At 40.5% G+C, this 57671-nt stretch carries 56 protein-coding genes and 1 riboswitch (2 of these 57 running past the window's edge); of the genes, 41 read left to right on the top strand and 15 right to left on the bottom strand.

The features are described 5' to 3' along the window. Window positions 1-677: the 5' portion of a ribose-phosphate diphosphokinase gene (locus tag K1I56_RS01110; RefSeq protein WP_003007186.1), read on the bottom strand. It extends 280 nt beyond the left edge of the window; the window shows 677 of its 957 coding nt (coding positions 1-677); its start codon is at window positions 675-677; the stop codon falls past the left edge of the window. Between the two features lie 72 nt (window positions 678-749). Then, complete coding sequence (locus K1I56_RS01105; protein ID WP_223324741.1) at window positions 750-1307, bottom strand: CYTH domain-containing protein; 558 nt, start codon at window positions 1305-1307, stop codon at window positions 750-752. A gap of 95 nt (window positions 1308-1402) precedes the next feature. On the opposite strand from K1I56_RS01105, the gene yjbM reads away from it, so the two are divergent. The 5 genes from yjbM to mutY all read left to right on the top strand — a co-directional run bounded on the left by yjbM (window position 1403) and on the right by mutY (window position 6163). After that, the gene (gene yjbM, locus K1I56_RS01100) at window positions 1403-2074 is read left to right on the top strand and encodes a GTP diphosphokinase (protein WP_023918039.1); all 672 of its coding nucleotides are present in this window, start codon (window positions 1403-1405) and stop codon (window positions 2072-2074) included. Next, window positions 2058-2876 carry an NAD kinase gene (locus K1I56_RS01095; protein WP_282184817.1) on the top strand — a complete coding sequence of 273 codons (819 nt, stop codon included), beginning with the start codon at window positions 2058-2060 and terminating at the stop codon, window positions 2874-2876. The genes yjbM and K1I56_RS01095 overlap by 17 nt, the downstream gene beginning before the upstream one ends. Then, window positions 2873-3766 (top strand): RluA family pseudouridine synthase, encoded by an 894-nt coding sequence (locus K1I56_RS01090; RefSeq protein WP_223324740.1) that lies wholly within the window; start codon window positions 2873-2875, stop codon window positions 3764-3766. The genes K1I56_RS01095 and K1I56_RS01090 overlap by 4 nt, the downstream gene beginning before the upstream one ends. Before the next feature lie 21 nt (window positions 3767-3787). Continuing rightward, on the top strand, window positions 3788-4762 hold the full coding sequence (gene pta / locus K1I56_RS01085; protein ID WP_223141920.1) for a phosphate acetyltransferase: 975 nt from the start codon (window positions 3788-3790) through the stop codon (window positions 4760-4762). Window positions 4763-5008: 246 nt separating this feature from the next. Beyond that, window positions 5009-6163, top strand: a complete 1155-nt coding sequence (gene mutY / locus K1I56_RS01080; protein WP_223141919.1) for an A/G-specific adenine glycosylase — start codon at window positions 5009-5011, stop codon at window positions 6161-6163. Between the two features lie 25 nt (window positions 6164-6188). Here the strand turns inward: mutY and K1I56_RS01075 are convergent, their stop codons facing one another. The 5 genes from K1I56_RS01075 to K1I56_RS01055 all read right to left on the bottom strand — a co-directional run bounded on the left by K1I56_RS01075 (window position 6189) and on the right by K1I56_RS01055 (window position 10444). Then, a complete protein-coding gene (locus K1I56_RS01075) occupies window positions 6189-6536 on the bottom strand; it encodes a DUF6568 family protein (RefSeq protein ID WP_223141918.1) in 348 nt (115 codons plus the stop codon). Window positions 6537-6793: 257 nt separating this feature from the next. Beyond that, entirely contained in the window at window positions 6794-8509 is a 1716-nt protein-coding gene (locus tag K1I56_RS01070) for a phospho-sugar mutase (RefSeq protein ID WP_223324739.1), read from the bottom strand. Window positions 8510-8659: 150 nt separating this feature from the next. Further along, window positions 8660-9220, bottom strand: coding sequence for an ECF transporter S component (locus K1I56_RS01065; RefSeq protein ID WP_003011870.1), 561 nt, complete (start codon window positions 9218-9220; stop codon window positions 8660-8662). Then, a complete protein-coding gene (gene coaC, locus K1I56_RS01060) occupies window positions 9217-9756 on the bottom strand; it encodes a phosphopantothenoylcysteine decarboxylase (RefSeq protein WP_223324738.1) in 540 nt (179 codons plus the stop codon). The genes K1I56_RS01065 and coaC overlap by 4 nt, the downstream gene beginning before the upstream one ends. Window positions 9757-9766: 10 nt before the next feature. Next, window positions 9767-10444, bottom strand: coding sequence for a phosphopantothenate--cysteine ligase (locus tag K1I56_RS01055; protein WP_223324737.1), 678 nt, complete (start codon window positions 10442-10444; stop codon window positions 9767-9769). A 175-nt stretch (window positions 10445-10619) separates the two neighbouring features. Between K1I56_RS01055 and K1I56_RS01050 the strand changes: the two genes are divergently transcribed. Continuing rightward, a complete protein-coding gene (locus K1I56_RS01050) occupies window positions 10620-12290 on the top strand; it encodes a formate--tetrahydrofolate ligase (protein ID WP_223324736.1) in 1671 nt (556 codons plus the stop codon). A 73-nt stretch (window positions 12291-12363) separates the two neighbouring features. Here the strand turns inward: K1I56_RS01050 and K1I56_RS01045 are convergent, their stop codons facing one another. Continuing rightward, window positions 12364-13707, bottom strand: a complete 1344-nt coding sequence (locus K1I56_RS01045) for an MATE family efflux transporter (protein ID WP_223324735.1) — start codon at window positions 13705-13707, stop codon at window positions 12364-12366. A gap of 95 nt (window positions 13708-13802) precedes the next feature. Here K1I56_RS01045 and K1I56_RS01040 point away from each other — a divergent pair, with 95 nt between their 5' ends. After that, complete coding sequence (locus K1I56_RS01040; protein WP_061455550.1) at window positions 13803-14357, top strand: GNAT family N-acetyltransferase; 555 nt, start codon at window positions 13803-13805, stop codon at window positions 14355-14357. A gap of 47 nt (window positions 14358-14404) precedes the next feature. On the opposite strand, the gene K1I56_RS01035 is transcribed toward K1I56_RS01040, so the two are convergent. After that, a complete protein-coding gene (locus K1I56_RS01035) occupies window positions 14405-15427 on the bottom strand; it encodes a YdcF family protein (protein WP_223324734.1) in 1023 nt (340 codons plus the stop codon). A gap of 195 nt (window positions 15428-15622) precedes the next feature. Here K1I56_RS01035 and brnQ point away from each other — a divergent pair, with 195 nt between their 5' ends. The 3 genes from brnQ (at window position 15623) to K1I56_RS01020 (ending at window position 18398) form a co-directional block, all read left to right on the top strand. Beyond that, the gene (gene brnQ, locus K1I56_RS01030) at window positions 15623-16942 is read left to right on the top strand and encodes a branched-chain amino acid transport system II carrier protein (protein WP_223324733.1); all 1320 of its coding nucleotides are present in this window, start codon (window positions 15623-15625) and stop codon (window positions 16940-16942) included. 156 nt (window positions 16943-17098) lie between these two features. Continuing rightward, window positions 17099-17806 (top strand): thiol-disulfide oxidoreductase-associated membrane protein CcdA2, encoded by a 708-nt coding sequence (gene ccdA2, locus K1I56_RS01025; protein WP_049497920.1) that lies wholly within the window; start codon window positions 17099-17101, stop codon window positions 17804-17806. 22 nt (window positions 17807-17828) lie between these two features. Then, entirely contained in the window at window positions 17829-18398 is a 570-nt protein-coding gene (locus K1I56_RS01020) for a TlpA family protein disulfide reductase (protein ID WP_223324732.1), read from the top strand. A gap of 30 nt (window positions 18399-18428) precedes the next feature. Here K1I56_RS01020 and K1I56_RS01015 read toward each other — a convergent pair whose 3' ends face one another. From K1I56_RS01015 to K1I56_RS01005, 3 genes are read right to left on the bottom strand one after another with little or no spacing between them, the layout of a single operon-like run. Continuing rightward, the gene (locus K1I56_RS01015) at window positions 18429-19673 is read right to left on the bottom strand and encodes an NAD(P)H-dependent oxidoreductase (RefSeq protein ID WP_070505584.1); all 1245 of its coding nucleotides are present in this window, start codon (window positions 19671-19673) and stop codon (window positions 18429-18431) included. A gap of 18 nt (window positions 19674-19691) precedes the next feature. Next, the gene (locus K1I56_RS01010) at window positions 19692-20297 is read right to left on the bottom strand and encodes an NADPH-dependent FMN reductase (RefSeq protein WP_045759417.1); all 606 of its coding nucleotides are present in this window, start codon (window positions 20295-20297) and stop codon (window positions 19692-19694) included. Between the two features lie 25 nt (window positions 20298-20322). Next, complete coding sequence (locus K1I56_RS01005) at window positions 20323-21246, bottom strand: FAD:protein FMN transferase (RefSeq protein ID WP_223324731.1); 924 nt, start codon at window positions 21244-21246, stop codon at window positions 20323-20325. Window positions 21247-21471: 225 nt separating this feature from the next. Between K1I56_RS01005 and nox the strand changes: the two genes are divergently transcribed. From nox to ilvD, 17 genes are all read left to right on the top strand, one after another. Next, window positions 21472-22848, top strand: coding sequence for a H2O-forming NADH oxidase (nox, locus tag K1I56_RS01000; RefSeq protein WP_003001563.1), 1377 nt, complete (start codon window positions 21472-21474; stop codon window positions 22846-22848). Window positions 22849-22965: 117 nt separating this feature from the next. Then, on the top strand, window positions 22966-24510 hold the full coding sequence (locus tag K1I56_RS00995) for a ClC family H(+)/Cl(-) exchange transporter (protein ID WP_223324730.1): 1545 nt from the start codon (window positions 22966-22968) through the stop codon (window positions 24508-24510). A 109-nt stretch (window positions 24511-24619) separates the two neighbouring features. Next, complete coding sequence (gene efeO, locus K1I56_RS00990; protein WP_223324729.1) at window positions 24620-25492, top strand: iron uptake system protein EfeO; 873 nt, start codon at window positions 24620-24622, stop codon at window positions 25490-25492. A gap of 5 nt (window positions 25493-25497) precedes the next feature. Then, window positions 25498-26703, top strand: coding sequence for an iron uptake transporter deferrochelatase/peroxidase subunit (gene efeB, locus K1I56_RS00985; protein WP_223324728.1), 1206 nt, complete (start codon window positions 25498-25500; stop codon window positions 26701-26703). Continuing rightward, window positions 26681-28366 carry an FTR1 family iron permease gene (locus K1I56_RS00980; RefSeq protein ID WP_223324727.1) on the top strand — a complete coding sequence of 562 codons (1686 nt, stop codon included), beginning with the start codon at window positions 26681-26683 and terminating at the stop codon, window positions 28364-28366. Before efeB ends, K1I56_RS00980 begins: the two co-directional genes overlap by 23 nt. After that, window positions 28353-29072 carry a twin-arginine translocase subunit TatC gene (gene tatC / locus K1I56_RS00975; protein WP_223324726.1) on the top strand — a complete coding sequence of 240 codons (720 nt, stop codon included), beginning with the start codon at window positions 28353-28355 and terminating at the stop codon, window positions 29070-29072. The genes K1I56_RS00980 and tatC overlap by 14 nt, the downstream gene beginning before the upstream one ends. Beyond that, window positions 29072-29269: a Sec-independent protein translocase subunit TatA/TatB gene (locus K1I56_RS00970; RefSeq protein WP_021153173.1), complete on the top strand. Its 198-nt coding sequence runs from the start codon at window positions 29072-29074 to the stop codon at window positions 29267-29269. Before tatC ends, K1I56_RS00970 begins: the two co-directional genes overlap by 1 nt. A gap of 714 nt (window positions 29270-29983) precedes the next feature. Beyond that, entirely contained in the window at window positions 29984-30601 is a 618-nt protein-coding gene (locus K1I56_RS00965; protein WP_024055493.1) for an SAP domain-containing protein, read from the top strand. 523 nt (window positions 30602-31124) lie between these two features. Further along, window positions 31125-31460 (top strand): hypothetical protein, encoded by a 336-nt coding sequence (locus tag K1I56_RS00960; protein ID WP_021153175.1) that lies wholly within the window; start codon window positions 31125-31127, stop codon window positions 31458-31460. A 157-nt stretch (window positions 31461-31617) separates the two neighbouring features. Beyond that, window positions 31618-32091 (top strand): ADP-ribosylglycohydrolase family protein, encoded by a 474-nt coding sequence (locus K1I56_RS00955; RefSeq protein WP_223324725.1) that lies wholly within the window; start codon window positions 31618-31620, stop codon window positions 32089-32091. A gap of 165 nt (window positions 32092-32256) precedes the next feature. Continuing rightward, on the top strand, window positions 32257-32772 hold the full coding sequence (locus tag K1I56_RS00950) for a hypothetical protein (RefSeq protein WP_223324724.1): 516 nt from the start codon (window positions 32257-32259) through the stop codon (window positions 32770-32772). A 39-nt stretch (window positions 32773-32811) separates the two neighbouring features. Further along, complete coding sequence (locus K1I56_RS00945; RefSeq protein WP_223324723.1) at window positions 32812-33537, top strand: alpha/beta fold hydrolase; 726 nt, start codon at window positions 32812-32814, stop codon at window positions 33535-33537. A 182-nt stretch (window positions 33538-33719) separates the two neighbouring features. After that, a complete protein-coding gene (guaC, locus tag K1I56_RS00940) occupies window positions 33720-34703 on the top strand; it encodes a GMP reductase (RefSeq protein ID WP_061591079.1) in 984 nt (327 codons plus the stop codon). Continuing rightward, window positions 34693-34788, top strand: a riboswitch (purine riboswitch). (Overlaps the previous gene by 11 nt.) Window positions 34789-34878: 90 nt before the next feature. After that, window positions 34879-35460, top strand: coding sequence for a xanthine phosphoribosyltransferase (locus K1I56_RS00935; RefSeq protein WP_223324722.1), 582 nt, complete (start codon window positions 34879-34881; stop codon window positions 35458-35460). Further along, window positions 35460-36719 carry a nucleobase:cation symporter-2 family protein gene (locus K1I56_RS00930; RefSeq protein ID WP_049474930.1) on the top strand — a complete coding sequence of 420 codons (1260 nt, stop codon included), beginning with the start codon at window positions 35460-35462 and terminating at the stop codon, window positions 36717-36719. Before K1I56_RS00935 ends, K1I56_RS00930 begins: the two co-directional genes overlap by 1 nt. A gap of 113 nt (window positions 36720-36832) precedes the next feature. Next, the gene (locus K1I56_RS00925) at window positions 36833-38176 is read left to right on the top strand and encodes an MATE family efflux transporter (RefSeq protein ID WP_223324721.1); all 1344 of its coding nucleotides are present in this window, start codon (window positions 36833-36835) and stop codon (window positions 38174-38176) included. Between the two features lie 121 nt (window positions 38177-38297). Next, entirely contained in the window at window positions 38298-40016 is a 1719-nt protein-coding gene (ilvD, locus tag K1I56_RS00920) for a dihydroxy-acid dehydratase (RefSeq protein ID WP_223324720.1), read from the top strand. Window positions 40017-40075: 59 nt separating this feature from the next. On the opposite strand, the gene K1I56_RS00915 is transcribed toward ilvD, so the two are convergent. Then, the gene (locus K1I56_RS00915; RefSeq protein ID WP_223324719.1) at window positions 40076-40258 is read right to left on the bottom strand and encodes a 4-oxalocrotonate tautomerase; all 183 of its coding nucleotides are present in this window, start codon (window positions 40256-40258) and stop codon (window positions 40076-40078) included. A 114-nt stretch (window positions 40259-40372) separates the two neighbouring features. Between K1I56_RS00915 and K1I56_RS00910 the strand changes: the two genes are divergently transcribed. From K1I56_RS00910 to K1I56_RS00865, 10 genes are all read left to right on the top strand, one after another. Next, window positions 40373-40957 (top strand): thymidine kinase, encoded by a 585-nt coding sequence (locus K1I56_RS00910; protein WP_223324718.1) that lies wholly within the window; start codon window positions 40373-40375, stop codon window positions 40955-40957. Between the two features lie 21 nt (window positions 40958-40978). Continuing rightward, complete coding sequence (locus K1I56_RS00905) at window positions 40979-41452, top strand: GNAT family N-acetyltransferase (RefSeq protein ID WP_223324717.1); 474 nt, start codon at window positions 40979-40981, stop codon at window positions 41450-41452. A gap of 15 nt (window positions 41453-41467) precedes the next feature. Further along, complete coding sequence (gene prfA / locus K1I56_RS00900) at window positions 41468-42547, top strand: peptide chain release factor 1 (RefSeq protein WP_223324716.1); 1080 nt, start codon at window positions 41468-41470, stop codon at window positions 42545-42547. Beyond that, window positions 42547-43383, top strand: a complete 837-nt coding sequence (prmC, locus tag K1I56_RS00895) for a peptide chain release factor N(5)-glutamine methyltransferase (RefSeq protein ID WP_223324715.1) — start codon at window positions 42547-42549, stop codon at window positions 43381-43383. Before prfA ends, prmC begins: the two co-directional genes overlap by 1 nt. Continuing rightward, entirely contained in the window at window positions 43370-43984 is a 615-nt protein-coding gene (locus tag K1I56_RS00890; protein WP_223324714.1) for an L-threonylcarbamoyladenylate synthase, read from the top strand. The genes prmC and K1I56_RS00890 overlap by 14 nt, the downstream gene beginning before the upstream one ends. Window positions 43985-44019: 35 nt before the next feature. Next, complete coding sequence (glyA, locus tag K1I56_RS00885; RefSeq protein WP_223324713.1) at window positions 44020-45276, top strand: serine hydroxymethyltransferase; 1257 nt, start codon at window positions 44020-44022, stop codon at window positions 45274-45276. 8 nt (window positions 45277-45284) lie between these two features. After that, window positions 45285-46259: a nucleoid-associated protein gene (locus tag K1I56_RS00880; RefSeq protein ID WP_223324712.1), complete on the top strand. Its 975-nt coding sequence runs from the start codon at window positions 45285-45287 to the stop codon at window positions 46257-46259. Then, window positions 46259-46861 carry a lysozyme family protein gene (locus K1I56_RS00875; protein ID WP_223324711.1) on the top strand — a complete coding sequence of 201 codons (603 nt, stop codon included), beginning with the start codon at window positions 46259-46261 and terminating at the stop codon, window positions 46859-46861. The genes K1I56_RS00880 and K1I56_RS00875 overlap by 1 nt, the downstream gene beginning before the upstream one ends. 306 nt (window positions 46862-47167) lie before the next feature. Beyond that, window positions 47168-48013 (top strand): alpha/beta hydrolase, encoded by an 846-nt coding sequence (locus K1I56_RS00870; RefSeq protein WP_223324710.1) that lies wholly within the window; start codon window positions 47168-47170, stop codon window positions 48011-48013. Between the two features lie 168 nt (window positions 48014-48181). Continuing rightward, window positions 48182-49192 carry a DUF1002 domain-containing protein gene (locus K1I56_RS00865; RefSeq protein WP_223324709.1) on the top strand — a complete coding sequence of 337 codons (1011 nt, stop codon included), beginning with the start codon at window positions 48182-48184 and terminating at the stop codon, window positions 49190-49192. A 56-nt stretch (window positions 49193-49248) separates the two neighbouring features. Here the strand turns inward: K1I56_RS00865 and K1I56_RS00860 are convergent, their stop codons facing one another. Further along, complete coding sequence (locus K1I56_RS00860) at window positions 49249-49575, bottom strand: helix-turn-helix domain-containing protein (protein WP_223141862.1); 327 nt, start codon at window positions 49573-49575, stop codon at window positions 49249-49251. A 160-nt stretch (window positions 49576-49735) separates the two neighbouring features. On the opposite strand from K1I56_RS00860, the gene K1I56_RS00855 reads away from it, so the two are divergent. Both K1I56_RS00855 and K1I56_RS00850 read left to right on the top strand, forming a co-directional pair. Then, entirely contained in the window at window positions 49736-53575 is a 3840-nt protein-coding gene (locus K1I56_RS00855) for an SEC10/PgrA surface exclusion domain-containing protein (protein WP_223324708.1), read from the top strand. Window positions 53576-53717: 142 nt separating this feature from the next. Further along, window positions 53718-54089 (top strand): hypothetical protein, encoded by a 372-nt coding sequence (locus tag K1I56_RS00850; RefSeq protein WP_223324707.1) that lies wholly within the window; start codon window positions 53718-53720, stop codon window positions 54087-54089. A 132-nt stretch (window positions 54090-54221) separates the two neighbouring features. On the opposite strand, the gene K1I56_RS00845 is transcribed toward K1I56_RS00850, so the two are convergent. Then, window positions 54222-55193 carry a response regulator transcription factor gene (locus K1I56_RS00845; protein ID WP_223324706.1) on the bottom strand — a complete coding sequence of 324 codons (972 nt, stop codon included), beginning with the start codon at window positions 55191-55193 and terminating at the stop codon, window positions 54222-54224. A 223-nt stretch (window positions 55194-55416) separates the two neighbouring features. On the opposite strand from K1I56_RS00845, the gene ptcA reads away from it, so the two are divergent. Beyond that, window positions 55417-56430, top strand: coding sequence for a putrescine carbamoyltransferase (ptcA, locus tag K1I56_RS00840; protein WP_003016617.1), 1014 nt, complete (start codon window positions 55417-55419; stop codon window positions 56428-56430). A 63-nt stretch (window positions 56431-56493) separates the two neighbouring features. Then, on the top strand, window positions 56494-57671 hold the 5' portion of the coding sequence (locus K1I56_RS00835) for an APC family permease (RefSeq protein WP_223324705.1). 181 nt of this gene lie beyond the right edge of the window; only the first 1178 of its 1359 coding nucleotides appear in the window; its start codon is at window positions 56494-56496; its stop codon lies off the right edge, out of view.

The following is a 57671-nucleotide window of genomic DNA, read 5'->3' as shown; positions in this document are numbered from 1 at the left end:
TTGAGGATATCGTCAATCAAGATCGCTTTCTTATCTTTGACATCCCCGATAATATAGCCATAATCACGGTTCGCATCATCTTGCTCGTAATCAATGATCGCAATCGGTGCATCAAGATATTCAGCTAAACTACGAGCCCGTTTGACACCTGAGTTTTTAGGGCTGACGACGACGACATCAGGACCAGTTAGACCTTTATTGATGTAGTGTTCTGCAAAGAGTGGAATGGTAAAGAGGTTATCTACAGCAATATCGAAGAAACCTTGAACTTGCACCGCATGAAGATCCAGTGTGACAACGCGATCCACCCCAGCTTTGACCAACATGTTTGCGACGAGTTTAGCAGTGATTGGTTCACGAGGAGCAGCAGTCCGGTCTTGGCGGGCATAACCGAAGTAAGGCATGACCACATTGACAGTATTTGCGCTGGCTCGTTGGCAAGCATCCACCATAATTAAGAGTTCCATCAAGTGATTGTTGACAGGGAAACTGGTTGATTGAATGATATAAATATCATATCCACGAACACTTTCCTCAATATTGACTTGGATTTCACCATCTGAGAATTGACGGGATGAAATTTTCCCAAGTGGAACCCCAGCGTGATCCGCGATTTTTTGCGCAATCTCTGGATTTGAATTGAGAGAGAAGAGCTTCATATTTTTTTTATCTGACATGTGATTCCAACCTCATTTAGATTTTTGATCTTAGCACTATTTTAGCAAAAATTTGCGATAATTTCAGCTATTTTACAATCTTTCCGCCAATCTGGCGATTTTATTTTTTGCTGCTTTGTAGACGATTCCATGCTCTTTGATGAACTGATGGAAATTTTCTTCCTGTTCAGCAGTTTCGACCTCGATTTCCAACTCATAATCTTCAGTGTCTAGATAGAGACTGTGGTCTAGTGCTACTAAGCCTGCAGCTGTTTCTTTTTCGAAGCGTTCTGTTGTAAGACTTCCCCAGACAGCGAGTTGCTCAACGGGGATTTCTTTAGTGATCAAGAGATTTTTGATTTCTCCGTCAGGCAACTGTTGGTGTTGAAGGATCGCCTGGGTTTCTTCTGGGCTGAGGTTTTGATTGTACTCGAAATGGCCAACTGCTTCAGGGACCTTGAGAGTCAATTCAGCCTGATCTGTGAAAGTGCGCACCCGTAAGGCCATTTTTTCCTTGCGGATGAGCTGGTCGGGTGTATCGATATAGTGATTGGTTTGGACAACCAATTCTGTATCAGCAAAAAGTGGAAGGAGGGATTGGTATTCCTCCATATCTAACAAGGTTTTGTATTCAATTTCTAAATGGTTCATTTTGTGGTCCTTTGCTTTTTTTCAAAAGCGATTCATGATATAATAAGAGATGTGTTTATTGTATACAAAAATGGTTCAGATTACAAGGTGGTAGGATGGCAATTGATTGGGAAAACTTCTTAGATCCTTATATCCAAGCAGTTGGGGAATTAAAAATCAAACTGCGTGGGATTCGAAAGCAATATCGTAAGCAACAAAAGCATTCTCCAATCGAGTTTGTGACAGGTCGTGTTAAGCCGATTGAGAGCATCCGAGAAAAGATGATCCGAAGAAATATTTCTGAAGAAAATCTGGCACAGGATATGCAAGATATTGCTGGTCTTCGCATCATGGTCCAGTTCGTAGACGACGTCGAAGAGATCCTAGAGGTTCTGAGACAACGGCAGGATATGCGCGTGGTCCAAGAGCGAGATTACATTCGCCACAAGAAATCAAGTGGCTACCGGAGTTACCACGTTGTGGTGGAGTATCCAGTCGACACCATTGATGGAAATGAAACGATCTTAGCAGAGATTCAAATTCGGACCTTGTCCATGAATTTTTGGGCAACCATTGAACACTCGCTTAATTATAAATATAAAGGAGACTTTCCAGACGAGATCAAAAAACGCTTAGAGACGACAGCAAACCTGGCCTATCTCTTGGATGAAGAGATGGGGGCAATTCGGGATGCGATTCAGGAGGCTCAAGCCCTGTTTGATCCACTTCATCGTAAGTTAAATGATGGCGTTGGAAATAGTGATGACACAGATGAAGACTACAGGTAAAAAAGTATCCATTATTCGCAATCGCAAGCGTCAAAGTGAAGAGGTTTTTCAGCAGTTGCGCTACAAGCTTAGGAAAAATAATTTTATTTTGACGGAGAAGCATCCGGATATTGTGATTTCAATTGGTGGTGATGGGATGTTGCTATCGGCCTTTCACAAGTATGAACACCAGTTGGATCGGGTACGATTTGTTGGCGTCCATACCGGACACTTAGGATTTTATACAGATTACTTAGACAGTGAAATCGATAAGCTGGTTGAGAACTTAAAATATGATACTGGAGCTAAGGTTTCCTACCCCATTTTGAATGTCAAGATCACTTTCGACAATGGGGAAACCCGTACCATGAGAGCCTTGAACGAAGCGACAATTAAGAGAAGCGACCGGACCATGGTTGCCGATCTTACCATCAATGGGGTTGATTTTGAGCGCTTTAGAGGAGATGGGATTACCGTTTCGACTCCTACAGGAAGTACGGCTTACAACAAATCCTTGGGAGGAGCAGTCCTTCACCCAACTATTGAGGCGCTGCAGATTGCTGAGATCGCCAGTCTCAACAATCGTGTCTATCGTACCTTGGGTTCTTCTGTTATTGTCCCTAAAAAGGATAAGATCGAGATTACACCGACGCGTCCTGGCTTCCACATTATCTCTGTCGACAATTCAACCTATTCTTACCGCAATATTGCAAAGGTAGAATACCAGATCGACAACCATAAGATTAATTTCGTGGCAAGCTCCAGTCATACCAGTTTCTGGAATCGGGTCAAGGATGCCTTTATCGGAGATGATAGAGAATGAGATTTGAATTCATTGTCGATGAGCATGTCAAGGTCAAGACTTTTCTGAAAAAACACGAGGTTTCTAAAGGCCTTTTAGCCAAGATTAAGTTTCGTGGTGGCCAAATCCTTGTCAATGGACGTCCGGAGAATGCGATTTATTTGTTGGATATTGGGGATCGCTTGGTCATTGACATTCCAGCAGAAGAAGGTTTCGAAACCCTAAAACCTCTGGATCGGCCTTTGGATATTTTGTTTGAAGATGATCATTTTTTGGTCTTAAACAAACCCTTTGGCATTGCCTCGATTCCAAGTGCGATTCATTCTAATACCTTAGCAAATTTTGTAAAGGGCTATTATGTGAAGCAGGGATATGAAAATCAGCAGGTTCACATTGTTACTCGTTTGGACAAGGATACTAGTGGCGTCATGCTTTTTGCAAAACATGGTTATGCCCATGCTCGCTTGGACAAGCAGTTGCAATCTAAAACGATTCAGAAACGCTATTATGCCTTGGTTAAGGGAGAAGGTCAGTTAGATCCTGCTGGAGAGATCATTGCCCCGATTGCGCGTGATGAAGAGTCGATCATTACTCGAAAGGTAGCAAAGGGAGGAAAGTATGCTCATACTAGCTACCAGGTTGTTCAATCTTTTGGTGATATTCACCTAGTGGATATCCAGTTACACACGGGTCGAACCCATCAGATCCGCGTTCATTTTTCTCACATAGGTTTCCCGCTTTTGGGAGATGATCTCTATGGCGGAAGTCTAGACGATGGCATTGAGCGCCAGGCCCTTCATTGCCATCGTCTAGCCTATTATCATCCATTTCTAGAGGAAGAATTGGTCATAGAAAGCCCACTGCCTCCAGATTTCCAAGCTGTTCTAACACAGCTTCAAACCAGTTATTAATTATTAAAAGGAGTAAAACTCATGGAAGTTTTCGAAAATCTCAAAGCCAACCTCGTTGGTAAGAATGCACGTATTGTATTACCAGAAGGTGAAGAACCTCGTATTCTCCAAGCGACCAAACGCCTTGTAAAGGAGACAGAGGTAACCCCTGTCTTGCTTGGTAATCCGGATAAAATTCGGATTTATCTTGAAATCGAAGGGATTTTGGATGGATATGAAGTCATCGATCCTCATTCTTATCCAGGTTTTGAAGAGATGGTAGCTTCCTTGGTAGAACGTCGTAAGGGCAAAATGACAGAAGAAGAAGCGCGTCAAGTCTTGAAAGACGACGTTAACTATTTCGGTGTGATGTTGGTTCACATGGGAATTGTTGATGGGATGGTATCAGGTGCGATTCACTCAACAGCCGCAACTGTTCGTCCGGCCTTGCAAATTATCAAAACTCGTCCAAATGTAAAACGTACTTCAGGGGCTTTCCTTATGGTTCGTGGATCTGAACGCTACTTGTTTGGGGACTGTGCCATCAACATCAATCCAGATGCTGAAGGATTAGCCGAAATTGCCATCAACTCAGCTATCACAGCCAAGATGTTTGGAATTGATCCAAAAATTGCTATGTTGAGCTATTCAACAAAAGGATCTGGTTTCGGTGAAAGTGTTGATAAGGTTGTCGAAGCGACTAAGCTTGCCCATGAACTTCGTCCAGACCTTGAAATTGACGGGGAATTGCAATTTGACGCAGCCTTTGTCCCTGCAACTGCAGCCTTGAAGGCTCCAGGAAGCAAGGTGGCAGGTCAAGCCAATGTCTTTATCTTCCCTGGTATTGAGGCAGGTAACATTGGGTACAAGATGGCAGAACGCCTTGGTGGCTTTGCAGCGGTAGGTCCAGTATTGCAAGGGTTGAACAAACCAGTCAATGACCTCTCTCGTGGATGTAATGCAGATGACGTCTATAAATTAACCTTGATTACGGCTGCTCAAGCTGTGGAGCAATAAGAAATACATTTAGAGAGTGGGACAGAAATTGGTAATTCGTTAGAATTCGATTTCGTCGTCCCATCTCCGCACAGTTGAGTAGGGCTGAAAAAGCTGATGAAATCAGCGTAGTAGAGCCCACTCAACCACTGCGTCTTGCTTGACAATCCAAAAACAATTGAGAGGCTAGGACTTTTGTCCCAGCCTCTTTTTCTTTATAAAATCAGAATTTCTAAACTCTAACTCATTCTGTGGTATACTAGGAATATGTTAGATTTAAAAGATTACGGGATTACCATGTGGAAGGAGGAAAAAATCGCCTCTTTTCGAGAAAAGTTATTAGCCTGGTATGATGCCCATAAACGGGATCTTCCCTGGAGAAGGACCCAGGATCCTTATAAAATTTGGATCTCAGAAATTATGCTCCAGCAGACACGTGTCGATACGGTTATTCCTTATTATGAGCGTTTTTTAGATTGGTTTCCGACGGTCGCTGAATTGGCTCAAGCCCCTGAAGAAAAACTCTTAAAAGCTTGGGAAGGCTTGGGCTATTACTCACGTGTCCGTAACATGCAGAAAGCTGCCCAGCAGATAATGGAAAATCACGGAGGAGTGTTTCCATCAAGTTATGAGGAAATATCTAAACTCAAGGGAATTGGGCCTTATACAGCTGGTGCTATCGCTAGTATTGCCTTTGGATTACCAGAGCCAGCAGTAGATGGCAATGTCATGCGTGTTCTAGCCCGCTTGTTTGAGGTGGACTACGATATTGGTGTACCGACCAATCGCAAGATTTTTCAAGCCATGATGGAAATCTTGATCGATCCGGCCCGTCCTGGTGATTTCAATCAGGCCTTGATGGATTTGGGCTCAGATATTGAGTCCCCAGTCAATCCACGACCGGAAGAGAGTCCTGTCAAGGAATTTAGTGCGGCTTATCAACATGGGACTATGGATCGTTATCCCATTAAGGCTCCTAAAAAGAAACCGGTACCTGTCTATCTAACAGCCTTTATTATCAAGGATAGTCAAGGACGCTATTTGTTGGAGAAAAATGAGCGAGAAGGGCTTTTATCAGGTTTCTGGCATTTCCCCTTGATCGAAGTGGATAGCCTATCTGAGAACCTAGGTCAATTATCTCTACTGGATGGGAAGGGGGATGCAGAGAGTAACCCAGAAATTCTTTCTTTTGAACAGGACTATGACTTGGCCATTGAATGGCAGGACAGATCGTATCCTATCGTCCAGCATATCTTTTCGCATCGCAAGTGGCAGGTTCAACTTCGTTACGGCCTAGTAAAAGAAGGAGAGCAACCAGCAAGTGAATCGACTGTTTGGTTAACACCAGAAGAATTTTCCAATTATCCTTTTGCTAAACCTCAGCAGAAGATCTGGACGACTTTTTCGGAAAATGAAAAATAGCTAGAGACTGATCTCTAGCTATTTTTTATAGATGAGCGAATGCTTTGATTTCTTCTTCAGACATGGATGAGTCGCAACGAACAGTAACGTCACCGGATTCGACATGTAAAAATCCTGGGACAGTTGGGATACCGTAAGTTGAGCGGAAGGCTTGTAATGCGTCTAGCTGACTTGGTTCTTCACTATTGATGAAGTAGATATGAGCTTTTGTTTCAGCTACTACAGCTGCTAACTTAGTAGCGAACTTCCGGCAGTAAGGACAAGTCTTGCGTCCGATAAAGAAGGTCGCTGTTTCTTTTTGATCAATCGCTTCTTGCGCACGCGCGACAGTTGTGACTTCAAGATCTTTAATATCTTCTAAAAATTGTTCCATGAGATTACCTCGCTTTCTTCTAAGTCTAGTATGCCATATTTTCTATAAAATCGCTGGTATTTGCTACGAAAGAAAGGGAGAGTGGGACAGAAATCGGTAATTCGTTAGAATTCGATTTCGTCGTCCCACCTCCTCACAGTTGAGTAGGGCTGTAAAAGCTGATGAAATTAGCGTAGTAGAGCCCACTCAACCACTGCGTCTTGCTCGACAATCCAAAAATAATTGAGAGGCTAGGACTTTTGTCCCAGCCTCGTGTTTTAGCCTACAAAAGCATTGATTTCTGCTTCGATGTTCGCAATTTTTTCTTTAGCATCTGCTTCAGATTCACCAACTGTGGCGATGTAGAATTTGATTTTTGGTTCTGTACCTGAAGGACGAACGGCAAACCATGAATCATCAGCCAAGATGTATTTAAGAACGTTGCTTGGAGGAGTTGTCAATTTTTCAACGCCATCAGCAGTAGTAGCTGTTTGTTCCAAGAAGTCTTCTGTCTTAGCAATGTCTGTGTTGTTGAATTGTTTAGGAGCATTGCCACGGAATTTATCCATGATTTTCTTGATTTCAGCAGCTCCGTCCACACCTGAAAGGGTAACAGAGATGGTTTTTTCTGCGAAGTAACCGTATTGTTTGTAGATTTCTTCGATACCATCTGCCAAAGTCATACCACGTGAGCGGTAGTAAGCTGCGATTTCAGCAACGATAAGAACGGCTTGGATAGCATCTTTGTCACGTACGAATGGTTTGATGAGGTAACCGAAGCTTTCTTCGAAACCAAGCATGTAAGTGTGGTTGTGTTGTGTTTCAAATTCATGAATTTTTTCACCAATAAATTTGAAACCAGTCAAGACGTTAAACATCGTTGCGCCGTAGCTTTCTGCAATCTTAGTCACCAACTCAGTTGATACGATTGATTTACAAAGAGCAGCATTGACAGGAAGAGTACCAGCTGTTTTGTGAGCTTCAAGAATATATTTAGCGATAATCGCTCCGATTTGGTTACCGGAGAGGTTGAGGTAAGAACCATCTGGTTGGCGGATTTCAACACCAAGGCGGTCAGCATCTGGGTCAGTTGCAACCAATACATCAGCGTCTACTTTGCGGCCAAGTTCTTCAGCAAGAGCAAAGGCTGCTTGGCTTTCTGGGTTAGGAGATTTAACAGTTGAGAAGTCTGCATCAGGAACTGCTTGAGCTTCAACAACTTGAACAGCTTCAAATCCAGCTTGGGCAAGAGCACGACGAGCCAACATTTCACCAGTACCATGAAGTGGCGTGTAGACAATCTTCATGTCGCGACCGTATTCATTGATCAAGTCTTGGTTGATGTTAACGCCTTTCACTTCTTTCAAGTATTCAACGTCGACGTTTTCGCCGATAACTTCAATCAATCCGTTAGTTTTGCTTTCTTCAAGGTCAGCCAATTGTACAGTGAAAGGATTTTCGATAGCACGGATATAATCTGTCAATGCATCAGCATCTGCTGGAGGCATTTGTCCACCGTCTTCACCGTATACCTTATATCCGTTAAATAGAGCAGGGTTGTGGCTAGCTGTTACCATGATCCCAGCAAATGTGTGGAGATGACGAACAGCAAATGACAATTCAGGTGTTGGACGAAGGCTTTCAAATACATAAGATTTGATCCCATGAGCAGCCAAAACTTGAGCTGATTCAAAAGCAAACTCAGGAGAGAAGTGACGGCTATCGTAAGCGATCGCAACACCGCGTTTCTTCGCTTCCTCACCTTTTGAGTCGATCAATTGGGCCAATCCTTCAGTTGCTTGGCGAACAACGTAAATGTTAATACGGTTAGTACCAGCACCGATTAATCCACGCATACCAGCTGTACCGAATTCAAGGTTGGTATAGAAGGCATCTTCTTTTGTTTTTTCATCCATTGCGACCAACTCATCACGAAGGTAAGCTGGTAATTCAGCAAAGTCGAGCCATTTTTGGTAGTTTTCTTGATAGGTCATGCAAGCGTCTCCTTTTTGCTTATAATTTAATCGCTTACATTATAGCAAATTTTTTCAGAAAATTCTAGCGATAATTGTAAATCTTTTCAAAAAAATAGAGTTTATTCACCATCAAAAAAAGCCAAGATAAATTGGTCTTGGCTTGGAAGGTTATTTTAATTTTTCAAGAGATGGAACGACTGCACTGGTAATGAGTACTGTCGCAATGACTTCGATGAGTGAGTTAGTAGAGACAATCAAGGCTAGGAAATGTTGAATCCCCCCTCCAAAACTGTTACCAAAGAAGAAGTAAATCCCGCTTAGAACGAAAACAGTATTGGTCATAGAGCCGACAATTCCAGCGATCACAAGTCCTGTACGATTGCGGATCCAGCGATAGACGAAGTAAGGGGTTACCCCGATGAGAATCCGAGGGACTATGGCAATGATAAGGGAGTAGAGATTCCCGTGAGGGACAAAGGGACTAAAGAGATAGCTAGCAGGTGTTATAACCAGGGTATTCATAGTGAGGCTAAAGAGTCCCATGAGGAGTCCTAAGATAGCTCCAATCCGTGGACCGTATATGATAGAGGCGATCACGACAGGAATATGAACCAAGGTTGGTTGAATTCCTGATGGAACAAATTGCAGAATGAAGGACGTCACAAAGTGAATGGTGATCATCACCGCAAAAAAGATGGCAATTCGTGAAATAGAAGATGATTTTCTCATAAACAATTCTCCTTAACAGTTTCTACAATAGTTTCTACAGGCGCTAGAGCTCCAGCACCTTTGTCCCCACAAGCAAGAACAGCATCACGAGGTTGGATAATCTGGTAACCATAGTCTTGTAAGAGCTTTAGATTACGTTGGGTAGCGGGATGTTCTAGCATTTTTGTATTCATAGCAGGGGCCAGCAATTTTTTAGTCCTTTGAGGTAAGGCTAGAGCTGTGCTTGTGACCATATTATCTGCAAGTCCCATAGCTAATTTAGCAATGGTATTGGCACTGGCCGGCGCTACAAGAAAGAGGTCAGTTTCTTTCCCAATATCGATGTGCTCGATCCGCTGTGGATCGTCTTCCATCATAACATCTAGCCCTACTTGATTTTTTGAAAGAACTTGCAAGGTTAAAGGGGTGATAAATTTTTGGGCTGAAGGAGTCATGAGGACCTTCACTTCAAAGCCAAATTTGGTTAGTTGGCTAGTAATATCAGCAGCTTTATAGGCGGAAATACTACCGGTAACCGCTAAAGTAATGTGTGTCATATGTTCCTTTTTATTTGATATAACGTAGGATAGCTTCTGTGATTTCTGTTTTCGTAGAAGCTTCTAGGACGTGATCATCTGTCACTAGATAGGCTTGATGCTGACCGTTCTGAATCTTGGTTAGATCATTGGCAACGATCATGCTGGCATGATTTTTAACCAGGCTTTCACGCGCTACCTGGATTAACTCTTCAGAAGAAACGTCGACTAATAGTTTAAAGCCGATCAGTTGAATGGCAGGGTTCCATTCTTTGACGAGGGAGATAATCTTCGGATTTTTCTTTAGAAAGAGCACTTGGTATTCTTCTTTCGAAGAGATTTTGGTTTCGTGATTTTCGCGATATAGAAAGTTATGGAGGTCCTGAGCTTTCTCAACTTCATCAAGGCCTGTCATGTATACAGGTGTATAGTCTGAAACAGCCATAGCGTGAATCAAGGTCTGATGATGAAGGACTTCCTTCTGCATTTGTGTGAGTAGTTCCTCGACATTCTCGATCAATAGAAGTCGAAGGTGTGGATGAGGATCGGGTTTAAGCGCGGTAGGCGTTGTGATCAAGGTCACCTGATGTCCCTTTGCAAGAGCTGTTTCTGTAAGGATTTTCCCTAGGCTCCCAGTGGAGTGATTGGTGATTGAACGAACGCTATCAATGGTTTCACTCGTCCCGCCTGATGTAATTAAAATATGCATATGCTTATTTTACACAAAAAAGATACGTAAGTAAAGTTCTGAAGCTATTCAAATAGGCTATGACAAGCCATAAAATATACATAAAAAGCGAACGTTGAAATCAAAACATGGAAAAACAATGTTATTTTCGCGAATTTTAGGTATAATAGTTCTATCAAATATAAAGGAGTCCCTTATGAAAACAGATATCGAAATTGCTCAAAGCATTGAACTCCAACCAATAGTGGACGTTGTTAAGAAAATTGGTTTGGATGACGATGATCTTGAATTGTATGGAAAATACAAGGCGAAATTGAGCTTTGATAAGATTCGTGATGTTGAGAAAAATCCAGTAGGAAAACTCATTTTAGTCACTGCGATCAACCCAACTCCTGCTGGAGAAGGGAAATCAACCATTACAATTGGACTGGCAGATGCTTTGAATAAAATCGGTAAAAAAACCATGATTGCCATTCGCGAACCTTCTTTAGGACCGGTAATGGGGATTAAAGGTGGTGCTGCTGGAGGTGGTTATGCCCAAGTTCTACCGATGGAAGACATCAACCTTCATTTCACAGGGGATATGCATGCCATTACAACGGCTAATAATGCTCTTTCAGCTTTGATTGACAATCATTTACATCAAGGAAATGAGCTCGGTATTGACCAACGTCGCATTATCTGGAAACGGGTAGTGGATTTGAACGACCGTGCTTTGCGCCATGTCAGTGTAGGTCTTGGTGGTCCTTTGAATGGGATTCCGCGTGAAGACGGTTTTGATATTACAGTTGCTTCTGAGATTATGGCCATACTTTGCTTGGCGACAGATATTGAAGATTTGAAAGGCCGTTTGGCTAATATTGTGATCGGCTACCGCTATGATCGCAGCCCAGTTTATGTCCGTGATTTAGAAGTGGAAGGGGCTCTTGCCTTGATCCTTAAAGATGCGATTAAGCCAAACTTGGTTCAAACCATCTATGGAACGCCTGCCTTTGTCCACGGAGGTCCTTTTGCTAATATTGCTCATGGATGTAACTCTGTATTGGCGACGACAACAGCTCTTCACCTAGCTGACTATACGATTACAGAAGCAGGATTTGGTGCTGATCTTGGTGCTGAAAAATTCCTCGATATTAAAACTCCAAACTTGCCAACCTCACCAGATGCTGTCGTCATTGTTGCAACCCTTCGTGCTCTTAAGATGAATGGAGGAGTTAGCAAAGATGCTCTTGCACAAGAAAATGTTGACGCTGTTCGTGCTGGTTTTGCAAACTTGAAACGCCACGTTGAAAACATCCGTAAGTTTGGTATTCCTGCAGTAGTAGCTATCAATGAATTCATCACCGATACAGAAGCAGAAGTTGCTGCTTTGAAAGAATTGTGTGCTGAAATTCAAGTACCAGTTGAGCTTGCGAGCGTATGGGCGAATGGTGCTGACGGTGGGGTTGACCTTGCTGAAACTCTGGTTCAGACCATCGAAACCACTCCAGCTCAATACACACGCTTGTATGATAACAACCTTTCTGTAGAAGAAAAAATTGAAAAGATTGTGACTGAAATTTACCGCGGAACTAAGGTGAACTTTGAGAAGAAAGCCAAGACACAAATTGCTCAAATTGTTAAAAATGGTTGGGATAAGTTGCCAATCTGTATGGCCAAAACCCAATACAGCTTCTCAGACAATCCAAATGCCTTGGGAGCTCCTGAAAACTTTGAAATCACTATCCGTGAAGTAGTACCAAAATTGGGAGCCGGCTTTATCGTTGTTTTGACTGGGGATGTCATGACCATGCCTGGTTTACCAAAACGACCGGCAGCATTGAATATGGATGTGGCTGCTGACGGAACAGCGATCGGCTTGTTCTAATTAGACGCCTGATGACAAAAAATAACTTCTGTTCAAATGAGCAGAAGTTGTTTTATTATGTACTCGTCAAATGTTATGATGCAAGAAGCTGATGACTGGCTTTGTGGTAGGTAAACCAAAGTTGAAGGGTCATTGGAACCCAAATGAGAGGCTCACAAAGAATGACTCCTATATAGCCTGTATGAGGGATAATGAAAAATACAAAGAGAATTTTTCCTGTTAACTCGATAAAGCTAGAAATCAAAGGGGTCAATTTTCGGCCGATACCTTGGAGGGAATTCCCTAAAATCAAGAGGCATCCTAAAACTGGATAGAAGAAAGAGCTGATCTGCAGATAAAGACTGGCATTTGCGATCAAGTTAGGATCGCTAGATCCAGATATGAGGCTTGTAAAGAAGGGGCTTGTAAAGAAGAGGAAAACTGCAACAAAAATGGACCAAATAAGAGAGAGGAGACAAGCTTGTTTAACGCCTTTTTGAATGCGTCGGAATTGTTTAGCACCAAAGTTTTGCGAGGTAAAGGTCGTCATACTTGTAGAAATAGCGGCCATTGGCAGAAGGGCAAAGGACATGATCCGGCGGGCTGAGATTTGAGCACTAATGATGGTCATTCCAAGCTTGTTGATAGCTGATTGTAAGATGACGGTTCCAATAGAGACAATCGAAGACATGAGACCCATTGTCAGTCCTTGGCTAATCAAATCCTGATACAGCCTTTGATCCCAGACAAAATCTTTTCGACTTGGTAAAAGAAAAGGGACCTTTTTGCGGATATAAAAGAAACAAAGAAGTGCGGAGAAGCTTTGAGCAATAATAGTCGCAATTCCAGCAGATTGGACTCCGAGATGTAGTTGGGTAATAAAATATAGATCGAGAAGAATATTGAGAATGGCAGCGATAATCAGGAAGTAGAGTGCCGCTAAGCTATCGCCAACCGCTCTCAGAAGTCCGGCGCAAAGATTATAGGCAAAGGTCACTGCCACACCATTAACAATGGTGGAAATATATAGATAGGACTGAGCTACAATAGCTGATGGGGTCCCTAAAAACTGGAGCAGTGGATAAAGTCCGACAGCACCAATGAAGATCACGAGGAGACTGAGGATGCCACCAATAACAGTAGTTGCTGCAACTGATTTTCGTAATTGGTCTTCGTTTTTGGCTCCATAATTTCTCGCAATAATAATGCCCATTCCATTTCCAACACCGACAGCAAAACCAACGATCAAATCAAAAATAGCAGAGGTTGCTCCAACGGCAGCCAATGATTTTTGACCTAGAAAACGCCCCACAATCATAACATCCGAGGTATTGTAGAGTTGTTGAAATATATTGGACAAAAGAATAGGAAAGGCAAAACTTAAAAGAGCGGGTAAAATAGGACCATCTATGAGGTCCACACGTTGAATTCTTTTCATAGTGCCATTATACCAACTTCAGTAACCGGCGACAAGCATCGATGGTTGAATCCCCTTACATTTTTTGATATAATCGTGTCAGAAAAGGAGGCCTTATGAGCTTAACGAGCCAATTAATCACTGAAACGTTTCCAGATCTGGATAAGGTCGAAAGGCTGAATATCGAAGCATTTCCAGAAGAAGAGCGTGTTCCTTTGTCAGAATTTTTACGCTATACGGACAATGACGATGCCAATTTCTTTGCTTTTTATAACGAGGAAGAATTTGTCGGATTTGCTTTTTCAATCTATAATCAGAAAGCTTTTTATGTCAGTTTTTTTGCCATTATGCCACATTTAAGAAGCCACGGATATGGTCAAGAAATCATTGAAAAATTGGTGGAATTTTACCAAAGGACCATGATTCTTGAAGTGGAACGTTTAGATGAAGAATGCGACAATATAGAGCAACGTCAGTCTCGGATGGATTTCTATAAGCGAAATGGATTTAAAACTGCTAATGCCTTTTTAGAATACGATGATCTGAGTTTTGAGATTCTCTATCGAGGCGATCAATTTGATGAAGAGGCTTATCGGGACATCTTCCATAAACTGCAGGCAGAGAATTACTTTGATTTCCGTATTGAATACCGACGCTTTAGTGATCATTAGACATGATTTAAAAAAGTTCTCAGCTAATTTGCAGAGAACTTTTTTGGTTAGTAAATAAAGAAATAGTTCACGATACTCATGACTTGTGAAAAGAACCAAGGCAGAAACAGAAAAGCTAAGAAAGCAGCATGCCATTTCCAATAGAGAGAAACTAGCCCAACCGTCTCTCGGATCCAAGCCGATGGGAGATAATAAAAAGCTGTTTTTGAACCGACACTGCGTCCAGGGATTTTTAATTGTCTCATAAAGATACCAGCCCGAAGAGCGTGAAAAGAATTGGTCACGACTAAAACATATTTTCCTAGTCCCTGTTCTTGAAGGATAGCCTTACTAAAAGTCAAGTTTTCAAAAGTAGTACGTGAGCGATTCTCGATCAAAATGTCTTCCTGTGGTACCCCCTGTTCCATCAGGTAGTTTGCCATAGCAGCAGCTTCAGAAGTCAATTCGTCTGCTCCTTGTCCACCAGAAACAATCAGTTTTGGTCGTCCCTCGAACTGCTCATAGATAGCCTTTCCTTTAGTGAGACGCTGGGCCAACAGTGGTGGTACTTTATCCCCAATTAGACCGGAGCCAAGGACAATGATAGCATCAGGCTCTTTACGAACGGGAAAGTAATTGCAAAAAGTCCCATATAAAACATAAGAAAGATAAAGAAAAGTCGAGTAAAAGAGAGCAAAGTCTGTTGGATAAATCAAGAGATCTTTTCCTGGGAAATCAGGAATAAAATGAAGCGCCAAGGTGCCGATAATAAAGATCCCATATAGGAGTGAGAGGAGGTTAGCCAACCTTTTACCTTCAAAAGACATCATTTGACGGCCGTTAAAAAGAAGAAAAACAGTTGAGAAAATAATGCTGAGTAAAACAAGGATAGCAAGTACTGAAAAGATAATGATGGCAACCTTTTGGTTAAACCAGAGCTCCGTACGAACAACTAGTAGAAGGGCGGAAATTAGGAGGAAAAGTCCGAAACTTATTGAAAAGAGATAAGCATTGATCAGTCGTCTGCGGTCGTTTATAAAGAAAAATAAAAAAATGGTAGCTGGAACCAACCAGAATAGATAGAAAAACATGATGACTCCTAAATATAGTAGTAGTTCAATTGTAACACACTTGGCTAAAATGTGCTTATGAACTCCACAATCGTTCAATGTTATTAAAAGCCTTAACTGCCAATTGAGAAAAACAATAGATTCAGAAAAAAAGAATTGCCGTGGTGGATAAAAGCTGTTATACTAGAAAAGATTGACAAATGAAAAGGAGAACACATGTTACGAAAAGGTTCCTTAACAGGTTTGCTGTTATTTGGTATTTTCTTCGGTGCAGGGAATTTGATCTTTCCACCTGCGCTAGGCGCCCAGTCGGGTAGCCATTTTTGGCCAGCTATTGCTGGATTTGTCTTATCAGGAGTAGGGATTGCAATTATCACCTTGATTATTGGGACACTCAATCCTAAAGGCTATATCCATGAGATTTCTCGTAAAATAGCCCCTTGGTTTGCCATCGTTTATCTGGTAGCCTTGTATCTGTCTATTGGTCCCTTCTTTGCCATTCCAAGAACAGCTACTGTTTCTTACGAAGTTGGAATCGCCCCCTTGTTAGGAAATGCCAATGGAGGACTTGGTCTTTTCATTTTTACCTTGATTTATTTCTGTTTGGCCTATTTGATTGCCTTGTATCCTTCTAAAATCCTAGATAGTATTGGTCGGATTTTAACACCTGTCTTTGCTATCTTGATCGTTGTACTCGTTGTCCTTGGTGCTCTCAAGTACAGCGGAAACGCGCCTCAAGTGGCAACAGAAGACTACCAAGCATCTGCCTTTGGTCAAGGTTTCCTTGAAGGGTATAACACCTTGGATGCTCTTGCTTCAGTAGCCTTTAGCGTCATCGCAGTGACAACTCTTAATCAACTTGGTTTCACCAGCAAAAAAGAATACATTAAAACGATCTGGATTGTTGGTGTCGTTGTAGCTATTGGCTTTAGTATTTTGTATATTGGATTGGGTTATCTTGGAAATCACTTCCCAATTCCAGCAGAAGTGATGGCTTCCGATGCCAATAAGGGTGTTTATGTCCTCTCAGAAGCAACCAAGGCTATCTTCGGCCCAGTTGCTCAAATTTTCCTTGCAGGTATGGTAACGGTGACTTGCTTTACCACAACAGCAGGTTTGATCGTATCGACAGGGGAATTCTTCCATAACACTTTCCCTAAAATTTCTTACAAGGTCTATGCAACTCTTTTTACCTTGATTGGATTCTCCATTGCCAATCTTGGTTTGAGTGCCATTATTGCCTATTCATTGCCTGTCTTGATGATCCTCTATCCAATCACGATTACTATTGTGTTGATTGTGATTGTAAATAAATTTACTCAACTATCAAAACCAGGGATGCAATTGACTATTTTCTTAGTTAGCTTGGTTGCGTTTGGAGACGTTCTGGCAAGTACCTTTAAACTTGCAGGTCTAGCAAACATCATTAAGCACTTGCCGTTTGCTGCCCAATCCCTCCCATGGTTACTACCAGCAGTCGTTGGTATTGTCCTTGCTCTGTTCTTGCCCAATAAACAAAGTGCAGAAGAAGAATAAGATTTACTAGAAACTCTAAAGTTCCCCGCTTTAGAGTTTTTTTATTTTGAAACTAGTAACGAAATGGATTCTTTAAAACCAAAACGTAGCAGAAATTTTTAATTTAAGGAAGGGCATGTTATACTATTTCTAACATATCAATATACGGAGCGTTTTATGAATCAAATCGTTTTCTCTTTCACTGTCTTTCTGGCAGGGATTCTCTCCTTTTTCTCTCCCTGTGTCTTTCCTTTGCTCCCGGTCTACATCGGCGTTTTGCTAGGAAGTGATCAGGAAAAATCCGTTCAGATTTTTGGGAAAAAGATACGCTGGCATGGCATCGTTAAGACCTTGTGTTTTATCGCAGGTATTTCTGTTATTTTCCTTATCATAGGTTTCGGAGCTGGCTTATTGGGGCAGGTTATGTATACCAACTGGTTCCGCTACGTGATGGGAGCGCTGATCATTATCCTTGGTCTTCATCAGATGGAAGTCTTTCATTTTCATTTCCTTGAGAAGCAAAAATCAGTAGATTTTGGAGCCAACAAACAGAAGAATGAGTTGTTTTCAGCCTTTCTTCTTGGTCTTGGCTTTAGTTTTGGTTGGACGCCTTGCATTGGCCCTGTATTAGGATCGGTTCTTGCATTAGCAGCATCCAATGGACAAGATGCCCTCGTGGGTGCTCTCTATCTCTTTATCTATACATTAGGGATGGCCATCCCATTCTTGCTCTTAGCACTGGCATCAGGCCTTGTATTGCCTTATTTCAATCGTCTCAAACCCCATCTCTTGTTGCTGAAGAAAATCGGTGGAGCCATCATCATTATTATGGGAATTCTATTACTCTTGGGACAATTAAATAGCTTGTCTTCAATCTTTTCATAAATCAAATGGAGGTATTATACCTATGAAATTTATCAAATATACGTGTTTTTCAATCCTCTCAATCGCTTTACTGTCTGCTTGTTCGATGGAGCAATCAAGTGAGAGTGGTATGAACAATATGAGCAATCAAACCATGACCAACACAACCTCAAGTAAACATCCCTTAGTAGGAAAAGAAGCAAGTGACTTCGAACTAAAAGACATGAAGGGGAACACAGTTAAGCTTTCAGATTATAAAGGAAAAAAGGTTTATTTGAAATTCTGGGCTACCTGGTGTGGTCCTTGTCGTCAAAGCATGCCTGAACTTAATAAATTGGTTGAAGAAAAGGATAGAGATTTTGAGATTCTCACGGTTATGGCACCGGGAATGCAAGGGGAAAAAACAGAAGAAGAGTTCGTCGAATGGTTTGCCCAACAAGATTATCCATCAGTGCCCGTCTTGTATAATCCAGATGGCTCTGCCTTTGCGAACTATCAAGTACGTTCCATTCCTACAGAAGTCTTCATTGATAGCCAAGGGAAGATTGGTCATGTGCAGCTAGGGGCAATTTCAAACGAAGAAGCTAAGAAGATTATCAAGGAGTTAAAATAAAAAAATGAAGCGTAAAGCTTCATTTTTTTATTAGTTGCTTGCACCAGAAGTGGCATCAGCATCTCCGTGGCCTCCGTCACCATGTCCTCCAGCATCAGAAGCACCAGAAGTTGCATCTGCATCACCATGACCACCAGCAGGAGCAAATGGTCCGCTACCACCTACAAGGCGTTGACCTGTTGTTTGCAGGTACCAGTCTAACCATGGTTTGAAGTTGAAGACTATCTCATTGATACCAGCGTAAGAACCATCTTCATAATACATAGCTTGGTAGTTGTGGGTGTTGATCACGCCTTCAGGAGATCCTGGAACAATGGTTCGAACATATTCTTGGTTTCCGTTACGAAGAGTGCCGATTACCCATTCTACGTTTTTCATACGTGCGGGTGGAAGGGATCCGTGAACGGTTGACATCCGGCTACCAGATTGAGGTGGCACGCGTTTAGCAAACATGGTATCTGGATCTTGATGAGCATTGTTGTAGTAAAGGAATTGGTTGTTATCATCGGCATATGTCAACTCAAATGGCATGGCCTTCAAGAACATATTAATTTGGTCAACGGTTAGGATACCATGGTCAAGTTTGACATAAGTATCTCCAGAAACAGCACCTGTAAGTTCAGCTACTTTTTCAACCCAATCTGGATCATCCGGATCGACCTCAGTAACAGTTGTAGCAATTGGATGATTACAATCTAAATCTTCTGGTTCAATTGGTTTTGGTTTTTTCAATTTGGATACAACCTCAACGTATTTCATAAAATTATCCAAGCATGTTTCGAGGAATTTGACGGTTCCTTCGTTGATGATATTGCCGTCTTCGTCAAAAGCTTCTTTTGCTTTTCCAAGAAGGAATTCATTACCTGGAAGAGTATAAGCATTGACGCCTGGAGCATCAAGGATCTTGCGGAGGTGAACCTGAGCACGTGATGTCCCTTGGTCATAGTAGGAAGCACCAACGATCATTACTGGTTTGTTTTCAAATGGATGTACCTCAAAAGATAGCCATTCAAGAACAGATTTAAGAGCAGCAGAGATCGTATGATTGTGCTCTGGAGTAGCAATGATGACACCATCTGCTCGAGTAATTTTATTGTACAAAAGACGTAATTGGAAACTTTCGTCCCATTTTTCATCTTGGTTAAACATTGGAACTTCATCGATTTCAAGAACTTCCAATTCAAATTTGATCTTAAATTGGCGGCGAATGAATTCCAAGAGTTTACGGTTATATGATTGATCGTAGTTTGATCCTACAAGTCCTACAAATTTCATTCTTTTCTGTCTCCTATCTTACAAGTTTTCCCAGTCAAATTCTTCAGCATCTTTGCGAAGCAATTCTTGGGCGTTGCGTAATTTGTCTGTGATTTTCACAAACACACGGAAATCATTGAAGATGGCATCTAATTTTTGAATAACATCCAAATCTACCAAGTCTCCATTTTGATCAAAGGCTTGTAATGAATGAGATAGCAAGAATTCATCTGGCAAGACATTCGCCTTAATTTCTGGAGCGTTTAAGATTTGACGGAGTTGGAGTTGGGCGCGTGAAGATCCCAAGGTACCGTATGATGCCCCAGTAATCATGACTGGTTTGTTCAACAATGGGAAGACTCCGTATGAGAGCCAAGCTAGAGCACTCATCAAGACCGCTGGAATAGAGTGGTCGTATTCTGGAGTCCCAATAATGACTCCATCAGCCTCTTCAATTTTTGCAACAATATCCAAGACAGCGTCAGGTACTTGTTTGTCGGCTGGTTTGTTAAAGACAGGGATATCTTTAATTTCGACCAATTCGATCTCAGCCTTATCAGCAAAATGTTTTTGCATGTATTGAAGCAGTTGACGGTTTGTAGAACGTTTGGAGTTAGTCCCCACAATCGCAATAAGTTTTACCATGGAAATTTCCTTTCTGATAACAGAATTATAAATAAGATTGAAGCCCACTTGTATAGGCGATCTTGCCTGATTGTGAAACCAATAAGGTCTCTATACCAGGAAGTGATTCAACAGTGTTGAGGATAGAAGTAGGAGAGTCCCCGAACAGGCGGGTAGTCCATATCTCCCCGTCTACGGATCGATCAGATATAATGGTGATACTGGCTAAGTCTGTCTCAACCGGATAGCCTGTCGCGCTATCAAAGATATGGTGAAACGACTGGCCGTCGACTTCTAAATGACGCTCGTAGATGCCAGAGGTGACAACAGATTTATCCTTGACTGAGAGGACCAGTAAGTGATTTCCTCTTTTTTCGACAGGATTTTGAATGCCAATCCGCCAAGGCTGCTGTTTAACGGGGTGTTGACCGACGGTTAGGATATTTCCTCCAAGATCGATCAAGGCATCCTTGATTCCCTTAACTCTCAGATAGGTAGCAATTAAATCTGCGCTATAGCCTTTTGCTAAAGCTCCCAAGTCGATCTTCATTCCAGGACGTTTCAAAAAGACTGTATAGTTTTCTTGGTCTAGTTGAATCTGCTGGGGATCGATCTTTAAAAGCGCTTGTTCGATTTCTTCTGGTGCAGGCCGTCTGGCATCTGAAAATCCGATCCGCCAGGTTTGCACAAGAGGGCCGATAGCAATGTTTAAATGGCTATTTTTAGCTTGACTATGCAAGGTACCTAATGCGATCAGTTCAAAAAGATCTGGATGAACTTGAACAGGAGCAATACCAGCTTGGTGATTGACTTCCATGAGTTCAGACCTTGCATCATTAGCACTGAAGCGATGTTCGAAGGAGCGAAGAAGTTCAAAGCAATGCGCAAGGAGTTCATCCGCTTGTGGGTCACAGATCGAAACGGTGATAGTGGTTCCCATCAGACGTTCGGATCGACTACTTAGGTCCACTAAAAATCTATCCTTTCCAATTTTCACTTACTTACAGTATACCAAATAGAGACCGTTTTCACAATCCTTTCGGACAAATTATTTGACATTTCGTGAAAGCTGTGGAAGGAAGCTTTCAGAAGGTTTGAAGAAAAGATCACAAATATTGAGCAAATATCTTGTAACCGATATCATTTTTATGATATACTCAAGAAGTAAATTTTAATTAAAGGTAGGATTTATTCTATGAGTAAAATCGTTGTTGTAGGGGCAAACCATGCCGGAACAGCTTGTATCAACACTATGTTAGATAATTTTGGAAATGAAAATGAAATTGTGGTTTTTGACCAAAACTCAAACATTTCATTCCTTGGATGTGGGATGGCACTTTGGATCGGTGAGCAAATCGATGGTCCAGAAGGTCTCTTCTACTCTGATAAAGAAAAATTGGAAGCAAAAGGTGCAAAAGTCTACATGAACTCTCCTGTTCTTTCAATTGACTATGACAACAAAGTGGTAACTGCAGAAGTTGATGGAAAAGAACACAAAGAATCTTATGAAAAATTAATCTTTGCGACCGGATCAACACCAATCATTCCTCCAATTAAAGGAGTTGAAATCGTTCCTGGTAACCGCGAATTCAAAGCAACTCTTGAAAATCTTCAATTCGTTAAATTGTACCAAAACGCTGAAGAAGTGATCGAAAAATTGAAAGACAACAGCAAACACTTGAACCGTATCGCCGTAGTTGGTGGTGGTTACATCGGTGTTGAACTTGCTGAAGCTTTCGAACGTCTTGGTAAAGACGTTGTCTTGGTGGATATCGTGGACACTGTCTTGAACGGCTACTATGACAAAGACTTTACAGACATCATGGCGAAAAACTTGGAAGACCACAACATCCGTTTGGCTCTTGGACAAACTGTTCAAGCAGTTGAAGGAGATGGTAAGGTAGAACGTCTTGTAACCGATAAAGAAACCTTCGATGTAGATATGGTCATCTTGGCTGTTGGTTTCCGTCCAAATACAGCTCTTGCAGATGGTAAGATTGAACTCTTCCGCAACGGTGCCTTCCTTGTCGATAAGAAACAAGAAACGTCACTTCCAGGTGTCTACGCAGTTGGTGACTGTGCGACTATCTTCGATAACGCTCGTAACGAAATGAGCTATATCGCTCTTGCGTCTAATGCGGTTCGTTCAGGTATTGTTGGTGCCTACAATGCGACTGGTCATGAATTGGAAGGAATCGGTGTTCAAGGTTCTAACGGTATCTCTATCTACGGCCTTCACATGGTTTCAACTGGTTTGACTCTTGAAAAAGCAAAAGCTGCCGGCTTCAATGCCACTGAAACAGGCTTCAATGACCTTCAAAAACCTGAATTTATTAAACATGATAACTATGAGGTTGGCATCAAGATTGTTTATGACAAAGACACTCGTCAAATCCTTGGAGCTCAAATGGTATCACGTGATAGCGCCATCTCAATGGCCATCCACATGTTCTCACTTGCAATTCAAGAACACGTGACGATTGATAAGTTAGCCTTGACTGACTTGTTCTTCTTGCCACACTTCAACAAACCTTACAACTATATCACAATGGCAGCTTTAACTGCTGAATAATGACTAAATGAAAAACAAAGCTAGCGGTGCTAGTTTTGTTTTTTTTGTCTTTCCAAGTATTCATAGGCAGTGAAATAAGGTATAATGAATAGGATAAGAGTTTGAAGGAGTTAGGGAATGTCTGAAAAAGAAGAAGCCTTTAAAAATGAATTTCGTTTTGCCTCTAGTTCGATTGTGGCACATATTGTCAGAGGTGTTCTGGTTGGGATCGTTGTGGGCTGTGTCGTCTCGAGTTTTCGCTTTTTAATCGAACATATTTTTCATTTTGTTCAAGGCGTCTACAAGGAGATGTCTGGTCAACCACTTTATTTGCTGGCGATGCTGTTGGGGTATGGGGTGATCGTACTGATTGCTGGTCGTCTTATTCACACCAATCGGGATATCAAGGGATCGGGAATTCCGCAAGTCGAAGCAGAGCTCAAGGGTCTTTTGGCGGTGAGCTGGTGGGATACCTTGTGGAAGAAGTATATTTTAGGTGTCTTGGCCATCGGAAGTGGCTTGATGCTTGGTCGTGAAGGTCCTAGTATTCAATTAGGGGCTATGGGTGGAAAAGGAGTAGCCCATCATTTGAAGGTCAGCCCGGTTGAAGAGCGGTCTTTGATTGCAAGTGGAGCTGCTGCTGGCCTTGCGGCCGCCTTTAATGCACCGATAGCAGGGCTTTTATTTGTGGTTGAAGAGGTCTATCATCATTTTTCTCGATTCTTTTGGATTTCGACCTTGGCCGCTAGTCTGACTGCTAATTTTATTTCACTCAATGTCTTTGGTCAAACACCCGTACTTCATATGCCGCAAAATATTCCGCCGCTCCATTTGTCTCAGTACTGGATTTACCTTTTTCTTGGAGTCTTTTTGGGGGCAGCAGGTTATGTCTATGAAGTAGTGGTTCTGAATATCGGTCGATTGTATCGTTTACTTGAGAAGATTTTTCATGTTCCCTCTCATTACTCTTCCTTATTTGCCTTTGTCTCGATTATTCCAATCGGCTATTTCCTTCCACAAATTCTTGGTGGCGGGAACCAATTGGTTTTGGATTTGGCTCGAGTACCGTATCCAGTTCTATCGATCCTTCTCTATTTTACGATCCGGTTTATCTGGAGTATGTTGAGCTATGGTAGTGGTCTACCTGGCGGAATTTTCTTGCCCATTCTAGCTTTAGGATCTCTTTTAGGGGCCATCGTTGGAACTTTCCTCCAAAACATTGGCTTTATCTCTCAAAATCAATTACCTCTCTTCATTATTTTAGGAATGAGTGGGTATTTTGGGGCTATTTCGAAAGCTCCTTTAACCGCTATGATTTTGGTAACAGAGATGGTCGGTGATATTCGTAGTTTAATGCCACTGGGTATGGTCACCTTGCTGGCTTACATGATCATGGATCTCTTCCATGGAGCACCAGTCTATGAAGCCATGCTGGAGCAACTCTTGCCAGATAAGGCGCAAGAAGAAGGAGAGTTGACCTTGATTGAGATTCCTGTATCCGAAAAGATTGCAGGGAAACAAGTTCATGAACTCGAACTTCCCCAAGATATTTTGATTACTACGCAAATGAGAAGTGGTAAGAGCTATACGGTCAATGGTGCGACCCGCTTGTATCTAGGTGATAGCATCTTTGTGGTGGTGAAAGAATCAGAAATTGGACGAGTCAAGGATATTCTTTTGTAAAAGACAGTTTCTTAGAAAAGTCTTTCTATTATTAAATTTTCAGACAATTGTTGAAAAATGAGAAAACTTCTGGTAAAATTAGTCAAGAACAAAAGAGGAGAAGTCTTTCATGAAAAAATATAGTCTACTCTTATTGAGTGTTGCTCTTTTAGCAGGGTGTGCGAATTCTAGTAGCAAACAGTCGAGTCAAAAGACGCAAACCAGCTCAACGGTGCAGTTGTCAAAGGCTGACCAGAAGACCTTGGACAATGCGACAGCTGAATACAAAGACTTTGTTGAAATGCAAATCGACCAATTGCTTAAGGATACAGAAGGTTTCCGAGATACCCTAAAAGCTGGGAATTTGGAAGAAGCTAAAAAACAATATCCCTTGATCCGCATGGCCTATGAACGCTCAGAACCGATTGCTGAAACCTTTGGGGAGTCTGATGTGAAGATTGACTACCGTTTGGTGGACTATGTGGATGAAAATAAATCAGAAGAAGGCTGGTCTGGCTTCCACCGGATTGAGCGCATCATTTGGGAAAACAATACCACAGATGGCACTGACAAATATGCAGACCAACTGGTGAACGATATCAAGGAGTTAAAAGCTAAGATCGCAACCGTTGATGTGACTCCTGATGTGATGCTAACTGGGGCTGTTGATCTGCTAAATGAAGTGGCAACGCAAAAGATCACAGGTGAAGAAGAAGTCTTCTCTCATACAGATCTGTACGACTTCCGTGCCAATATTGAAGGAGCTGAAAAGATTTTCTCTCTCTTTAAACCTTTGATTGAGAAAAAAGATGCCAAGTTGGTTAAAACCTTGGAAGCAGAATTCAAAAATGTCAATGATTTATTGGACAAACACATGACTGATGAAACAAATTACAAGTCTTACACAGATTTGACCAAGGAAGATACCAAGGAATTGGCTGAAGCGGTGACCAAACTTGGTGAACCTTTGTCTCAAATGGGTGTGATTTTAGATGGGAAATAAGAAAAATGGCTGACGAAAAATTTTTAGATAAAAAAATGGACCGTCGTGAATTTCTTAAAAAAGCAGGTATTGGAGGGGCTGGTCTAGCGCTGGGCCTCTCTGGTGCATCTGCTTTTTTCGCTAATCAAGACAGTTCCAGTAAAAAAGCTTATGATGGGGATGAAGACATCTCCTTTTATGGCAAGCACCAAGCAGGGATTACGACGGCCATGCAGAAGGCTTGCTACTTGGTGGTGCTGGATCTTCACACGACGGACAAAAAAGAAGTCATCCAGCTCTTTAAAGACTGGACCGATTATAGTAGTAAATTAGTCGAAGGGCAGTTGGTCAAAAAAGATGGCGCCAATGCCCTCTTGCCGCCAACGGATACAGGTGAAACAGTAGGACTCAACCCCTATCGCTTGAGTCTGACATTTGGTGTCTCTGCTAGCTTTCTCAAGAAATTAGGTTTGGAGTCCAAACGTCCCAAGCTCTTTCGTGATTTGCCTCCATTTCCAAAGGAGCAGTTGCAGGACAAATACACTGGTGGCGATATCGTCATTCAGGCCTGTGCCGACGATGAGCAAGTAGCCTTTCATGCGGTGCGAAATCTCATCCGCAAAGGTCGCAATACCATCACCATGAAGTGGAGCAAGTCCGGTTTTGCGGCGATTGGTGACAGAAAAGAAACGCCGCGTAACCTCTTTGGTTTCAAGGATGGAACAGCAAATGTCACGACGGAGAAGGATTTTGATAAGGTCGTCTGGACAGACAGCAAGGATTGGATGAAGGGTGGTTCCTATATGGCCCTTCGCCTAGTGCAAATGCACTTGGAAACTTGGGACCGAACCAATTTGCAGGAGCAGGAAAATACCTTTGGTCGCTACAAGGAGTCCGGTGCTCCATTTGGTAAAACTAACGAATTTGATGAAGTAGATTTATCTAAACTACCTGTAGATTCACATGTCCGTTTGGCCAAAGAAGTCGATCGACCGATTTTACGGCGGTCTTATTCTTATTCAGATGGTATCAACGAACAGACTGGGCAATTTGATGCCGGCTTGATCTTTATCGCCTTTCAAAAGGATCCGAACAGCTTTGTCAAAATCCAAACCAACTTGGGTGCGGTGGATAAAATGAACGAGTACATCACCCATATCGGAAGTGGACTCTTTGCTTGCTTTGCAGGCGTTGAGAAAGGAGGGTATCTTGGTCAAGCACTCTTTGAATAAACTCTTGATCTTGTTCGGCCTTCTTGCCTTGTTCTGGACTCATCCAGTGGCTGCGGAGTCTTATAGCGATCTCTTTATCAAGATCACAGATGCAACAACAGCTGTACAAAATAAGGACCAGGATAAGGCCAAGGAATTAATTGCTGAGATTCAGGCTGATTTTGGATCCAAAGACCACCATGATTCCAAGGCAGGGAAAAAAGTTAGCCAAGCCCTGGCTATAAAAGGGGAGGTAAGGAAAGAGGACCTCACCAAGATCTCATCTGCCTTGCTGGCTTTTGAAAAAGAGCAAAATCCGGTCGATTTAGAGGCGGAAAAAGACAAACTCGTGAGTCGCCTCGCACCTTACTTTAAGAACCTACAAGAGGCCATTGCAGCTAAGGATCTGGATAAAACCCGTCAAACCTATGCAGATCTCAATAACACCTGGACGCGAAACGAAGCGGTGGTAAGAGATCACAGCACAGCCTACTATGGCAAAATCGAGACGGCCATTTCGCTCTTGCGCAGTAGTATTGAAACAGAGCCTACTGATTTCACCAACATCCAGTCCTCTTATAATGACCTCAAAAACGGGATTGATGCCTTTGTAAAAGGAGAAGCCATTAGCAGTGCCAGTACGGATTTGACGTTGAAAGATGGGATCAAGCTTTTGGAGAAGGCGCAAAGCCAATTCCAATCCGGCGATGATAAATCTGCTGCAGCGACTATGAAGCAGTTCATCACGATCTGGCCAACCATCGAGGGGGATGTTAGCACGACCAATCCCAGTCTCTACACGCGCGTAGAGAGCGAATCCCCAGTCATTATGGTAAAGGGGAAAGAAAAAGCCTATCAAGAGAAATTACAAGCCTTGATCAGGGACCTGTCTGCGATCGATACGACAGCTTCTTACAACGCTTTTGATGCCATGTTGATTCTTCTGCGTGAAGGAGTAGAAGCGCTTTTGATCGTCATGGCGCTTGTGACGACCCTTAAGGCCGCTAAGATGAGGAAAGGCCTCAAATGGGTTTACGGTGGAGCTATTGCTGGTGTTCTTGCCAGTGCAGCGATCGCTCTTGTTTTGCAAGTAGCTTTTCCAGCCGTTACTTCGGGGTCTAACCGGGAAATCATTGAAGGTGGCGTTGGGATTTTCGCTGTAGTCATGATGATTCTCATCGGAATTTGGCTCCACAGCAAGTCCTCTGTCAAACAGTGGAATGCCTTTATGGACCGTCAAATGAAGACCGTAACGGCTACAGGAAGCTTTGTGTCGATGTTTGCTCTCAGTTTCTTAGCAGTCTTTCGTGAAGGGGCTGAGACCATTCTCTTTTATGTCGGAATCATTCCGCGGATTACAACTGCGAATTTCTTACTGGGAATCGGGCTTGCTATAGCTGTTCTCATCATCATTGCAGTGGCCATGACCAAGGCCAGTCAAGCTATCCAACCTCACAGAATCTTTTTCATTCTAACTTGGTTGATATACGCCTTGGCCTTCAAGATGCTCGGTGTCAGCATCCACGCCCTTCAGTTGACCAATATCCTACCTAGCCATTTGGTCAATGGGCTTCCAACCATCGATTGGGCGGGCATCTATCCAAGCTGGGAAGTTCTTCTTCCTCAATGTATCTTTGTGGCCTTGATCGCACTCGTTACGGTGAGACAACATGGCAAAGAGTAGAGCAGATGAAATGACCATTGTTGAACATTTGGTCGAATTTCGAAAACGATTGATCGCTGTGGTCTTGTGTTATATTATCGTCTTTCTGGTGGCTTTTGTATTTGGTGGAGAACTCTATCAAGCCTTGACGGCTAGCCTACATCAAAAACTGCTGGTACTGGGACCGAATGATATTCTCTGGATCTATGTTTCGCTGGCCAATCTTACAGCCTTTAGCCTGACCTTGCCCTTTATTGTCTACCAGATCTGGCAATTTGTAAGGCCGGCTCTGAAGGAGAAGGAGGCGCGTGCAATCTTTGCCTACATCCCAGCTAGCTTTATTTGCTTTGTGCTGGGGCTTGCATTTGGTTATTTCTTTGTCAGCCCAGCGATTTTAGAGGTCTTGATGCGTTTAGGAGAAGGGCTGTTTGATACCCAATTAACAGCACAAAATTATTTAACCTTCTTATGGCATACTACCTTGCCTTTAGGGGTCTTGTTCGAGTTACCAGTTTTGGTCGCTTTTCTGACCTCGATTGGGATCTTGACACCACAGTTTTTAATAACCTACCGACGTTACGCTTACTTTGTCCTGCTGGTCTTAGCCGTCGTGCTAACCCCTGCAGACTTTATCAGTGACTTGGCCATGACACTCCCTTTGATCCTCTTATTTGAAGTCAGTGTCGCCATCAGTAAAGTCATCTATTCAAGAAAAAGGAGAAACTAATGGGAATTTTACGTGATATTGGAGCACCAGGATTGATCATCATCATCCTGGGCGCCCTCTTGATTTTTGGACCAAAACGCCTGCCAGAGTTGGGTCAGTCCATCGGCAAAATGTTTGCTGAATTTAAGACAGCTCTCAACAAAGGCAGTGAAGAAGCAGACCAAGACGCCAAAGAAGCTAAAGAAGAAAAAGAATAATCAGACAATTTTCAAAATTCTATTGAGTTCGATTGCATAAAAAGGTATAATAAGACAAGTACTTGCAATCGACGAAGGAGGAAACCATGATTATTACGATTTTGTCACTCATTTTCTATTTCAGCTATATCGGATTCTTATGCTGGTTAGTCGTAAAAATTGTCGAAAAATTGTTCAATTTCTTATTGAACCGTTAATAAAGTAACAATCCATTTCACCCTGTGTGAGTGGATTTTTTGTATCCAATTCAGTTAGAAAAATTAAAGTAAAGAAGTCTTAACGGTCTCAGATTGAAGATAAAGTCATTTAAAAAACTTTCCTTAAGTGAGTACGGTCGTCAGTGAACTTCGTAGAAGTTCCTTGACTAAATCAAGATACAAAAGGCGTCTGCGGATAAAGTCAAAAGAGGAATTTAGAAAGCAAGTGAAACAACACAACAAAACCATCGTTTTACTGACTGTTTTGTTTATTGCTATGTTTTCCATTTCAATGTTTTTATATCTTTCAACTCCTAGTATCTTCTTGTTGCTAGTGATGGACTATATCGTTTGTTTTTCTTATCTATTTTATAAGAAAGTTAAGCTTAATAGAAATACAGTAATTACAAGATTGTAATATTTTCTGTTATAGCTTTATGTGGCATGGGTATAAATTGATATAACTTTTATTATCTATGGTATAATGAGATAAATTTGGAGTTGTAGAGGTGAGCATTTGGAAGGACATAGACCTGATTTTAGAGATATTAAATCATTTGAAGAATTTAACAGATACTACTGGTATCGAGAAGAGCTTTCACAAATTTGTAAGTACCTTGGATTAGAATACAGATGTACAAAAAAAGAATTAAATCATATTATAGAACAATATTTTAAGGGAAATAGAGTAGAAAAATTTTTGAGGAAAAGAAACAAAAATCAAACCGAAATAATAACCCTAAATACATCATTACTTGAATGTGGGTTTTCCTTTAATCAGAAATTTCGTGATTATTTTTCAGCTGTAACAGGTGTTAATCCGTTTAAGTTTAATGCTGATATGGCAACTGCTTGGAGAAAAGTAAAACGGGACAACAACATAAATTTTACAATCAAAGATATGATTAAAATATACTATGGAGAGTCAGACTACGCCAAGTATGATAATTCAGCTTGCCAATGGAATCAATTTCTAAAAGACTTTTGTGCAGATGAATTTAGCAATCATTACTCCAACAAGTTAAAAGTTGCGGCTATCCTTTGGAATGAAGTTAGAGATTCAAAAAATAAAAAAATTTATTCACGGGGACTTCTAAAAGAATATAGCTACAAAATAGAGGAGTACTGTAAGTAAACAATTTCAAGTTTGTCGAACGGAATATAAAGTAATAAAGACGTTAGGAATAAAAAATCTATCGTCTTTTTCATGCCTATTTTCAATTTATATTGCTATCAATAAATAGGGAAAACTCGCAAGAGTTGCTAACTAGTATTTCAAACGCCTCTCACTAATATATACACGACAAAATGCTAATCTTCCTATATCCTATTTTTCGCAACTCTAGTATATCAGATGAACATGTCTTTTGTGTTGCACTTCATTTTTCAACAGGGCAAATAAAAAGATAGTTGAAAACTATAGAATATTGAAATTACGCTATTTTTAGTCCAACTGAAACTCATACTTTCCAAACCAGACTTAAAAAAAGCTCGTAAAGCATCACAATTTAGTAAAGGTTAATTCGTTACTGGAATTACTTACAAGATCTTAGCACTCTGTTTCTGCAGAGTGCTTTTTTGTTTTATAGAATATAAGAAAATAGAATACGGATATGGTATAATGGAGTAACAAGTATTTCATTAGAGGAAGTGGCCAGATGAAAATTATAGTTGATCGAGATTCAGTTTGTGCCGGAGATGATATTTACAACCATGAGATGACATTCGAGGTGCCAGAAAGCCTCACTGTTGCTGAATTCTTTAACTTCGTGCAGAACCATGGCTTCTTAGCTGCCATTCAAGGAAATGATGTAGCGTGGGGGCTTCAAAATAGCACGGGTAAAATCGGAGAGTATTTTACAAAAACAGGAGAAGTCACGCATTCAGAAATTAACATTAAAGATAAAATTGATGAAGCTGGTGGCAAACCTAATTTCTATGTACGCTATTATAGTAACCCGGAATGGTCAAGAGAAAACAGTAGTAGAGGATAAGCTTGAAGAAGAAAGAGTTTTTAGTCCGAATGAATTTGAAAAACAAATTGCTTAGTTAATAGCACTCCTTCTACGAGATTATAAAATTCATTTTACAATCTCGTAGAAGGGGTCCAGCAACCTGAGGGCGCTATCCTTCAAATTTTTCTCCCAAAATGTGTCCAAAATATTGACAGAATGCCAAGAAGACCTTCAACCTCTGTTAGAGGATTATTTGAGAGCTAATTCAGAATACTGGAAAGAATACCAAGATCAGTTCAGAGAGCTATTTGACAAGGATTTTTATCAAAAACAACGAGAAGAAATAATGTCTACAGGCTATGTGGTTGATAGTCTGAAAGCTAGTCTCTGGTGTCTAGGGACAACAGAGACTTTTGAAGGAGCTGCTTTAAAAGCGGTCAATCTCGGAAATGACACCGATACGATTGGTGGCATCACAGGAAGCTTTGCTGGAGCTCTCTATAAACTGGAAGGTATTCCAGATAAATGGGGACAACAATTGGTGAATAGAGAATTGATCGATGAAAAATGTCAAAAATTGATAGAGTGCCTAGGTCAGTTAGATCTATTTATGAATGTGGAATACTTGCTTTCTCTGCTAGATGATCTAGCAGAGAAAAATTTTTATTAGATATGACATCAGTCAGCTAAACCCTTTTAGCTGTCTTTTTTTGCTAGCGACTCGGTCACTAACTTGCTTGTCAAAGTATAATTCGGTATCATAGATATATAATGCTTGGTAAGTAGCCCTATTGTCAGTTCGGAACAAGTAGATAGGAGAAGAGGAGAAAAACTAGTGGATAAAGACCAATTGATAGAGAAACCAGAAATAAATATTGTTGGGGTTATTGCAAATCATCAGTTTAACTGGTATATTTGTTCAAACGATATGTGGACAATGGATATCGATAAATATATTCAGGCATACCAGGAAGCAGGTCTGAATGTTGATTTCTCCTATTTACCTGAGATTCAACAGAATCTTTATGTGATTACAAAAAGCAATCTTGAGAGCTACTTAGAAATGTATAAAGATGATTGGCTGAAGGTGACGGTTGAAGAATTGATCGAAATGATCAAACGCTCAATAGATTGTGAGGACTTACATTCAGAGATTATTTTTGAAGGAAAAGGTTTACTCCCGGATCTTTTAATCGATTTTGATAAAGAGGAGTTTTATTCAAACCATCTGGGGATGAAAAACTACGAAAGATATGTTCCGAACGGATGGAAGATTTTTTCAGGGAAATTCGATCATTTGATCCCAAAAGAGGAGCAATATTGGATTGAAAAGACTGGCGCTAACCAATGAAGGAATTAATTATAAAATAAAAAGGAAGAGACAAAACACATGCAGTTTTATTTTATTGGTGGCCTAGGTGGTAATAGCTACCATCTGGCTCCACTTATGGATGAGCTAGGCTTTCCTGTGACCTTTCTAGATCCCTATAGGGAAATGATTCGGACAGAAAAAGATCTTCATGCTTGGTTTCAAGGTCAGATCGGCCAGGTGGAAGAGATCTGTTTATTGGGACATTCCTTGGGTGGAGATTTGGCTCGTTATTTGGCTGCCGAGTTTCCTCAGATTCGAGCTTTGATCCTCCTGGATGGGGGTTATCTGGATATGGAAAAGATCCTGCCTCTTGAAGAAGAACTAGAAGGAACGGCGTCTTTCATGCAGCAGCAAGTCTTTGCGACTTTAGAAAAAGCGGTGTTAGCAGAACTTGGTGATGGAGTAGATCCTACGCCTATAGCGCGAAAAGCTGTAGAGGCTAGCTATCGCTGGAATCCAGTGAGTGAACAATATGAATTAAACCTGGATCTCGAAAAGGTCATGGCCATATTGCGTCTACGGCGTCAGATCAAGACTTACCGGATTCCACTGGCGGACCTGCCTGTACTTTTTATTGGACCTCGGTACCAAGAAGAACCTGAATGGAGAAAAGAAGTTCTGAAGCAACTAGATCCCCAGATCAAGCAAGTCTTGCTAGAAGGTTTGGGACACGAACTATATACAGAGGCGCCAGAAATTGTAGCTAGAGAAGTCAACAATTGGCTCCAAAATGTTCATAAATAAAACCTGTTTCTCTGTTTGAAACGGGTTTTTATCTTGTAATTTCCGAACATTGTTTCCTATAAAATCATTCCCGTTGCATTAGGTCCGTATCTTTGGTATAATCTATCAAGGAAACGTCAAGAGACGTAGCGATGCGCTTGCGCATAGGTAGGTCAGTTTTTAGAAAAGAGATTTTTCAATCTATGTTAAATGAATTTCCTATTTTCGACTATGAAGATATTCAGTTGATTCCCAACAAATGTATCATCAATAGCCGGTCAGAAGCAGACACAACCGTCCAATTTGGGAAGCATACCTTCAAGCTTCCAGTTGTTCCAGCTAATATGCAGACGATCCTGGATGAGAATGTGGCAGAGCAGTTGGCGCGTGGTGGTTATTTCTACATCATGCACCGTTTTGATGAAGAGGGTCGGATTCCTTTTGTCAAACGCATGCATGATCAAGGTTTGATCGCTTCCATTTCGGTTGGTGTTAAGGAATACGAATACGACTTTGTGAGTCAATTAAAGGCAGATGCGCCTGAGTACATCACTATTGATATCGCACACGGTCATGCGGATAGTGTCATTCGGATGATTCAACACATCAAGAAAGAATTGCCAGATACCTTTGTCATTGCCGGAAATGTTGGAACACCTGAAGCTGTTCGTGAATTGGAAAATGCGGGAGCTGATGCGACTAAGGTCGGAATCGGCCCTGGTAAGGTTTGTATCACCAAAGTGAAGACTGGATTTGGTACAGGTGGTTGGCAATTAGCTGCTCTTCGCTGGTGCTCAAAAGCAGCGCGTAAGCCAATCATTGCGGACGGTGGTATTCGGACCCATGGCGATATTGCCAAATCGATTCGTTTCGGGGCATCTATGGTCATGATCGGTTCTCTCTTTGCAGGACATATTGAAAGTCCTGGTAAAACAGTAGAGATTGATGGAGAGTCTTTCAAAGAGTACTATGGATCTGCTTCAGAGTACCAAAAAGGTGCATATAAGAACGTCGAAGGTAAGAAGATTTTATTGCCTGCCAAGGGTCATTTGCAAGATACCTTGACAGAAATGGAACAAGATTTGCAAAGTTCGATCTCGTATGCAGGAGGCCGAAAATTAGCAGATTTGAAACATGTTGACTATGTGATCGTTAAGAATTCTATCTGGAATGGCGATGCACACTAATTGAATTACTTATTTATTTCACGAATGGGCGTGATGTTTCTACAAGGTGCCGGAACACCTAACAATAAGTAAGTCGGGATTATTTCTCTTTTTAGAGAGATTTCAAGGCTTGCTTAGCAGGCCTTTTTGTGTTTTATGAATGAAGTAGAGGATTTTTAAAAAAGTAGGAGGAAGTATGAAATTACTTGAAGAACGCATCTTAAAAGATGGTAACGTTTTAGGTGAGAATATCCTCAAGGTGGACTCCTTTTTGACCCACCAAGTGGATTTCAAACTCATGAAAGAAATTGGCCAGACCTTTGCGGACCGGTTCAAAGATGCGGGTATTACCAAAGTCGTCACCATTGAAGCGTCTGGGATCGCGCCAGCCCTTTATGTAGCGGAAGCACTTGATATCCCTATGATTTTTGCGAAGAAAGCGAAAAACATCACCATGAATGAGGGGATTTTGACCGCTGAGGTTTATTCCTTTACCAAGCAAGTCACTAGTACGGTGTCAATTGCTGGTAAATTCTTGGATCCAGCGGATAAGGTTTTGATCATTGATGATTTCCTTGCAAATGGCCAAGCAGCTAAGGGCTTGATTCAGATCATCAAACAAGCTGGTGCTCAAGTGGAAGCCGTTGGGATCGTCATTGAAAAATCCTTCCAAGATGGACGGGGATTATTAGAAGAGTTGGGATATCCAGTTGTATCCCTCGCGCGTTTGGACCGTTTTGAAAATGGTCAGGTTGTATTTAAGGAGGCAGACATCTAATGCAAAAACAAGAAAGCCATTCACAGGCCGCTGTTCTAGGCTTGCAACATTTATTAGCCATGTATTCGGGATCAATTTTGGTGCCGATCATGATCGCGGGAGCTTTGGGCTACAATGCTCATCAGCTAACCTACCTCATCTCTACAGATATCTTCATGTGTGGGGTAGCGACCTTCCTGCAAGTCCAGCTCAATAAATACTTTGGGATCGGTCTTCCGGTAGTCCTTGGGGTTGCCTTCCAGTCTGTGGCACCTCTCAGCATGATCGGGGCTAGCCATGGTAGTGGGGCCATGTTTGGCGCCTTGATTGTTTCAGGGATTTACGTTGTTCTGGTCTCAGGATTCTTCTCGAAAATCGCCAACCTCTTCCCATCCATTGTGACGGGATCTGTCATTACGACCATTGGTTTGACCTTGATTCCGGTAGCGATTGGGAACATGGGGAATAACGCAGCCAAACCAACGGTGCAAAGTCTGATTTTAGCCGTGATCACCATTCTCATCATTCTGGTGGTCAATATCTATACGACTGGCTTTATCAAGTCTATCTCTATCTTGATTGGATTGATTGTAGGAACTGCTATTGCGGCTTCTATGGGCTTGGTGGATTTCACACCTGTATCGCAAGCACCAGTCGTTCACGTTCCAACACCTTTCTTCTTTGGAGCACCTAAGTTTGAAATTACTTCAATCTTAATGATGTGTATCATCGCGACGGTTTCTATGGTGGAATCAACAGGTGTTTATCTTGCACTTTCAGATATTACCAAAGATCCGATTGATAGCACGCGCCTCCGTAATGGCTACCGCGCTGAAGGGTTGGCTGTTCTTCTCGGTGGTATCTTCAATACCTTCCCTTACACTGGATTCTCACAAAACGTTGGTTTAGTGAAATTGTCTGGTATCAAGACTCGTCTTCCAATCTATTATGCAGCTGGTTTCCTTGTTCTACTCGGTCTCCTTCCTAAGTTTGGAGCTTTAGCACAAATTATCCCAAGCCCTGTTCTTGGTGGAGCGATGCTAGTCATGTTTGGTTTCGTATCTATTCAGGGGATGCAAATCCTTGCGCGTGTTGATTTCGAACACAATGAGCACAATTTCCTCATCGCAGCTGTATCGATTGCAGCAGGGGTTGGCTTGAATAACAGTACCCTCTTTAATGGCCTTCCAACAGGATTCCAAATGTTCTTTGCAAACGGAATTGTAGTTGCAAGTGTCTTAGCGATCGTTCTCAATGCGATTTTAAACCGCAATAAATAATTATCTCAAATTTACCGGAGGTCCTTGGATCTTCGGTTTTTTTGACTTTTAAGGAGACATATAGTAGAGTGGAAGAGGAGAAAATCTTATTTGATGAGAAGAGAGTTAGAATCATGTATTTAACCTATCACTTTAAAGAACGCTTGCGCTTGTTTTTGAGTCTGTTTTTGCCAATTTTGATCTACCAATTGGCCAATTATTCCGCCAGCTTTGTCGATACAGCCATGACCGGTCAGTACCGGACCCTTGATTTGGCTGGGGTGTCTACAGCTACCAGTCTGTGGAATCCTTTTTTTACTTTCCTGACCGGGATTGTCTCTGCTCTGACACCGATTGTCGGGCATCACTTAGGCAAGGGAAATAAAGAACGGATTGCTGGCGATTTTTACCAATTCCTCTATATGTCATTTGCTATGGCCATACTCTTAATAGGCTTTGTCTGGGGGATTGCGCCCATGATTCTCAAGCAGATCGGCTTAGAAAATGTTGTTGCTCAAATAGCCATTCGCTACTTATATTTCCTTTCTCTAGGAATCTTACCCTTGTTGCTCTTTAGTATCGTGAGGACCTTCCTTGATACGTTGGGAATGACGCGTTTATCGATGTACTTGATGCTCTTGCTCTTGCCTTTGAATGCTTGTTTTAACTATATCCTGATCTATGGGGCTTTTGGTTTTCCTGAGATGGGAGGAGCGGGAGCAGGTCTTGGAACCTCTCTGGCCTACTGGGTCTTGCTGGCTATTGCAGTTTTGATCTTGTGCAAGCACCCTAAGGTAGCATCTTTCCAATTGTGGAAGCCGCAACCTTATGATTTTAAAGGAATGAAAGAAGTATTGCGCCTTGGGCTTCCAATCGGTGGAATTGTTTTTGCAGAAGTCATCATCTTCTCGCTGGTTGGCCTTTTGATGGCAAAATTCCCATCACTCACCATCGCTAGTCACCAATCGGCCATGAATTTTTCTACCCTGATGTATGCTTTCCCAGTCAGTATCTCAAGCACCATGGCTATTATTGTATCTTACGAACTAGGAGCAGGAAGACCAGAAGTGGTCAAACAATATTGCCGTTTGGGACGGCTGACAGCCTTTGGCTTTGCGATTGTCACCCTCGTCTTTCTTTATACATTCCGCTTTCAATTGGCGGGGCTATACGGCAAGGATCCAGTCTTTGTGCAGCAAACTGCTATTTTTATGACCTATAGTCTCTTTTTCCAAGTAGCTGATACCTTTGCGGCACCCCTTCAAGGGATTTTGCGGGGCTATAAGGATACAACCGTTCCTTTCTTATTAGGAGTCTTTAGTTATTGGTGTATCTCTATCCCACTAGGGATTTTCCTTGACCATGTGACCACCCTTGGTCCCTATGCCTATTGGATTGGTCTTATTTCTAGCCTTGTTGTGAGTGGTATTTGCTACCAACTTCGGCTCTGGCAGATCGAAAAAAAGCAAACAAACTAAAGTCTGGGAAACCAGGCTTTTTATGTATCGTAAATAGTATAAATTTTCTGAAAGTTCTTGACAATTGATGTCAAAGTGGTAAGATTAGGAGGTAGAAATGAAGAACTAGAAGGAGAACAAGATGAGAAGTGATATGATCAAAATGGGGATCGACCGGGCACCAGCGCGTGGTCTCCTCTATGCAACAGGGCAAGTAAAATCAGCAAAGGATATGCAAAAGCCCTTTATTGCAATTTGTAACTCCTATATTGATATCGTTCCAGGGCATGTTCACCTGCGTGAATTAGCAGATATTGCTAAGGAAGCTATTCGCGAGGCTGGCGGTATTCCTTTTGAGTTTAATACCATTGGTGTGGATGATGGGATTGCCATGGGGCATATTGGGATGCGTTACAGTCTTCCATCTCGTGAATTGATTGCCGATTCTGCAGAAACAGTTATTAATGCCCACTGGTTTGACGGGGTTTTCTACATTCCTAACTGTGATAAGATTACACCAGGGATGATTTTGGCGGCCATGCGTACTAATGTGCCAGCTGTATTTTGTTCTGGTGGACCTATGAAGGGTGGCGTTGACATGACGGGGCATCAAGCGACTCTCTCCAGTTTGTTTGAAGCAGTAGGGACTTATCAGGCTGGTGATATGAGCATGGATGAGCTGGATTTCCTGGAAAAAAATGCTTGTCCAACTTGTGGCTCTTGTTCTGGTATGTTTACCGCCAACTCCATGAACTGTTTGATGGAAGTATTAGGCCTTGCTCTTCCAGGAAATGGTACTATCCCAGCTGTTTCAGATGAACGCCGTGAATTGGTTCGCCAAGCAACCAAACAATTGGTGGAGAATATTAAAAAGGATATCCGTCCACGGGATATTGTGACCAAAGAAGCTATCGATGATGCTTTTGCGCTTGATATGGCCATGGGTGGTTCAACCAATACTGTTCTCCATACGCTTGCGATTGCGCGAGAGGCAGGGATTGACTATGATCTCAAAGATATCAACGAAATTGCCAAGAAGACACCTTATCTCTCTAAAATTGCACCTTCAAGTGTCTACACTATGCATGATGTGCACGAAGCTGGTGGTGTTCCAGCCATTATCAATCAGTTGATCAAAAAAGGTGCTATTAAGGGTGATCGTATTACAGTTACTGGTAAAACCTTGAAAGAAAACGTAGCTGGTGCGGAAATCAAAAATGAAGAAATTATCCATCCAATTGAGCATCCTATCTCAACAGTTGGTGGTTTGTCTATCCTTTACGGAAATATTGCTCAAGATGGAGCGGTTATCAAGGTCGGTGGCGTCGATCCGTCTGTGACCACTTTCCGCGGTAAGGCTATTTGTTGCGATTCACAAGATCAAGCCCTTGAGTTGATTGACAATGGAACAGTCAAGAAGGGACATGTCGTTGTCATTCGTTACGAAGGTCCTCAGGGTGGTCCTGGTATGCCAGAAATGTTGGCGCCAACTTCTAAGATTGTCGGACGCGGTCTTGGTAAGGATGTGGCTCTCATTACGGATGGTCGTTTCTCAGGAGCTACTCGTGGGATTGCGATTGGTCACGTTTCTCCAGAAGCAGCAGAAGGTGGAAATATCGCCTTAATTGAAGATGGGGATGACATCGTGATTGACCTTCCAAATCGTACCCTTTATTTGCTTGTCGATGATGCAACGCTTGAAGAACGCCGTAAACACTTGAAACCTTTCAAATCTAAGATTTCAAGTGGATGGTTGCGCCGTTACACTGCTTTTGCTAAATCAGCTAATGTCGGTGGAACTCTGATGAGTGATGAAGAATTCGAAGAACGTAAAGCAGAACGACAAGCACAAGAAAAATAAGAAAAAACCTTTCCTGCTATGTTTTATCACAAGCAAGAAAGGTTTTTTTAGTGGAAATATTATTTGGTGCGCATTTCACCTTGAGGGAAGTAGGTTCCTTCAGGCATATCATTAATGATTATGTGAACAGCTGACTGAGGAGCGCCAGTATTACGGACAACAACCTCCGTTACTTCTTTAGCGAGGGCTTTCTTTTGTTCCAAAGTGCGTCCTTCAAATAGATCAATTCGTACAAATGGCATAGGGCCACCTCCTAAATTTTTTATAGGACTATTTTATCACATTTTGGGATACAAAGGTCAGCAAAATTATGGTAAAATGATAATGAAACACATTTTAGAGAGAACAGAAGGAAAATGGCACAATTATATTATAAATATGGGACCATGAACTCTGGTAAAACCATTGAGATTTTGAAGGTGGCTCATAATTATGAAGAGCAAGGTAAGAGCGTCGTCATCATGACCTCAGCAATCGATACGCGTGATGGATTTGGAGTGGTTTCTAGCCGGATCGGTATGAAACGGGAAGCCGTTGCGATCGAAGACGAAACCGATATCTTTGGCTTTATTAAAAACCAAGCAATCAAACCTTACTGTGTCTTAATCGATGAAGCTCAGTTTTTGAAACGCCACCATGTCTATGATCTGGCAAGAGTCGTTGATGAACTGGATGTGCCGGTGATGGCTTTTGGTCTCAAAAATGATTTTCGAAATGACCTCTTTGAGGGCTCTAAACACCTCCTCTTGTTAGCGGACAAGATCGAGGAAATCAAAACCATCTGCCAATACTGTTCCCGCAAGGCGACCATGGTCTTGCGTACCCAATCGGGCAAACCTGTCTACGATGGAGAGCAGATCCAGATCGGTGGACACGAGACCTATATCTCGGTTTGCCGCAAGCATTATTTTAATCCGGACATACCAACTGAAAGCGTCTAGAACGTTTTAGAGAGGATAATAATGTCTATTTGTTTAAAAGATGTTACAATAGAGAATTATTTTGACGTTTTAAATCTAGAAGTTCATCCAAACCAAAGGAATTTTATTGCATCCAATTCCATTAGTTTAGCCGAAGCCTATGTATATGATAAAAATGGTGATTTTATAGCTCCCTTAGCAGTTTATGATAAGGAAGTATTAGTTGGTTTTGTTATGATTGCCTATGACCGGAAAATTGGGATCAGTAAGGGGAACTACTTGTTATTTCGTTTTATGATTGATAAACGATTTCAAGGTTTAGGCTATTTTAAACCGACTATGGAGGCTGTCATTGACTTTGTTCGAACAGAGCCAGCTGGAAAAGCAACAAGTCTTTGGTTATCTTATGAACCGGAAAATAATCAAGCGAGATCTTGCTATCTCCATTATGGATTTAAAGAAACTGGCCAAGTCATAGAAGACGAAATTGTAGCAATCTATGATCTAACAACCTAGAATTAAGGAGCAAACATGAATATCTATGATCAACTACAAGCTGTAGAAGACCGTTATGAAGAGTTAGGAGAATTGTTGAGTGACCCAGACGTGGTCTCTGATACCAAACGCTTTATGGAGCTTTCAAAAGAAGAGGCATCCACTCGTGACACGGTGACAGCTTACCGAGAGTATAAACAAGTCCTTCAAAACATTGTTGACGCTGAGGAAATGATTAAGGAAGCAGGCGGCGATGCGGACTTGGAAGAAATGGCCAAGCAAGAGCTAAAAGATGCCAAGGCTGAAAAAGAAGAGTACGAAGAAAAGCTGAAGATCTTACTTCTTCCAAAAGATCCAAACGATGACAAGAACATTATCTTGGAAATCCGTGGGGCAGCAGGAGGAGACGAAGCCCAGTTGTTTGCTGGCGACCTCTTGCAGATGTACCAAAAATATGCGGAAAGCCAAGGTTGGCGCTTTGAGGTCATGGAAGCCTCTTACAATGGCGTTGGCGGGATCAAAGAAGTAGTGGCCATGGTTTCTGGTCAATCGGTCTACTCGAAACTCAAGTATGAATCTGGTGCCCACCGGGTACAACGCGTTCCTGTGACGGAAAGCCAAGGTCGTGTCCATACCTCTACAGCAACCGTTCTGGTCATGCCAGAAATTGAAGAAGTTGAGTACGACATTGATCCAAAAGACCTTCGGATTGACATCTACCACGCATCTGGTGCGGGTGGACAGAACGTCAATAAGGTTGCGACAGCTGTTCGTATCGTCCACTTGCCAACCAATATCAAGGTAGAGATGCAGGAAGAACGGACCCAACAGAAGAATCGTGAAAAAGCCATGAAGATCATCCGTGCGCGTGTGGCTGACCACTTCGCTCAGATTGCCCAAGATGAGCAAGACGCTGAGCGGAAGTCAACTATCGGTACTGGTGACCGTTCAGAGCGGATCCGGACTTATAACTTCCCTCAAAACCGTGTGACTGATCACCGGATTGGCTTGACCCTTCAAAAACTGGATGCTATCTTATCTGGTAAATTAGATGAAGTGGTCGATGCTTTGGTCTTGTATGATCAAACACAAAAACTAGAAGAGTTGAATAAATAATGTTGTTGGGATCATTATTAGCCCAGTATGAAGAAGAATTAATAGCCGTTGGAGAGGAAGCAGAAAGCCTCTCCTTCGCGTATCGAGCTTTAAAAAACTGGACCTTTACAGACTTTGTTCTTGCCTTGCAAAAAGAAGTGGAAGTAGAGGATCAGGACTTGCTTCTATCCATCTTTGAGCAGTTGAAACATCACATCCCTGCCCAATATATTATTGGGAGTGCAGAATTTTGTGGCCATGCTTTTACAGTTGATGAGCGCGTGCTGATTCCTAGACCTGAAACGGAAGAATTGGTCGCACTCATTCTTGAAGAAAACGCTGGGGAAGCCTTACGAGTTCTGGATATTGGAACAGGAAGTGGTGCCATTGCCATTAGCATAGCCCTTGCTAAACCTAACTGGCAGATTCAAGCTAGTGATGTGTCAGAGGAGGCCTTAGCCCTAGCTCAAAAAAATGCCCAGCAGTTAGAAGCAATCCTTGATTTTAAGTATTCTGATGTTCTGGATCATCTAGAAGGTCCATACGACTTGATTGTTTCCAATCCACCCTATATCTCACGTAATGATCTAGAAGAAGTTGGAGCCAATGTATTAGCCTCTGAACCTCACTTAGCTCTCTTTGCAGACCGTGATGGATATGCTATCTACGAAAAGATTGCCCGGCAAGCACCAAGTGTTTTAACACCAGAAGGGAAGGTCTATCTAGAGATCGGCTATAAGCAAGGGAACAAAGTAAAAGAGCTCTTTCAAAAGGCATTTCCCGACAAACAAGTTCGAGTTTTGAAAGACCAATTTGGACAAGATAGAATGGTAGTAGTAGACAATGGATCACATTGAGAAAGAATTAGAAGCAGGACGTGCGGTTATTCTGCCAACTGAAACAGTCTATGGTATTTTCGCTAAAGCTTTGGATCAAGAGGCAGTTGAATATATTTACGAATTAAAACGTAGACCTAGAAAGAAAGCCCTGAACTTGAATGTAGCTGACGAAGAAGATGTTCGAATTTATTCGAAAAATCAACCTAGCTATTTAACAAAACTGATTGAATCATTTTTACCTGGGCCTTTAACTATTATTCTTCAGGCTAATGAAAAGGTGCCAGAATGGATTCATTCAGGGATGTCTACGGTTGGCTTTCGGATGCCAGCCCATCCAAAGACCTTGGAATTAATTCGTAAATATGGTCCTTTAGTTGGTCCTTCTGCAAATCTATCTGGACATGCTAGCGGAACAAAGTATGAAGCTATTGTAAAAGAATTTGATCAGCTAATTCCTGGCTTTGAGGACGATGCTTTCCTTACTGGCCAAGATTCGACTATCCTAGATATTTCTGGGACCAAAGCAAGGATTTTACGACAAGGTTCTATTACGAAAGCTGACTTGCTTGCACAAGTGCCCGAGCTTTCTTTTGAGGAAGATGACCTTCCTCTGTCATAATGTATATAAAAATTTATTTAATAAGGAGTAGACGGATGATTTTTGATAAAGAAGATTACAAAGCCTATGATGCAGACCTATGGAATGCTATTTCCAAAGAAGAGGAACGCCAACAAAACAATATCGAGTTGATTGCTTCTGAAAATGTCGTCTCTAAGGCGGTTATGGCAGCGCAAGGGTCTATTCTGACCAATAAATATGCAGAAGGTTATCCAGGTCGCCGTTACTACGGTGGGACTGATTTCGTAGATGTCGTGGAAAGCCTGGCCATCGAACGCGCTAAGGAAATTTTTAGGGCTAAGTTTGCCAATGTTCAACCCCACTCAGGTAGTCAGGCCAACTGTGCTGCCTATATGGCCTTGATTGAACCTGGTGACACTGTCATGGGGATGGATCTAGCTGCCGGTGGGCATTTGACGCACGGAGCTTCTGTGAGCTTCTCTGGTCAAACTTATAACTTTGTGTCCTATAGTGTAGATCCGGAAACAGAACTCTTGGATTTTGACGCCATCTTAAAACAAGCCCAAGAAGTTAAACCAAAACTCATTGTTGCTGGTGCCTCAGCATACTCTCACATTATTGATTTCTCAAAATTCCGTGAAATTGCAGATGCGGTAGGAGCTAAGCTCATGGTTGATATGGCCCATATTGCTGGTCTAGTTGCAGCAGGTCTTCACCCAAGTCCAGTTCCTTATGCCCATATCACGACAACAACCACTCACAAGACCCTTCGTGGTCCTCGTGGTGGCTTGATCTTGACTAATGACGAGGAGTTAGCTAAGAAAATTAACTCTGCCATCTTCCCTGGTATTCAAGGAGGACCACTAGAGCATGTCGTTGCAGCTAAAGCAGTCGCTTTCAAAGAAGCGTTGGATCCTGCCTTTAAACAGTATGCCACTAACGTGATTAAGAACAGTCAGGCTATGGCTGATGTCTTCTTGCAAGATCCTGATTTCCGTGTCATTTCAGGGGGAACTGAGAACCACCTTTTCCTTGTCGATGTGACCAAAGTCGTTGAAAATGGGAAAGTGGCGCAAAACTTATTGGACGAGGTAAACATTACCCTCAACAAGAACTCTATTCCTTATGAAACCTTGTCTCCATTTAAGACCAGTGGGATTCGGATTGGTGCAGCAGCCATCACTGCTCGCGGTTTTGGTGAAAAAGAAAGTCGCACCGTTGCTGAACTCATGATCAAAGCGCTGAAGAATGCAGATAAAGAAGCAGTATTAGAAGAGGTGCGTGCTCAAGTCAAAGCCTTGACAGATGCCTTCCCACTTTACGAGGACTAAATCATCTTATGGATATTTACGTAAAGAAAGCCATCATTCATCAATTCAACCCAGATGATACCGATCTCTATCTGGCAGATAAATTCCTCAATATCACACCTAAAATTGAGGAATACTTGCGCAAGAAGATTGAGCGAGTTTATTCCGATGAAGCCAGGACCGGTATTTTCGAAGAGGACAATCCTTTTCTTGAGATGATTTCAGATGATCTGTTAGAAACATCTGTCGCAGTAGCGAATCGCTGGAAGGAAGAATTTGTCGTCTCTGAGAATCAAAAGACCAACGATTTGGTATTTGTCCAATTTTCGAAAGAAGGAGTGGAGCATTTCGCCTTTCTTCGAATCGCTTTACGAGAAACCTTGACCCATCTTGGCGGTGAAGTGGACAATCCGATTAAGTTGACGCAAAACAATCTGCCTGGTTTTGGGACTGGTGCTGATGAGGCCTTGGTCATTAATCTTCAAAGCCGCAAATACCACTTGATTGAAAAACGGATCAAGTATAACGGGACCTTCTTGAATTATTTTTCTGAGAATCTCTTGCAGGCGCAACCCAAGATTTCTCCTAAAAAATCGATCAAGGCTCTAGAAAAAACAGCCCAGAAGATTGCGGAAAGCTTTAATACAGATGATTTTCAATTTCAATCAAAGGTTAAATCAGCTATTTTCAATCATATCGAGGAAGAAAATAAACTCTCTCCAGAGAAATTAGCAGATGATCTCTTCGATGACAATCTGACAGCCCGCCTCAGTTTTATTGACCAAGTCAAAGAAGCTGTACCTGAACCTGTCACTTTTGAAGAAATTGATGCATCTCGCCAGTTGAAGAAGTTCGAAAATCAGAAATTGTCATTGTCAAATGGAATTGAACTGATCGTTCCGAATAATGTCTATGAAGATGCAGAATCTGTTGAATTTATTCTAAACGAGAACGGGACCTATTCTATTCTGATCAAAAACATTGAGGATATACAGAGTAAATAATGATTAAACGCATAGTGAAGATCTTCTTATTCATCTTACTTATATTTGGAATCTACAAGGGGATCCAGATCCATCATGATGTCAAACAAGTCATGCAGTATCGCTCTCTAGTTAGAGAAGTCCTTGCTGAGGAAGATACCACAGCCAATGAAAACCTCATTCTGGCTATGATCTATACAGAGACCAAAGGTCGAGAGGAAGATGTCATGCAGGCTAGTGAGAGTGCAAGTGGTGAGACCAATACCATTAGTGATAATAAGGCCAGCATTCGCCAAGGTATTCAGACTCTTTCAGATGAGTTAAAAGAAGCCAAGAAAAAAGGGGTTGATAGCTGGACAGCCGTTCAAGCCTATAATTTCGGGAAAGATTACATTGATTATGTAGCTAAACACGGTGGAACAAATTCCCTAGAGTTGGCACGCGCTTATTCGCGGGATGTAGTAGCTCCGAGCCTTGGCAATGTAACCGGTGAAACTTATCTTTATCTTCACCCTATCTCTCTTTTAAACGGGATGGAACTCTACATTAATGGGGGGAACATTTATTATTCTCGTTTAGTAGAAACCAATATGACAATTATGAAGTTATTTTCATGGTTTTAATCAATCAAGTCAGAGAGAGTGGGACAGAAATAGGTCATTCGTTAGAATTCGATTTCGTCGTCCCACCTCCGCACAGTTGAGTAGGGCTGTAAAAGCTGATGAAATCAGCGTAGTAGAGCCCACTCAACCACTGCGTCTTGCTCGACAATCCAAAAACAATTAAGAGGCTAGGACTTTTATCCCAGCCTCTCTTATAATCTATAAATCTTTTTGTGTATTTTGCCTCTTTCATTCTCAATCTTTTGAAATCATTGAATGCCTATGATAAAATACTAGTTAGTTATAAAATAACATGAGGTGTTTCTATTGAACAAAAAATCAATCTACGGGCTGTTTTTGGGGTTGATTCTCCTATGTATCGCTTTTTGGGGGAAGTCTCAACAAAAAACGCAGCTGGACCACACTAATTACCTACAAAATACTCGTCCTACCTTATTTTTTCATGGTTATGGCTCGAGTGCCAATGCAGAAAAACACATGACAGATGCGGCAAAAAAAGCAGGGGTTACAGAGACCGTCATTACTGCAAACGTGGCTACCGATGGACAAGTAAAGCTGACAGGGACCATTCCCAAAGGTGCGGTCAATCCAATTATCAAAGTGGAATACCAAAACAATCGCACGCCCGATCCAAAAGTCATCAGCCATTATGCCTATCAGGTAGTTAAAAAACTTCAAGAAACCTACCATTTTAAAGAGATGAACGTCGTCGCTCATTCTATGGGAAATATGTCCGTCTTATATTATCTTCTGGAACATGGAAGTGATGAGAATCTGCCAAAAATTGTCAAGCAGGTCGCCATTGCCAACCATGTCGCTGGACTCGAAGGGATGAATTTACCTCAAGGTTTGGTTCTAGATTCACAAACAGGTAAACCTTCATCAATGAATGAGCAGTACCAACAGCTTTTAGCTCTTCGGGAAGTCTATCCAGAAAATCAGATCGATGTGCTGAATATCTATGGAGATATCGGTGGAGAAACGGATGGATCGGTTCTCAATATTTCTTCAAAAGCCCTTCGTTACCTAGTAGCAGAACGTGCAAAAAGCTACCGTGAAGAACAGATTGATGGCAAAGGTGCTCAGCACAGCCAACTTCATGAAAATCCAATAGTAGATAAGCTATTGATCCAGTTTCTTTGGGGAAAATAAAAATGTCATGCATTCTTAAAAAAACTGTAAGCTTCTTTTAAGAAAGAAACGATATAATAAAGATTGAAGTGAATAACTCTTTTATTGGCTTCTTTTTTTCATCTCTAGTCAGGTGAAATAGTCGATAAAATCTACTCAGCGTAGATATGAGATAGAAAGAAGAGAGAAATGAAATTAAGAAAAATTGCTTTATTTGTAGCGTCGACAGTTGCCCTTTTTAGTGGAATTCCACATGTTTCTGCAGATACTAATGTCCAGAAAGTCATTGATGAAACTTATGTTAAGCCAGACTATGTTTTGGGTTATTCTCTAGACCAAAGTCAAATTGAACAAACCTTGAGTTTGCTGAACTACGATAGTTCAAAAGACAAAGAAGAGTGGAAGACCATGACACCAGAGGTTTACTCTTCAATTATGAACGTTGCTAACGATGATAGTCTGGAACTCTATTCCTCTGTTAAAATTCAAAAATTAGGTAAGAATAAGGCTCTAGAAGTGAATATCGTAACGCCTCAAAACATCACCAAGGTTACCGCAGATATGTACCGCAATGCAGCAGCTACGCTGGGACTTGAGCATGCACAAATTACAGTCGCATCTCCTGTCCAAGTAACAGGTGAAAGTGCCTTAGCTGGTATCTATTACTCGCTTGAGAAAAATGGTGCTAAGGTTTCGCAAGAAAGCAAAGATCTGGCTCAAGAAGAGTTAAAAACTCTATCCGGGATCAACGAGGAAAACGCTGGCAAGAAAAACTTCGATGCTGATAAATTGAACGTGGCATTGACCGATATTAAAACAGCAGTAGCCAATGCCAAACAGAACAATCAGGATTTAAGCAAGGATGATATTCGAAAGATCGTCGAAGAAACTCTGAAAAATTATAAGCTAGATACAACTGTGACAGGTAACCAGATCAATTTGATCGTGAATTTCGCAGTGAACCTCTCAAAGAGTAGCGTCATCAGCAGCAAAAATTTCACCAAGACCTTGACAGAACTCAAAGATAGTATCGTAGACAAGGCAGGCGATACCTTTAACAATATCAATCTCAATTTTGATACAAATGCCATTTTAAAAGATAGTGGCGACTTCTTCACAAATGCGTGGAACGCCATTGCTGGCTTCTTCGGAGCCATCTGGAACGCCATTGTCAAATTCTTTAGTGGTTTGGTTGGTTAAACATAGCAAAAAAGTGGGAAAGGAATAGTTTTTATACTTATCCTTTTCCACTCTTTTTATTTTGTCTCGTTAATAATTGTGTTAATAGCTGAAATGACTTTACTTTGTTTGTACTCTGGTAAAGATTTGATAGTGTCGATAAGCTGTGCTAAGTCAGTACTTTCTTCTTTAAGTGTTAAATCAAAAAAAGTTTGTAGATCAACATTCAACGCATCTATAATTTTCTCCAGAGTACTAATTTTTATATTGGGCTCTAAATTTTCTAACTTATACGCGTAATTGGTACCAAGATCTGCTTTTTCTTCTAATTGTTCCTGAGTCATTCCTGACTGGGTCCGCAGAATCCGTATTCGTTTGCTTATATACTTTTGTAATTCTGACATTGCTCACCTCTTAAGACTATTTTACAGCCTTATAAGGTTAGGTTCTAGTTCTTAAAAGGTTGGTTACAACTTTACAAAGTTGCTAAAATATAGTATAATTCGGTTGTTTATAATTATATAGTGATAATTTGCTCAATACTCTATCATAAAGGTGGGAATTATGAAAAAGAAAACGATCAAAGCAACTGTATCTGCTGTATCAATAGCTACAGCTTTTGCGGGAATTTCCGTTGTGAAAGCAGAAGACGTAACTGCAACTCAGCCAAATGAGTCAGCATTAAGTGTTGAATCGAAGGCTCCTTCGTCTACAAATATAAAACAAGTAGACGGGGTATTTATCAATAATGGGGTTGCAACTGTAACGAAAACGCCAACTTCTGAAGTTGTAGAAGAAGCAAGAGCGATCAAGGAAGAAGCGGATCAATCGGTTTCAAATCAAGAAAGTGCATTAGAAAACGCTAAGGCTTCGGAAGCAACTGCTGCAACAAAAGTTACAGAGGCAAATGTTGACTTAAAGAATGCTGATGCAAATAAAGAATCAGCTACGCCTGAAAAAATTGAAAAAACGAAGAATGAAATATCAGAAGTAAAAGCTGATATTGAGAAAAAGGAAACATCACAAAAAGATGCATCTGATAAAGTTCTAGAAGCTGAGAAAGAACGTAATCAGCAATCAGATATTATTAAAAAAGATCAAGATAAAATTTCAGAGCAAGAAAAGAAAGTTTCGACAGCTGAGGAAGCAGTAGCAACTGCACAAAAAAATCTTGATGGTACTGGAGCATCGGAAATCATTGCTGAAAGAGACAAAGCAAAAAGTGATGTAGCTGAAAAAGAATCAGCAGAATTAGCAGCGAAAAAGGCTTTGGAAAATGCCATTAACGAAGACAAAAATAAAGCTGAAGAACTCAGTAAAGCTTCTGCTGATGAAAAAACGCAACTTAGTGATGGTCAAGTTTCTGCTAAACAATTAGCAGATGCTAAAAAGGTTGCAGAGGAAGCAGCAAATGCATTAGTGAAGGCTCAAAAAGAGAAAGAAACTGCCCAGAAAGTATTAGATGGTACTGGCGTTGAAGAAGTTGTAGCAGAACGTGATGCTGCTAGGAAAACTTTAGATGCTAATATAGCAACTGAAAATACAGCGAAACAAGAACTTGATCGTGCCAAAGAAGCGGATGATAAAAAAGCAACTGCACTAAAAAATGCAAAGTCTGTTGAAGCGGATCAAATAAAGAAAAGTCAAGAAACTGCAGCAAACTTGTCATCAGCTGAGGAAAAACAAAAACAAGCACAAGAGAATTTAAAGAAAGCTCAAAAAAATAAAGTTTCAGCGCAAAGTAATCTTGATGCTTCTGAATCACAACTTACCCAAACAATCTCAAATCGTGATAGCAAAGCAAATGATTTAGCAAATAAACAAAATAGTAAGATTGGTGAAGAAGAAGAGCTCAAAACAGCTAAAGAAAATGATGCTAAGAAAGCTTCAGAAATTTCAGCTTTAACTACTAAGAAAAATCAAGAAGAGGCAAAAGTAAATGAAACTTCAAATGAGCTAGCGAGTGCTACATCAGCAGCTCAGGAAGCAAAAGAGAATAAAGAGAAGGCTGATCAAGCGGTTGAAACCCTCAAAAAACAAATTGCAGCAATTAAAAATCTCACTATTCCTCAATTGCCTCAAGATGTCATTGATGCTTACAAGGCTTATCTTGCCGATAATTCAGATGCAAATAAAAATGCATTAAACGACGTTATTCAAGAATGGTTCACAGGTAGTAAGTATGATTTTGGTACTCCAGAGACGGAATATTCTCCTGAACACCAAAATATTGTTATCAAAGGTTGGCCAAATAAGGATATTGTTTTGCCTATCGATGACTCTGAAGTCAATTTGGATAATCTCACAGATAAACAGATTGAAGCTTTGAGTCAATATTATGTGCTTCTCGCAAACAATCTGCAAGACCAAGTCTGGGGGAGCCATGATTTTATAGTTACTAAAGAATCTGTTCAAGGTGTTAAAAATATCGCAAAAGCCTATGCTGAAGAAAATAAACCATTTGGTACAAGTCATAGTGTGACAGCTCTTGCAAAAGATGGACTGGATTCAATCGCTTGGGCTGGCGAAAATATGAGCTTCAATAATACATTACTAGGTTTTAGTGCTTATTATTCAGAAGCAAAAGAAACACGAAAAGCTACAATGTCTCAATTATATCGCGAGGTATATGATGCCGTAATTAGCTTTATGGCAAATGATGTACATGCATATTTTGGACATATGAGATTAATGATTGGAGAAAAAGCTCCTTCAGATATACAAGCAGTCGGGGTAGCAAATAGCCTAACACCTAGTGGTGTTGGTCGAATGCATTTTATTAAATTCAAAGGTCAATCTAGCCATTTCGATTACATTAAAGATGAACAAACAGGTGAGTATCACTCTAAGTTCATTGACGACTATTATGATAAAGGGATTGCTAAACCTCTAGCTACTCCATTTGATACTTCAAAAATGGAAGATGAGTTATCAGTTGCAAAAGCTAAACAGACTGCAGCAAATACAGCGAATAATTCTGCACAGAATCGTTTGGAAAAAGCTAAATCAGAAAATGATTCAAGTACAAAAACTCTCAAAGAAACGACAGCAAAATTAGATGCTTTGAAAGCTACTCCTGACCAAACACCTGCAGCTACTACTAAATTGGAAATCGCTACACAAAATTATAATGAAGCACAAATCCAATTTAATAAGGCTCAAGATGCACTCGATCAATTAAATGCTGATATTCAAAGCAAGCGTCAAGCTTTAGCAAATGCAAAAGATAATTTAGACCAGGCCACAACAGCAGAAGTAAAAGCTAAATCTGATCTTGAAAAAGCAAAAGTAGAAAATCAAAATGCAAATCAAAATCTGAAACAAACTCAAAAACTAGTAGCAGAATTGATGTCAGTTCCTGATCAAACTCCAGGTGCACAGAAGAAATACGACAATGCGAAACAACAAAAAGAAGGAGCTGAAACAAGATATATCAAAGCCCAAACAGCTCTGGATAACTTAAATGCAGATCTTCAAGTTAAGCAAAAAGCATTAGAAACTGCAAAAGAGGAGTTTGAAAAAGCAAGAGTAGCAGATAAGACAGCAAGTAACAAATTAGATGAAGTAACTAAAATTCATGAAAAACATTTGGCAGCCTTAAAAACTACACGTCAAACGATTGCAAGATTAAACTCAATCTCAGATAAGACACCTCTTGCACAAAAGAATCTAGATGAAGCTTCTCAACAATTGATTACTGCCAAGACTCGTTATGCAAAAGCACAATCAGCAGTTGAAAATCTAAATGCAGATATTCAAACAAAACAAAAAGTTTTAGCAGATGCGCGTGCAGAATTGGATAAAGAACTTAAAGTTCTTTCAGAAATTAAAGCTGAAAAAGCTAAGGATGAAGCAGAACTCAGAAACCGTCAGAATAAAGTTGAAGAGTTAAAAGCTAAAGAAAGTCAAATTAAGAATGAAATTTCTAAATTAAAGACTAACTTAGTCGCTTTAGAAACACTTTTGGATCGTCTTGAAAACGCCGATGCATATTTGAAAAAAGCAAAAGAAGCTTATGATAATGCGATTGAAGAGCATCGTTTAGCACTTGAGAATGTAAAAAGAGAGGAAGCTAAACATAAAACACTTCTACAAGATCAATTGGATGCAAATGCACAATATGAGGCAGTTAGGGAAGCCTATTTAAATACTCGTACAAGACAAAGCGAAATCTATAACGAAAAAGTAGATCACAGGATGATTTCTCTGAATCCTACGTTAGAAAAGAGTATACCAGAAAATACTTCTAACGAACGAGTATATAGCTATGCTAGAAATCAAGCTAAATATGCTGCAAATAGAGCCTTGCCTAATACAGGTTCAATTGAGAATTGGTTAGTGTTTGCAATGGGAATTGTTCTTTGTAGTTTTGGTATTTCAGTATCACGGAAACATCGTGATTAATAAATGCTGGTTAAGTATTTCTTATTGTAGAAATGAATAAAAGTTTATCATTCAAAATTTGATTTTTTACTAATGATTTTAGTGAAACTAGGTATATGAAAAATATAATTAATATCTTTAGATATTTATAGGAGGAAAAATAATGAAAAAAATTATTGCTTTAGTTGTTTTAGTACTTGCGGTTGCCGGTGGGGTATTCTTTTTCTTGAATCAAAATTCAGGACCAGAGAAGCAAATTATTGGTACTTGGTATGATAGTAAGCACGATTCAACTATCGTTTTCAATAGCGATAAAACACTAGAAGTAACAAATAATAAAGACGAATCTAGAGATGGAACTTGGAAAATCGCTGGGAAATACATCAAATTAAAGGTTTCTAGTGCAGCGAGTGCTAAAGCTGAATTACCTGGAAAAGATGAAAAAGAAGTAAAATATTTAAAGATTCAATTTAATTCAATTGAAACTGTTAACAGTGATTTTCGTGTAGCAGACGGAACTTTTGAAAAACAGTAATATAATTTAAGTATCTATCTTAAATATATTATCGAATATATAATTGATAATTAGAACAACTAAAAAGACATCTGAAAGAAATTAAATCAGATGTCTTTTATTCTGTCTTTTAAAGTAGTGGCTATGACACAATTATTGCTCAGGATGTTCGTTTTCAAAGGAATTATATACTTCGAAAAGTTGATTTCGTTTAGTGATCTCAAGTTTTAAAAAAATATTGTGTACATGTGTCTTCACTGTTCCAACTGAAAGAAACAATTGATCCGCAATTTCCTGATTGTTTTTGTGTTCAAGAAGTAGAGGAAGAATTTCTTTTTCACGTTCAGTTAAATGAAGTTTTTCAGAGAATAGATCTAGTGTACTGGGGTTGTCAATTTTTTGTGATTTATCAAATGAACTTAATTGTTCTTCTACATTCGAAATAGCTTTCCAATCAGAAAGAATATATTTGATTATTAAATAACAAACAGCAATAGTAAACATGTCTTCACACATATTTCTATTTTGAATTCGCAGATTCAACAAGTCATACGAATCTATATTAAAAATTACAAATAAATCTTCTAAGATAATTAGAATGCCAAATAGCACTCCGATATTTGAAATAGTTTTTAAGTAATTTTTATTTCGACTACTAATATTCAAAGATGTTAGATTTCGTCTCGCATATATACCAGTATAAATCAAAAGAAGCTGATTGGGTAAATAGTACATAAAAACTCTTAATGGAGAATTGTTTAGAATTGGGAAAGCCATCCATATGAAAGTAATAGAAATAAAGCAATAGTGCGTTAATAAAGGTGTTTCGTTCCTCAGTCTAGCAACTATCCAAAACTGACAAATATTATTAACAAGATATATGACAGTTTTAACAAATGGAACTCCCAGAAAGTGTTGGTTATATGTGTTTCCGAAATCTTTAATTATTTCTGTCATTGATAGGATCAGATTATCAAAAATAAAAAAAACAAGATATAAACCGACTACAAAAAATAAGTATTTTTTATCCTTTTCTGAGTTTAAAGAATAGGTCAATACAATACCAAGGGTCAAAGTATACAGTATAATTAAAAATACATTGTATATATAAACTATTTCAATCATATTTAGCCTCCATATATTCTGTGAAACTAATTAAAACTCTAAACTTTATTTAAAAGCAATAAAATAGGGAGTTTATATTTAAAATAGCATTACATTTTTAAAAGCATAAATACTGGGTTTAGTACTTAAACTTTTAAAAAAGAGGGTTTACACCTTTAAGTTTATCGCAAACTATAAAATTTTGCAATATCATTAAAGCATAACAACACAGGAGGTCTCAATTATGAGCAATAAAATTGATTATATTACAACAGAAGAGTTCTCTAAAGAGCAACTTTTAGAAATGGCTGAGCTATCTCTTAAGATTAAAGCTTGTATTAAAAATGGGTATTACCCACCTTTGTTGAAAAATAAAACTCTAGGTATGATTTTTCAACAATCATCTACAAGAACACGGATATCTTTTGAAACCGCTATGACTCAACTTGGAGGGCACGCACAATATTTGGCACCCGGTCAAATTCAACTAGGAGGACACGAAACACTAGAAGATACAGCAACCGTGGTTTCTCGCTTAACAGATATTATAATGGCACGTGTTGAGCGTCATAAGAGTGTAGTTGATTTAGCAAAATTTTCTCAAGTACCAGTAATTAATGGTATGAGTGATTATAATCATCCTACACAAGAATTGGGAGATCTGATTACGATTATTGAAAACTTGCCGAAAGGAAAAAAATTAGAAGATTGTAAAGTAGTATTTGTAGGAGATGCAACTCAAGTATGCTTCTCTTTAGGATTAATAACATTGAAAATGGGTATGGAATTTGTTCACTTCGGTCCGAAGGGATTCCAATTAAATGATATGCATAAGTCAAAATATGATGAAATTTGTAAACTATCAGGTGGTAAATATTTGGTAACTGATGATATAGATTCAATTACTGGTGCAGATTTCTTATACACTGATGTATGGTATGGCCTATATGAAGCGGAATTATCAGAAGAAGAACGTATGAAGATTTTCTATCCTAAATATCATGTTGATTCAGAGATGATGGCAAAAGCAGGAGAAAATTGTAAATTCATGCATTGTTTACCTGCTACACGTGGCGAAGAAGTGTCTGATGAAGTGATGGATGGCCCAAATTCAGTTTGTTTTGATGAGGCGGAAAATCGTTTAACTTCAATGCGAGGTATCTTAGTTTATCTACTTCGTGATTTTGAGAAACGACATCCATATGACCTTGAAAAACAATCTGTAGCTAAAGCAGAACTGGAATCATTTTTAAAATAAAAAGGTTCAATTTGCTTTAAATTTAAGATGTTATAACTCTCCTCTTAAAGGAAGGAGAAAAAAATGGAAGAAAAGAAAAAATTTAGTTTGTTTACTACAGTATTAACTGTAATATGTGTAGTATTTGTTGCAGAAGCTGCAGCTCCAGTTGCAGCGATTGGGAATTCTCAATTCTTTTGGTGGTTATTTTTATTAATTGCTTTTTTGTTACCATACGGATTGATTTCAGCTGAATTAGGTACTACTTATATAGGTGATGGTGGAATCTATGATTGGGTGACAAAGGCGTTTGGACATCGATGGGGCTCAAGGACCTCCTGGTATTATTGGATTAATTTTCCATTGTGGTTAGCATCACTAGCTGTTATGACTCCTGGGTTGTTGACAACGATAACAGGAGTTGAGTTTTCAACGTTCTGGACATTATTAATTGAACTTGTATTTATTTGGTTAATTATATGGATAAGCTTTTATCCTGCAAGTGATAGCGTATGGATCCTCAATGGTGCGGCAATTATAAAAATGATACTAGCTCTATTAGTGGGAGTCTTGGGATTATATATTGCCTTTACAAAAGGAATGGCTAATAAAATTACGTTGGATTCACTTTTACCATCATTTGATTTAAACAGTCTATCATTTATTTCTGTTATTATTTTTAATCTACTTGGCTTTGAGGTTATATGTACGTGTGCAGATGATATGGAGAATCCTAAAAAACAAATACCACAATCTATAATTGTTGCAGGTTTAGTTATTGCGGCTATTTATATATTTTCTGCATTTGGTATTGGTGTAGCGATTCCTGTTGATAAAATTTCTACTAGTAGTGGTATGATGGACAGTTTTAAACTTTTGACCGGATCAGAAAATGGATGGTTTATAATTTTAATGGCATTTCTATTCTTACTAACTCTTTTTGGAAATATGATTTCATGGTCATTAGGAGTGAATAACACGGCATGTTATGCTGCAGAAAACGGAGATATGCCAAAGTTTTTTGCAAAACGTAGTAAAAAGAATAACATGCCAATTGGATCAGCTTTAGCAAATGGTTTTGTTGCGACATTTGTAGTAGTCATTGCACCAATATTACCAAATCAGGATTTGTTTTGGGCCTTCTTCTCATTAAACCTTGTTATGTTCCTGCTTTCTTATATACCAGTTTTTCCAGCATTTTATAAGTTAAGAAAAATAGATCCAGAAACTCCTCGACCTTTTAAAGTAGGAGGAAGTGATTT

This window comes from Streptococcus parasanguinis (genome assembly GCF_019929185.1).
GTDB lineage: Bacteria > Bacillota > Bacilli > Lactobacillales > Streptococcaceae > Streptococcus > Streptococcus parasanguinis_O.
Note: the sequence above shows the minus strand (reverse complement) of the source record. Positions and strands in the feature narration are given on the sequence as shown.

Bases quoted from the DNA above. Each gene is read 5' to 3' on its own strand.
- K1I56_RS01105 (WP_223324741.1), bottom strand. From the start codon at position 1,307: ATGAACCATTTAGAAATTGAATACAAAACCTTGTTAGATATGGAGGAA.
- yjbM (WP_023918039.1), top strand. From the start codon at position 1,403: ATGGCAATTGATTGGGAAAACTTCTTAGATCCTTATATCCAAGCAGTT.
- K1I56_RS01095 (WP_282184817.1), top strand. From the start codon at position 2,058: ATGAAGACTACAGGTAAAAAAGTATCCATTATTCGCAATCGCAAGCGT.
- K1I56_RS01090 (WP_223324740.1), top strand. From the start codon at position 2,873: ATGAGATTTGAATTCATTGTCGATGAGCATGTCAAGGTCAAGACTTTT.
- pta (WP_223141920.1), top strand. From the start codon at position 3,788: ATGGAAGTTTTCGAAAATCTCAAAGCCAACCTCGTTGGTAAGAATGCA.
- mutY (WP_223141919.1), top strand. From the start codon at position 5,009: ATGTTAGATTTAAAAGATTACGGGATTACCATGTGGAAGGAGGAAAAA.
- K1I56_RS01075 (WP_223141918.1), bottom strand. From the start codon at position 6,536: ATGGAACAATTTTTAGAAGATATTAAAGATCTTGAAGTCACAACTGTC.
- K1I56_RS01070 (WP_223324739.1), bottom strand. From the start codon at position 8,509: ATGACCTATCAAGAAAACTACCAAAAATGGCTCGACTTTGCTGAATTA.
- K1I56_RS01065 (WP_003011870.1), bottom strand. From the start codon at position 9,220: ATGAGAAAATCATCTTCTATTTCACGAATTGCCATCTTTTTTGCGGTG.
- coaC (WP_223324738.1), bottom strand. From the start codon at position 9,756: ATGACACACATTACTTTAGCGGTTACCGGTAGTATTTCCGCCTATAAA.
- K1I56_RS01055 (WP_223324737.1), bottom strand. From the start codon at position 10,444: ATGCATATTTTAATTACATCAGGCGGGACGAGTGAAACCATTGATAGC.
- K1I56_RS01050 (WP_223324736.1), top strand. From the start codon at position 10,620: ATGAAAACAGATATCGAAATTGCTCAAAGCATTGAACTCCAACCAATA.
- K1I56_RS01045 (WP_223324735.1), bottom strand. From the start codon at position 13,707: ATGAAAAGAATTCAACGTGTGGACCTCATAGATGGTCCTATTTTACCC.
- K1I56_RS01040 (WP_061455550.1), top strand. From the start codon at position 13,803: ATGAGCTTAACGAGCCAATTAATCACTGAAACGTTTCCAGATCTGGAT.
- K1I56_RS01035 (WP_223324734.1), bottom strand. From the start codon at position 15,427: ATGTTTTTCTATCTATTCTGGTTGGTTCCAGCTACCATTTTTTTATTT.
- brnQ (WP_223324733.1), top strand. From the start codon at position 15,623: ATGTTACGAAAAGGTTCCTTAACAGGTTTGCTGTTATTTGGTATTTTC.
- ccdA2 (WP_049497920.1), top strand. From the start codon at position 17,099: ATGAATCAAATCGTTTTCTCTTTCACTGTCTTTCTGGCAGGGATTCTC.
- K1I56_RS01020 (WP_223324732.1), top strand. From the start codon at position 17,829: ATGAAATTTATCAAATATACGTGTTTTTCAATCCTCTCAATCGCTTTA.
- K1I56_RS01015 (WP_070505584.1), bottom strand. From the start codon at position 19,673: ATGAAATTTGTAGGACTTGTAGGATCAAACTACGATCAATCATATAAC.
- K1I56_RS01010 (WP_045759417.1), bottom strand. From the start codon at position 20,297: ATGGTAAAACTTATTGCGATTGTGGGGACTAACTCCAAACGTTCTACA.
- nox (WP_003001563.1), top strand. From the start codon at position 21,472: ATGAGTAAAATCGTTGTTGTAGGGGCAAACCATGCCGGAACAGCTTGT.
- K1I56_RS00995 (WP_223324730.1), top strand. From the start codon at position 22,966: ATGTCTGAAAAAGAAGAAGCCTTTAAAAATGAATTTCGTTTTGCCTCT.
- efeO (WP_223324729.1), top strand. From the start codon at position 24,620: ATGAAAAAATATAGTCTACTCTTATTGAGTGTTGCTCTTTTAGCAGGG.
- efeB (WP_223324728.1), top strand. From the start codon at position 25,498: ATGGCTGACGAAAAATTTTTAGATAAAAAAATGGACCGTCGTGAATTT.
- tatC (WP_223324726.1), top strand. From the start codon at position 28,353: ATGGCAAAGAGTAGAGCAGATGAAATGACCATTGTTGAACATTTGGTC.
- K1I56_RS00970 (WP_021153173.1), top strand. From the start codon at position 29,072: ATGGGAATTTTACGTGATATTGGAGCACCAGGATTGATCATCATCATC.
- K1I56_RS00960 (WP_021153175.1), top strand. From the start codon at position 31,125: ATGAAAATTATAGTTGATCGAGATTCAGTTTGTGCCGGAGATGATATT.
- K1I56_RS00945 (WP_223324723.1), top strand. From the start codon at position 32,812: ATGCAGTTTTATTTTATTGGTGGCCTAGGTGGTAATAGCTACCATCTG.
- guaC (WP_061591079.1), top strand. From the start codon at position 33,720: ATGTTAAATGAATTTCCTATTTTCGACTATGAAGATATTCAGTTGATT.
- K1I56_RS00935 (WP_223324722.1), top strand. From the start codon at position 34,879: ATGAAATTACTTGAAGAACGCATCTTAAAAGATGGTAACGTTTTAGGT.
- K1I56_RS00930 (WP_049474930.1), top strand. From the start codon at position 35,460: ATGCAAAAACAAGAAAGCCATTCACAGGCCGCTGTTCTAGGCTTGCAA.
- K1I56_RS00925 (WP_223324721.1), top strand. From the start codon at position 36,833: ATGTATTTAACCTATCACTTTAAAGAACGCTTGCGCTTGTTTTTGAGT.
- ilvD (WP_223324720.1), top strand. From the start codon at position 38,298: ATGAGAAGTGATATGATCAAAATGGGGATCGACCGGGCACCAGCGCGT.
- K1I56_RS00915 (WP_223324719.1), bottom strand. From the start codon at position 40,258: ATGCCATTTGTACGAATTGATCTATTTGAAGGACGCACTTTGGAACAA.
- K1I56_RS00910 (WP_223324718.1), top strand. From the start codon at position 40,373: ATGGCACAATTATATTATAAATATGGGACCATGAACTCTGGTAAAACC.
- K1I56_RS00905 (WP_223324717.1), top strand. From the start codon at position 40,979: ATGTCTATTTGTTTAAAAGATGTTACAATAGAGAATTATTTTGACGTT.
- prfA (WP_223324716.1), top strand. From the start codon at position 41,468: ATGAATATCTATGATCAACTACAAGCTGTAGAAGACCGTTATGAAGAG.
- prmC (WP_223324715.1), top strand. From the start codon at position 42,547: ATGTTGTTGGGATCATTATTAGCCCAGTATGAAGAAGAATTAATAGCC.
- K1I56_RS00890 (WP_223324714.1), top strand. From the start codon at position 43,370: ATGGATCACATTGAGAAAGAATTAGAAGCAGGACGTGCGGTTATTCTG.
- glyA (WP_223324713.1), top strand. From the start codon at position 44,020: ATGATTTTTGATAAAGAAGATTACAAAGCCTATGATGCAGACCTATGG.
- K1I56_RS00880 (WP_223324712.1), top strand. From the start codon at position 45,285: ATGGATATTTACGTAAAGAAAGCCATCATTCATCAATTCAACCCAGAT.
- K1I56_RS00875 (WP_223324711.1), top strand. From the start codon at position 46,259: ATGATTAAACGCATAGTGAAGATCTTCTTATTCATCTTACTTATATTT.
- K1I56_RS00865 (WP_223324709.1), top strand. From the start codon at position 48,182: ATGAAATTAAGAAAAATTGCTTTATTTGTAGCGTCGACAGTTGCCCTT.
- K1I56_RS00860 (WP_223141862.1), bottom strand. From the start codon at position 49,575: ATGTCAGAATTACAAAAGTATATAAGCAAACGAATACGGATTCTGCGG.
- K1I56_RS00855 (WP_223324708.1), top strand. From the start codon at position 49,736: ATGAAAAAGAAAACGATCAAAGCAACTGTATCTGCTGTATCAATAGCT.
- K1I56_RS00850 (WP_223324707.1), top strand. From the start codon at position 53,718: ATGAAAAAAATTATTGCTTTAGTTGTTTTAGTACTTGCGGTTGCCGGT.
- K1I56_RS00845 (WP_223324706.1), bottom strand. From the start codon at position 55,193: ATGATTGAAATAGTTTATATATACAATGTATTTTTAATTATACTGTAT.
- ptcA (WP_003016617.1), top strand. From the start codon at position 55,417: ATGAGCAATAAAATTGATTATATTACAACAGAAGAGTTCTCTAAAGAG.